This window comes from Rubrivivax rivuli (assembly GCF_004016505.1).
GTDB classification, from domain to species: Bacteria; Pseudomonadota; Gammaproteobacteria; order Burkholderiales; family Burkholderiaceae_C; genus Rubrivivax; species Rubrivivax rivuli.
Genome location: NZ_SACR01000006.1, coordinates 283827 through 340165, shown reverse-complemented (window position 1 = coordinate 340165; position 56339 = coordinate 283827). Strand labels below are relative to the sequence as shown.

Here is a 56339-nt window from a genome sequence, read left to right as displayed (position 1 = left end):
GACCGCCAGCTGATCGCGCTGAACCCCACGCGCAAGGTGAAGGACGCGCCCAAGCTGCCACCGGGCCAGGCCGTGATGGGCGTGGGCACCGACTGGGGCTCGATGCTCGCGAACTGGCTCACCGAATGGGAGCGCACGGGCGATGTGCGCTGGCGCGACAAGATCCGGCGCGGCATGACCTCGGTGGCCGGCATGAAACACGGCTTCTTCAGCGCCGCCAGCGCCGGCTACGACCCAGAGACCGGCGAGCTGCGCAGCCTGATCGGCGAGCGTGTGGCCGCCAGCCACCTGAGCGCGGTCTTCGGCCTGGTGGAGATGGTGGCCGAGTTGATCGAGCTGATCGACGTGCCCGGCTTCGAAAAGGCCTGGCTGCAGTACTGCCGCCTCTACAACGCGCCGGTGGAAGAACAGCGGCGTGAACTCGGCATGCCGCACGGCGGCACCAACGCGCTGACGGTGGGCCATTCGCGCCTGACGGCCTATGCCGCGATGCGCCTGAACGACCCCGCGCTCGCGCGCCGCGCCTGGGCCGAGTTCCACGGCGACCGCCGCCGCACGCAGCCGCCGCTGGGCACACGCCGCATCGAAGGCCCGGCCGTGCTGCGGCCGGTGGAGGTGGCACCGTGGATCAGTACGAACGACGCCGCGCAGTGGAGCCTGGCCGCGATGCAGAACCTGGCCTGGGTGGGTGCCCAGTTGCCTAAGGAGTGAAGGCCATGCGGTCGTTGTTGAGCACGTTCACGCTGGCCCTGGCGGCGCTGCTGCCGCTGGGCGCCGTGCACGCGCAAGCCCTCCCCAGCACGCCAGCCCTGCCCACCGCGCAAGCGCCCGCCACCGCAGGGCTGCAGCGCTTCCACTTCGGCAGCGGCCCTGCCCCGGCCGGCGCCGTGCGTGTGGCCGCCGACACACCCTACAGCGCCGAACGCGGCCACGGCTTCGAGCCGCTGGCCGCCGGCAGCGGCCACGCACGCTACTTCTCCGTGGCCTTGCCCGAAGGCAGCTACCGCGTCACCGCCACGCTGGGCGGCACGGCCGAAGCCGGCAACGCCACCCTCAAGGCCGAACTGCGCCGCCTGGTGCTGCCGAACGTGGCCACAGCGCCGCGCCGCACGGCGGAAGCCAGCTTCACCGTGCACGTGCGCAACGCCCAGATCAGCGCCGGCCCGAACCGCGCCGCCGGCCAGGTGGCGCTGCGCGTGCCGCGCGAAAGCGTCGACGAGGCCTGGAACTGGGACGGCAAGCTGACCCTGGAGGTTCACGGTGCGCAGGCGTTGCAGGCCCTGCGCATCGAGCCCGTGCAGGTGCCGCTGGTCTTCGTGCTGGGCGACAGCACGGTGGCCGACCAGTCGCGCGAGCCCTACGCCAGCTGGGGCCAGATGCTGCCGCGCTGGTTCGGCCCCGGCGCCGCGGTGGTGAGCCTGGCGCAGAGCGGCGAGACTTTCCGCGACAGCCTGCAGCGCCGCCGCCTCGACAAGATCCTGGCCCTGGCCCGCCCCGGCGACACCGTGCTGATGCAGTACGGCCACAACGACCAGAAGCAGCTGCGCGACGGCAGCGGCAGCGTGGCCAGCTACCAGGCCGAGATCCGCCAGCACCTCGCCGCGCTGCAGGCCGCGCGCCTGCAGCCGGTGCTGGTGACGCCGGTGGAGCGCCGCTTCTTCGAACCCGACGGTTCCTTGCGCGCCACGCTGGCCGAGCACGTGGCCGCCATGCGCGCCGTGGCCGCCGAGGCCCAGGTGCCGCTGATCGACCTGAATGCCGCCAGCCGCACGCTGTATGCCGCCTACGGCCCGGCCCAGGCGCCCGGGCTCTTCGCCACCGGCGCCGATGGCCGTGTGGACCCCACGCACCACAACAACCCCGGCGCCTGGCTGCTGGCCGGCCTGGTGGCGCAGGGCCTGCAAGACCTGAAGCTGCCGATCGCCGCGCAGCTGCGGCGCGACGCGCCGGTGGTGAACGCGGCACGGCCCCCGGCCCTGGCCGACATCGCCATCGCGGCCAGCCCGCTCACGACGCAGCAGCGGCCCGCGGGCGACACCGACACCGCCGCGAACACAGGCCCGCGGGCGCCCACCGGCGCGGGCGCTGCGCCGGTCTACCCCGAACGCATCACCCGCCTGCAGGCCGCGGTGCAGCGCGAGATCGACCAGGGTCGCCTGGCCGGCGCCGTCACCTACCTGGCGCGGCACGGCCAGCCGGTGTTCTTCCAGGCCCAGGGCCTGGCGCGCGTGGAAGAGAAAGAGGCCATGCGCCCCGACACGCTCTTCCGCCTGGCCAGCATGAGCAAGGCCGTCACCACGGTGGCGGCGATGATGCTGTACGAGGAAGGCCACTTCCTGCTGCGCGACCCCATCCACAAGTGGCTGCCGGCTTTTGCGAACGTGCAGGTGGCAGTGGCGCCGCCCGCAGGTTCGCCCCAGGGCACGCCGCCGCGCCTGGAGAAGCCCAGGCGCGCCATCACCGTGCGCGACCTGCTGCTGCACACCGCGGGCCTTACCTACGGCAGCGGCCCCGCGGCCGACGAATGGAAACGCGCCGGCTTCAACGACTGGTACCTGCTGCACCTGGACGAGAGCATCGCCCAGTGGACCGAACGCCTCGCCAAACTGCCGCTGCAGGGCCACCCGGGTGAGGCCTTCCAGTACGGCTACGCCACCGACGTGCTGGGCCGCCTGGTCGAGATCTGGTCGGGCCTGCCGCTGGAACGCTTCGTCGAGCAGCGCATCACGCAGCCGCTGCGCATGCCCGACACGCACTTCTTCCTGCCGCCGGAAAAGGCACCGCGCCTGGCGCACGTCTACGGCCTGGAAGGCGGGCGCCTCGTGCTGAAGGAAACGCCGGCCAACAGCGATTTCATCCGCGGGCCGCGCAAGCTCGCATCCGGCGGCGCGGGGCTGATCAGCAGCGCGCCCGACTACGCGCGTTTCCTGCAGATGCTGCTCAACGGCGGCGTTCTCGACGGTGTGCGCCTGCTCAACCCGGCCACCGTGGCGATGATGACGCGCGACCACCTGGGCGCGAAGTTCACGGGTGATGCCGAAGGCGCAGGCTTCGGCTTCTGGGTGGCCAGCAACCCCGGCACGCGCAGCGAGCTGGCCAGCCCGGGCACTTACGGCTGGGGCAGCGCCTACGTGCCGCAGTACATGGTCGACCCCGAGACGAAGAGCGTGTTCATCTTCCTGGCGCAGCTGCGCCCCGCGGGCGACAGCACCCTCAACCAGCGCGTGAAGGTGCTGGCCCGCCAGGCGCTGGCGGAATGAACCCGCGGCCGCTGCCCGGGCCGGCGCGCCGGCGTTGGCTGGCCCAGGCCCTGGCCACGGGCGCTGCCGCGTGGGGCCTGGGCGGGGCCGCTGCCCAACCTGCGGCCCCCGCGGCCCCCGCCGCCGAAGAGCCCGGCGGCGGCCTGCGCGGCGAGTTGGCCGCGCACGACCCCACGCTGTGGCTGGCCGCCGATGGCACGCAATGGGTCTTTGCCACTGGCGAGGGCCTGGCGCGCCTCTTCAGCCGCGACGGCCGGCAGTGGGAACGTCGCCCGCCCGTCTTCACGCCCACCAGCAAGCCCGCGTGGTGGGCGCAGCACGTGCCGGCACACCAGGGCCTGGACGTGTGGGCGCCCAAGCTCTTTGCGCACCGCGGCCGGCTGTGGGTGATGTACTCGATCTCCACCTTCGGCAAGCGCACCTCGGCCATCGGCCTGGCCAGTGCGCCGCTGACCGAAGGCGCGGGCGCCGCCACCTGGCGCGACGACGGCGTGCTGCTCACCAGCAGCGAAGCGCGCAGCGACGAGGGCTACAACGCCATCGACCCCGACTTCCACGCCGACGAAGACGGCCGCGTCTGGATGGCCTGGGGCTCGTGGTGGCAAGGCCTGCAGCTCACCGAACTCGACCCCGACACGCTGCGCCCGCGCGGGCCCGTCACGAACCTCGCGCGCCGCCGTGGCGGCATCGAGGCGCCCACGCTGCTGCGCCACGGCGGCCACATGTGGCTGTTCATGAGCTGGGGCCTGTGCTGCAAGGGCGTGGACAGCACCTACGAGATGCGCGTGGGCCGCGCGGCCAGCGTGCAAGGGCCGTTCGTCGACCGTGAAGGCCGCCTGCTCACGGAGGGCGGCGGCACGCTGTTGCTGGCCGGTGGCGCGCGCTTCAAGGGCCCGGGCCACCAGGATGTGATCACCACCCCGGCCGGCGCCGAGATGGTCTGGCACGCCTACGACGCCGAGGCCGCCGGCCAGCCGCGGCTGCGCCGCGCGCTGCTGCGCTGGGGCGCCGACGGCTGGCCTGCGCTGTGATGCACCGCCGCTTCTGCACCCACCACCGGCATCGGGTCTGCCGGCACGGCCTCGGGCGCCACGGCCACCACACGCACGCCCTGGCGCTCCAGCCACTGCACGGCGGCGTCGGGCACGCCGGTGTCGGTGATGACCGTGCTCACGCGGTCCAGGCCGCACAGCAGCAGGCCGCTGCGGCCCTCGAACTTGCTGCTGTCCACCAGCACGTACAGCTGCTCGGCCTGCTGCATCAGCCGGCGCTCGGCCTGCACCAGCAGCGGGTCGGCCTCCACCAGGCCGGCGGCCGAGATGCCGTGCACGCCCATGAACATGCGCGCGGCGTAGTGGTGCTGCGCGATGTCGTTCTCGAAGGGGCTGACGATGACGTTCTGCTCGCGGTAGACGCTGCCGCCGGGCAGGATGACCTGGTTCTCGCTGGTGTTCAGCAAACGCTCGGCGAGCAGGAAGCTGTTGGTCAGGATGCGCAGGCGCCTCGTCGCCAGGAACTCCGCCATCATGAAGGTGGTGGTGCCGCCGTTGATGATGACGGTCTCGTCCGGCAGGCACAGGCCCGCGGCGTAACGCGCAATCGCGCGTTTCTCCGCCGCGCGCTGGCCGATGTTGTGGCGGAAGGTCTGGCTGCGCAGCAGCCCGCCGCCGGCCTGCGGCAGGCGCTGCGCACCGCCGCGCCAGCGCACGAGCTGCTGGCGCGCCGCCAGCCAGGCCAGATCGCGCCGCACGGTGGCGGCCGAAGCGCTCAACCAGGCCATCAGTTCCTCGGTGCTGGCCTGCCCGTGTTCGTCGAGCAGCTTGAGCAGTTTCTTGTGGCGTTTGTGGTTGGTCATCGCGCAGCCCTTCCGTGTGCCCGCGCAGCGTATGCGCAGCCGCGCGCACGAACAATCAGCAAACACGCGCATAGCGCTCACGCGCAGCGCTTGGGTGCGCAGGCCGCGTGGCTGGGGGCCGGCCATGGCTGAACGCCGCGTGTTCACGCCGCAGGACTTCGGCGCCACGCCCGACGGCCCCGCGCCGTGCACGGCCGCGCTGCAGGCCGGCATCGCCGCCGCGGCGGCGGCGGGCGGCGTGCTGCGCCTGGGCACGGGGGTCTGGCGCAGCGGCGCGCTGTTCCTGCAGAGCGGCATGGCGCTGGAGATCGCCGAGGGCGCCACGCTGCGCGGCAGCACCGACATCGCCGACTACCCGCTCATCGACACCCGCGTGGCCGGCATCGAGATGCCCTGGCCCGCTGCGCTGATCAACCTCGTCGGCGTGCAGCGCTGCGCCTTGCGCGGCGCGGGCACGATCGACGGCGACGGCGCCGGCTTCTGGGCGCACTACTGGGCCCTGCGCGCGCAGTACGCGCCGCGCGGCCTGCGCTGGGCCAGCGACTACGACGCGCAGCGCCCGCGCCTGGTGCTGATGCAAGACGCGCAAGACGTCTTCGTGGGCGGCGGCCTGCAGCTGCGCCGCTCGGGCTTCTGGACGCTGCACCTCTGCTACAGCCGCCAGGTGCGCGTGCAGGACCTTGACATCCGCAACAACGACGATGGCCGCGGCCCTTCCACCGACGGCATCGACATCGACTCTTCAGAGCATGTGCTGGTGCGGCGCGTGCGCATCGCGGTGAACGACGACGCCATCGCCTTCAAGGCCGGGCGCGATGCCGACGGCCAGCGCGGGGCGCGCGCCCCGCGCGACGTGCTGGTGGCCGACATCGACGTGCACGACGGCGCCACCGGCGTGGCCTTCGGCAGCGAAACCTCGGGCGGCTTCGAGCGGGTGCGCGTGCGCCGGCTGCGTGTGCGGGCCCCCGTGCCCGTGGGCGTGCTGGTGAAGAGCGCGCGCACACGGGGCGGCTGGGCGCGCGACCTGCGCCTGACCGATGTGCGGCTGGACGGTGTGGCCGTGCCGCTGCGCATCACGCTGGACTGGAACCCGGCCTACAGCCGCGCGGTGCTGCCGCCGGCCGAAGCCGCGAACGCCCCCGCGCACTGGCACACGCTGGCTGCGCCGGTGCCGGCCGCAGAGGGCCTGATGCGCCTGCACGGCCTGCGGCTGCAGCGCCTGCACGCCAGCGGCGCCCACACCGCCTTCGAGGTGGACGCCGACGCGCTGGCGCCCATCGGCAGCCTGCACCTGCAGCACTGCGCCATCGCCGCAGCCCACGGCGGCCACCTGCTCGACGTGCAGGCCGTGCACTTCGAAGGCTGCCGCCTGCAGCTGGGCACACCCGTGGTGCTGCAGCGCGCCGGCGTCGCGCAAGGCCTGCCGGCGGCGCTGCAGACCATCGCCCCCGATCACCCCCGCCGCGATGTCTCGGCCCTGGCGCCGGAAGTGCAGGACGTGCAGTGAACCCCTTTCCCGGACGACACCACCCATGAGCCCCCAACCCAGCACCCACGCCTTCAAGATGCAGCTGCGCGCCGACTTTCCCGGCGTGGTGGCCGAGTACAGAAAACGCCACGACGAGATCTGGCCCGAGCTCGCGCAGGCGCTGCGCGAGGCCGGCATCTTCGACTACTCGATCTTTCTCGACGAGGCCACGCTCGCGCTCTTCGCGGTGCTCAAGCGCCGCCCGGGCGACGCCGCGGCCGACGCGCGTTTCGCGGCGCTGGACACGCTGCCCGTGATGCGCCGCTGGTGGGACCACATGGCCCCGCTGATGCGGGTGGAACCCGGCAACAAGCCACTGCAGTGGCCGCTGCCATCGATGTTCCACCTGCCCTGAAGACACCGATGGTCGGGCTGGCCCTGCTGCGCCGAAGTGCTGCCGCCGCCACGCTGGCCGGCGTGGCCGCCTGCGCCGGCGCTGCGCCCTCGCTGCTGGCCTGCGCGCCGGGGCAGGCGGCGCAGCGCGTGGACGGCGATACCTTCACGCAAGGCCTGGTGCGCTGGCGGCTGGAAGCCCAAGACCCGCGCGCCGTGGTGCAGGCCGAAGGCGGCGTGCTCGACGTGCAGACCCCCGCCGGCCTGAGCCTGTGGTGGCGCAGCGAACTGCAGGGCGATTTCGAACTGCGCTTCACCGCCACCGCCCTGCCCGCCCCGGCCACGGCCGGCGCGCTGGCCGGCCGCATCAGCGACCTCAACCTCTTCTGGCACGCCACCGAGCCCGACGGCCGCGAGCCCGCGCCGCGCAACGGCGCCTTCGCCAGCTACGACAGCCTGCGCCTCTACTACGCCGGCATCGGCGCCAACGGCAACGCCACCACGCGCCTGCGCCACTACAGCGGCACGGGCGCGCGCACGCTGCTCGACGGCTGGGCCGACGGCGCCGAAGCCACGCCGCAAGACCGCCGCGGCGCGATGACGCCGGCCACGCGCCTGGTGGCCGGGCAGCCGGTGCTGCTGCAGCTGCTCTCACGCGCCCCCACGCCCGCCGACCCGGTGCACGCCCGCCTGGTGAAAGACGGGCAGCCCCTCTTCACGCTGCAGGCCGGCGCCGACACGCCCGCACCGCTGCAACGCGGCTGGTTCGCGCTGCGCACCACGGCCAGCCGGCTGCAGCTGCGCGGCTTCGAACTCTGGCAATGTCGCGCCACCTGAAACCCCCTTCTTGCGAGCCACGCTGCATGTCGCCACACCCGAACCCCCCCCGCCCCCGCCGCGCCCTCGGCCCCGTGCTGCTGGCCGCCCTGCTGCTGGGCGCCTGTGCCAGCACGCCGCCGGTGCCGCCCAAGCCCTTCGTGCCCGAGAAGCTGCTGCCCGAGAACCGCAGCGCCGCCTTCGAAGAAGTGGCCAAGCTCATCCGCGAGGAGTACGTCGACCCGCGCCTGAACGGCGTCGACTGGGCCGAGATCACCACGCGCTACCGCAGCAAGGCGCTGAACGCAGCCGACGACGAGGCCTACTGGAAAGAGCTCAACCGCATGGTGGGCGAGCTGCGCGACGCGCACTCGCGCGTGGTCTCGCCGATGGAAGCCAAGGCCACGCGCGACCAGCGCGGCAACCACGGCCTGCGCGTGCAGCCGCACCAGGGGCGCTACCTGGTGATGGGCGTGGTCGGCAGCAGCCAGGCTTCGCTGCTCGGCCTGCGGCAGGGCAGCGAGCTGCTGGCGGTGGACGGCAAGCCCGTGGCCGACTGGTGGGCGCAGCAGGCCGCCGAGGTGCGCGGCAGCTCCACCGAACGTTCGCAGCAAGGCCTCATCAACCAGGCCTTGAACGCCGGCCCCGTGGGCAGCGTGCGTGTGCTGCGCGTGCGCGGCGCCGACGGTGCCGAGCGCGAGTTCACGTTGCGTCAAGACGTGCTGCAGCACCCCCTGGTGCGCAGCCACCACCTGGCCGACGGCACGGGCTACCTGCGTTTCGCGGGTTTCCAGCCGGCGGCCGCGGGCGAGCTCGGGCTGGCCTTGCGCCGCCTGGCCAGCACCGACCGCCTGGTTCTCGACCTGCGCGGCAACCCCGGCGGCCAGCTGAAGATGGCCCTGCAGCTGCTGGGCTGGCTGCTGCCGCCGGGCCAGGCCGGCAAGGTGGTCACGCGCGACAACAAACGCATCACCGCACTGGCCGGCCTGCTGGACGTGACGCCCACGCTGGAGATCACCGCGCAGCCGCTGCGCCTGGAGCAGGCCCTGGCCGTGCTGGTGGACGATGGCAGCGCCAGCGGCGCCGAGCTGACAGCAGCCGTTCTGCAAAGCCGCGGCCGCGCACGCGTGTTCGGTGCCACCACCTGCGGCTGCCTGCTGGCCGTGCGCCAGGGCCGCAACCTGCCCGGCGGCGGCCAGCTGCTGTTCAGCGAGGTGGACATGCTCATCGACGGCAGCAAGCGCATCGAAGGCGTGGGCGTGGTGCCCGAGGAGCCCGTCTTCGCCGACCCCTTGGCCCTGGTGCAGGGCCGCGACGCGGTGCTCGACGCCGCGCGCGCCTGGCTGGCCCGCCAAGCGGCCAAGCCGACACCCGCCCCGTCGCCCGCGCAGGCGCCGGTGTAGCCGCGGCCCAGAGAGCCCCATGACGCCTGATGCCCACCCCAAAGGCCCGCGCCGGCCCGGGCTCGACCCCGAAGCCCACCGCGTGTGGCTGCTGGCCGAAGGCCCGGCCAACACCCTCACCGGCCGCTGGCCCGACCGCGCCTACACGCAGGTGCTGCGGGCCGAGCTGCACAGCCACTTCGCCCCGGGTGCGGCCCGCGGCCGGGCGCTGCTGTGCGCCGGTGGCGGCTACCTGCAGCTGGTGCACGACAAGGAAGGCGTGGAAGTGGCACGCTGGCTCAACGGCCTGGGCCTGGACGCGCACGTGCTGGTGCACCGCCTGCCGGGGCAGGCCGATGGTGCCGGCGGGGTGTGGCCCTCCGACATCGCGCTGCAGGACGGCCTGCTCGCGCTGCGGCACCTGGCCACCGAGGCGGCCCTGCAGCCTGCCCTGCCCTTGCTGCTGATGGGCCTGTCGTCCGGCGGTCACCTGGCCGGCACCCTGGCCTGCCAGGGCGCGCCGGTGCAGGCCGCGAAGGCCTGCGGGCTGCTCATCGGCTATGCGCCGCTGAACGCCAACCACCGCCGCTACAAGGCCCCGGCCGGCAAGCCCGACTACCCGCCGCCCGAGAAGCAGGCCTTCTACGACGCCTGGCCCATCGGCCTGACGCAAGAGCCGCACGGCCTGCCGCCGCTGCCCGTGTTCATCAGCTGCGCGCTGCACGACCCGGTGGTGCCGGTGGACCACGCGCTGAATCTCGTGCGCGGCCTGCAGCAGGCCGGCGGCGATGTCGAAGCGCACATCTTCCCGCAGGCCCCGCACGGCTACGCGCTGCGCGAGCGCGCGGGCACCCACGCCCACTGGCCCGAACTGGCCGAACGATGGCTGCAGCGCGTGCTGCAGCCCTGAACCCCGGAGGAAACCACCGATGAAGAACTTGTCCACCGCCCGCACGCTGCTGGCCACGGCCGCCCTGGCCCTGGCCACCCTGACCCAGGCCGGCACGCTGGTGATCAACACCGACGCTTCCGACCCCGCGCCACGGGCCGCCTGGGAGCAGGTGGCCAAGAGCTTCATGAAGGCCCACCCCGACGTGACGGTGAAGATCAACACCTTCGACCACGAAGGCTTCAAGACCAGCATCCGCAACTTCCTCACCGCCGAGGCCCCCGATGTCGTGACCTGGTACGCCGGCAACCGCATGGCGCCCTTCGTGAAGGCCGGGCTCTTCGAAGACGTGTCGGACCTGTGGGCGAAGGAAGGCCTGGCCACGCAGCTGAAGTCGGCCCACGCCGCGATGACGCTGGACGGCAAGCAGTGGGGTGTGCCCTACACCTACTACCCCTGGGGCCTGTACTACCGCAAGGACCTCTTCGCGCGCCACGGCGTGGCGGTGCCACGCACCTGGCCCGAGCTGCTGGCCGCCAGCGCCAAGCTCAAGGCCGCGGGCATCACGCCGTTTGCCATCGGCAGCAAGGCGCTGTGGCCCACGGCGGGCTGGTTCGACTACCTGAACCTGCGCGTCAACGGCCACGCCTTCCACATGCAGCTGACCAACGGCCAGGTGCCCTACACCGATGCGCGCGTGCAGGCCGTCTTCGACCGCTGGGACGAGCTGGTCAAGCCCGGCTACTTCCTCGCCAACCACGCGGCCATGGACTGGCAGGACGCCGTGCCCGCCTTCGTGAAAGGACAGGCCGCGATGTACTTGATGGGCAACTTCGCGCTCGACCTGATGAAGAAGGGCGGCCTCACCGAAGCGCAGCTGGGCTTCATGCCCTTCCCGAAGATCAACGAGGTGCCGCAGGCCGAAGACGCGCCCACCGACACCGCGCACATCCCGGCGCGCGCCAAGAACAAGGCCGATGCACGGCGCTTCCTGGCCTACCTGGCCCGCGCCGACGTGCAGGCGCAGATGAACGCCACGCTGGGCCAGCTGCCCGTGAACCAGTCCGCCCCGGTGCCGGCCGACCCCTACCTGCGTGACGGCTTCGCGCTGCTGAACAAGGCGCAGGGCCTGGGCCAGTTTTACGACCGCGACGCACCGGCCGAGATGGCCAAGGCCGGCATGGAAGGCTTCCAGCGCTACATGCTCAAGCCCGAGATGCGCGGCGAGATCCTCAAGCGCCTGGAGAGCGTGCGCCAGCGCGCCTACAAGTGAAGGCCGCCGAGGCCGACAGCTGGTGGGTGCGCCACCAGCGCCAGCTCGCACCCTGGCTGTTTCTTGCGCCGGCTTTCGTGCTGTTCGTGCTGTACGTGGTGTGGCCCATCGGCCAATCGATACGCCTGAGCTTCTACGACTGGGACGGCCTGGGCACGCCGCGCTGGATAGGCCTGGGCAATTACGCCGAGTTGATCCACGACGCCGATTTCCGCACCGCGCTGTGGAACAACCTGCTGTGGCTGGTGGGCTTCATGCTGGCCGTGCCGCTGGGCCTGGCGCTGGCGCTCTTCCTGAACCAGACGGTGTTCGGCATCCGCGCCATCAAGTCGCTGTTCTTCTTCCCCTTCGTGATCTCGCAGGTGGTCATCGGCCTGGTGTTCACCTGGTTCTACAACCCGCAACTGGGCCTTGTGAACCATGTCTTCGGGCTCATCGGCCAGCCTGATCTGGCGGTGCTGGCCGATGAAGATTGGGTCACCTTCGCCATCGTCGCCGCGGGCCTGTACCCGCAGGTGGCCTACTGCATGATCCTGTACCTCACGGGCCTGAACAGCATCCGCCCCGACCTCATCGAGGCCGCGCGGCTGGAAGGCGCGCAAGGCTGGCCCATGCTGTGGCGCGTGGTGCTGCCGCAATTGCGCCCGGCCACCTTCATCGCCGTGGTGGTGACGGTGGTGGGCTCGCTGCGCAGCTTCGACATGGTGTCCATCATGACCGCCGGCGGGCCCTACGGCTCCTCGCGCGTGCTGGCGTACTACATGTACGAGCAGGCGCTGTCGGAGTACGGCTACCGCATGGGCTACGGCACGGCCATCGCCACGGTGCTGTTTGCGCTGATGCTGGTCTACATCCTCTTCGTGCTCTGGCGCATCTGGCGCCAGGAGAAGGACCTGGCCTGATGTTCCCCACGCCCATCGAACGCACGGGCCTGCCCGTGCGCACCCTCTACCGCGTGGCACTGCCCGTGGCCCTGGTGGTGTGGTTGCTGCCGTTGATTGCGGTGGCGCTGACCTCCGTGCGCGGGCCGGCCGACATCGTGGCCGGCAACTACTGGGGCTGGCCCACGCAATGGCAGACGGTCGCGAACTACACCGAGGTCTTCACGCAGACCCCGGTGCTGCGCTACATCGGCAACAGCTTTCTGGTGACGGTGCCCACCGTCATCGGCGCGGTGGGGCTGGCCTGCCTGGCCGGCTTTGCGCTCGGCGTCTACCGCTTCAAGGCCAACCTGCTGGTGTTCTTCATCTTCGTGGGCGGCAACTTCGTGCCCTTCCAGATCCTGATGGTGCCGGTGCGCGACCTCAGCCTGCAGCTGGGCCTGTACGACAGCATCACGGGCCTGGTGCTCTTCCACATCGCCTTCCAGACCGGCTTCTGCACCTTCTTCATGCGCAACTTCATCCGCGAGCTGCCGATGGAGCTGGTGGAAGCCGCCCGCCTCGAAGGCGCCACCGAGTGGCAGATCTTCCGCCGCGTGGTGCTGCCGCTCGTGCGCCCGGCGCTGGCTGCGCTGGCGGTGCTGGTCTTCACCTTCGTTTGGAACGACTACTTCTGGGCCACGGTGCTCATCCAGGGTGAACACGCCATGCCGGTGACCGGCGGCCTGAAGGCGCTGAACGGCGCCTGGGTCTCGCAGTGGCACCTGGTCTCGGCCGGTTCCATCGTCGCGGCACTGCCGCCGGTGCTGCTGTTCTTCGTGCTGCAGAAGCAGTTCGTCGCGGGGCTGACGATGGGGGCGACGAAGGGCTGAGCGGCTAGGCCGGGCTGTGGCTCTCGCCGCCCAGCTTGAACACCGCCACCGAGGCCACCAGCCGCTCGGCCTGCTGCCGCAGGCTTTCTGCCGCGGCGGCGCTTTCTTCCACCAGCGCGGCGTTCTGCTGCGTGGCCTGGTCGATCTGGCTCACCGCACCGCTGACCTGGCCCACGCCCGCGCTCTGCTGGCTGCTGGCCGCGCTGATCTCGCCCATGATGTCGGTCACGCGCTGGATGGACTGCACCACCTCGCTCATGGTGCTGCCGGCGCGGTCGGCCAGCAGGCTGCCCTGCTCCACGCGTTCCACACTGGCGCTGATCAGTCCCTTGATCTCCCTGGCCGCCGCGGCACTGCGCTGCGCCAGGCTGCGCACCTCGCTGGCCACCACGGCAAAACCCCGGCCCTGCTCGCCGGCCCGCGCGGCTTCCACCGCCGCATTCAGCGCCAGGATGTTGGTCTGGAAGGCGATGCCGTCGATGACACCGGTGATGTCGGCGATCTTGCGGCTGCTCTCGTTGATGCCCTTCATCGTGGCCACCACCTGGCCCACCACGTCGCCGCCCTGCACGGCCACGCTGCTGGCACTCAGCGCCAGCTGGTTGGCCTGGCGCGCGTTGTCGGCACTGGCCCTGACCGTGCTGCCCAGTTGCTCCATCGAGGCGGCGGTCTCCTGCAGCGCACTGGCCTGCCGTTCGGTGCGCTGGCTCAGGTCGAGGTTGCCGCTGGCGATCTCTGCACTGGCCGTGGCCACGCCGTCGCTGTTGTGGCGCACCGATTGCACGATCTCGCGCAGCCTCTCGCTCATGCGCGCCAGCGCGCCCAGCAGCTGCGCCGCCTCGTTGCTGCCGTGCACCGTGACGCGGCCACTCAGGTCGCCCTGGGCCACGGCCTGCGCCACGCGCAGGCTGCGCGTGAGTGCGCGCATCAGGTGCTGCGCCACGGTCCACAGCGCGGCCAGGCCCAGCAAGGCCAGCACGATGGCCCCGGCCGTGGCGCTGAGGGTCTGCACGAAGAACGTGTTCACGCTGGCGGCCCGCTGCTCGGCCTCTTTTTCGATGGTGCCCGACAGGGCCTCCAGCTCGGTTTCCAGCTCGTCGAAGGCCCGCTCGAAGGCCGGCCGCAGGGCCTGCGCCCGCGCGGTGTCGGTCAGCGCGGCCTCCACCAGCGCCGCCGCGGCAGCGCGGTAGGCCCCGGCCTTCTCGATGGCGGCCCGCTCCACCTGGCCGAGCTGGTCACCACGCTCCTTGCGCAGGATGTCGAGCTGCTCGGCCAAGGTCTTGCCGTTCTCGACCACGTCCTTGCGGATGGCCGCCGCCTCGGCGCCTTCGGCCTGCGGGCCGGCCAGCAGCGCCGCCAGCGCGTCCGAGCGCAAGGCGTCGTGCATCATGTCCACCATGCCTGCGGCGCGCGCCATGTGCACGTCGCGCACCAGCGCTTCGGCCAGCACCTTGCTGCGGTGGCTTTCATAGAGGCTGACCGCGCAGAGGCACAAGACCCCCATCGCGGCAGACAGCATGGCACCCCGCAGCAAGCGCCGCAGGGACGTGCGGTCCAGAAAGCTCGTTGTCTTCATCGCGTCACCTTCAAGCGTCGAAAGACAACTGCAGGCCAGGGCCCCGAAGCCCCGATTCACGCGCCGGCCTCCACGGCCGGCAGGCGGCGTACAGCGTCCGTCAGTGGGAAAGCATGACGACCAGCCCGCCGGGTTCCGCACCGGGAACACCGCTACAACCTTGAACTGCCCGCACCTTCGGGTTGTCGACCCCCGACCTCGGTTCTTGAGGGGGTTTCCGGGTCGTCCGGGGTCTTTGGCACGGCCGCCGATCAATCCGCGAAGCGCGCGGCAATCTCGTGGAACTGCGCCTCCACCGCCACGAAGGCGTCGACGATGTCGGGGTCGAAGTGGCGGTCGCGACCGGCCAGGATGATCTCGCGCGCCTGCTCGAAGCTGAAGGCGGGTTTGTAGACGCGGCGGCTGATCAGCGCGTCGTAGACGTCGGCCAGCGCCATCAGCCGCGCCGACACCGGGATCTGCTCGCCCGCCAGGCCCTGGGGGTAGCCGCTGCCGTCCCACTTCTCCTGGTGCGACAAGGCGATCTCCTTCGCGAAGCGCAGGAAGTCGAAGTCATGCCCCAGGCTCAGCTCGGCGCGGTGGATGGCTTCGTAGCCGAGCGTCGTGTGGGTCTTCATGACCTCGAACTCCTCGGCGGTGAGCTTGCCCGGCTTGAGCAGGATGGCGTCGGGGATGCCCACCTTGCCGATGTCGTGCATGGGCGCCGACTTGTACAGCAGCCGGATGGCCTCGGGCGTGAGCTCGCCCGCGAAGCGCGGGTGGTGCTGCAGCTGCGTGGCCAGGCACTTCACGTAGTGCTGCGTGCGGCGCAGGTGGTTGCCGGTTTCGTTGTCACGCGTCTCGCCCAGCGAGGCCATGGCCAGCACCACCACGTCCTGCAGCGATTCGTTCTCGCGCGTGCGGCGCGCCACCTCGGTCTCCAGCCAGGCGCCGCGGTCGCGCAGCAGGTCGTTGGCGACCTTCAGCCGCAGGTGCGTGGCGATGCGCGCCTCCACGATGGGTGGACTGATGGGCTTGGTGATGTAGTCCACCACGCCCATCGCCAGGCCCTGCGCCTCGTCGTCGACCTCGGCCTTGGCGGTGAGGAAGATCACCGGGATGGCGGCCGTTCCTGGCGCGGCCTTCAGGCGCCGGCAGACCTCGTAGCCGTCCATGCCCGGCATCATGATGTCGAGCAGGATCAGGTCGGGCTGCGGCGCCGCCGCGGCCAGCTCCAGCGCGCGCAGGCCGCTGTTGGCCACCTTGACGCGGTAGTGCGGGCGCAGCAGGCTGACCATCAGCGAGAGGTTGTCGGCCATGTCGTCCACGATGAGCAGCAGGGGCTGGGGCGCGGCGGAGGGTGCGGTCATGGACGGTTCTCCGAGAGGGCGGCTTGCAGGAGGGTCTGCGCTTCGGCGAAATCGAAGCGCCTGACCATCGCCAGCAGCAGGTGCAGGCGCGGGCCGAGCAGGGGCTGCAGCGCTGCGCCGTGGGTGTCTATCCAGGCCAGCGCATCGGGGTCGCCAGCCTCCAGCAATTGCAGCAGGGCCGCCACCGGCGCGGCAGCGGCCGGCGCGGCAGGTGCGGGGTCATCGGCCCCCGGCGCCAGGCGACCCGGCACGTCGCCGGCAGCCGCATGGGGCTGGAGCCAGCGCGCCAGTACGGCCTGCAGCTGCTCGGCCTCCACGGGCTTGGGCACGAAGTCGTTCATGCCGGCTTGCTCGCAGCGCTCGCGGTCCTCGTTCAGCACGTTGGCCGTCATCGCGATGACCGGCAGCGCCGCCCAGCGCGGGTCGGTGCGCAGCTGGCGCGTGGCGGTCAGGCCGTCCATCACCGGCATGTGAACGTCCATCAGCACGAGATCGAAGGCGGGCTCGCTGTCCAGCAGGGCCAGGGCCTGTTGCCCGTGGCGCGCGGTGGTGACCTGCAGGCCCAGGTCCTGCAGCATCTCGCGCGCGATCTGCTGGTTGATCTCGTTGTCCTCGACCACCAGCGCGCGGCCCGAGAAGGCCCGCAGCACGGCAGCGGGCGCCGTGCCGCCGGCGCGCGCTTCGGCAGCAGCCCCATGCAGCGACGCCTGGCTCAGCAGCAGGCTGTCGAGCAGCAGCGAGGCATTGACGGGCTTGACCATCACGGCGGCAAAGCCGGCGTCCTGCGCCTCGCGCAGCACCTCGTCGCGGCCACGGCCCGTGGCCAGCAGCAGGCGCGGCGGGTGCTCGAGCGCCAGGTCCTGGATGCGACGGCCAGCCTCGATGCCGTCCATCCGCGGCATGCCCCAGTCGAGCAGCACGAAGTCGTAGGGCTCGCCCGCCGCCGCGGCCTCGCGCACACGCTGCAGCGCCTGCTCGCCATCGCGCGCGCCGTCTCGCTGGGCCTCGCACACCAGGCCCAGGCTGCGCAGCAGGCGCTGCAGCACTTCCAGCGCGGCCTCGTTGTCGTCCACGGCCAGCACTCGCTGGCCGCGCAGCTGGGGCAGCTCGGGGGCCGGTGCGGGCGCGGTGCCCTCGGCCAGGGTCACCTCGAACCAGAAGACCGAGCCCTGCTGCGGCGCAGCCTGCACGCCGATCTCGCCGCCCATCAGGTGCACCAGGCGCCTGGAGATGGCCAGGCCGAGCCCGGTGCCACCGTGCAGGCGGCTGGTGGAGGCGTCGGCCTGGTGAAAGCTGGTGAAGAGCTGCGCGCCCTGCGCCGGGCTCAGGCCGGGCCCGGTGTCGCACACCTCGAAGCGCAGCGCCACGCCCGGCGCCGGCCCGGCTTCGGCGGCCCTGCGCTGCACGCGGACCACCACCTCGCCGCGTTCGGTGAACTTCACGGCGTTGCTGCCGAGGTTGATCAGCACCTGGCCCAGCCGCAGCGGGTCGCCCTGCAGGTAGGCGGGCACCTCGGGGTCGAGGTCGAGCACGAGCTCCAGGCCCTTCTGCGCCGCCTTGTCGCCGATCAGCGTGAACACGTTGTCCAGCACCGGCAGCAGCTGGAAATCGATGTGCTCCAGCGTCAGCTTGCCGGCCTCGATCTTGGAGAAATCGAGCACCTCGTTGATCACGCCCAGCAGGTGCTGCGACGAGCTCTGGATCTTGCGCAGGTAGTCGCGCTGCTGCGCGCTGAGCGCGGTGCGCAGGGCCAGGTGCGTCATGCCGATGATGGCGTTCATCGGCGTGCGGATCTCGTGGCTCATGTTGGCCAGGAAGCGGCTCTTGGCCACGTTGGCTGCGTCGGCCTGGGCCTTGGCGGCGGCCAGGCGCTCGCGCTCGCGCTCCAGCTCGGCCGTGCGCTGGGACACCGTGCTCTCCAGACTGGCATTCATCGCATGGATGCGGTCTTCGGCGCGGCGCCGCTCGGTGATGTCGCGCAGGATCACCGTCATGAAGGCATCGCCACCGATGCGGCTGCGCGAGATGGAGGCCTCGGCCGGGAACTCCTCGCCATCCCAGCGGCGGCCCGAGACCACCGAATGCGCGGCCATCTGCCGCGCGGTGACGCCGCTGTCGGCGAATTGGCGCATCTGCGCCGGGTGCTGCGCGCGGTAACGCTCGGGCAGCAGGCAGTCCAGCGTCTGGCCCAGCAGCCGGGCCTGCTCGACGCGGAACATCTGTTCGGCGGCGCGGTTGACCATCACGATGCGCAGTTCACCGTCCACCGAGATGATGGCGTCCATGGCCGATTCGACGAGCGAGCTGATGCGCGCGCGTGCCGACTCGGTCTCGTCGCGCGCCTGCTCGATCTGGCGCGCCATCTCGTTGAAGCGCCGCGCCAGCCGGCGGATCTCGCGCGGGCCCACCTCGGGCACCGGCTCGTCCAGGCGGCCGCGCTGCGCCAGCTCGCCACTGGCCCGCCCCAGCAGCTGCAACGGCCGCGTCACCTGGCGGTGCAGGATGAACATCAGCAGCAGCGCCACCACCAGCGTGCCCAGCGCCACGGGCAGCAGCTCCAGCCGCGCCACCTGCACCGCGCGCGCGCTTTCGTCGCGCGTGTCGAAGACCACCCACACCAGCCCGCGCTCCAGCGCACGCAGGCCGGCGGCGCCCGGCGGCGCTGGCTGCAGGTAAGACAGCGCCGTCACGAGGCGGTGTTCGCCGTGCGGCCACTGCTGGGGCTGGCGCGTGGCCTGGGCCAGGGCCGCACGCGCGGCGTCGTGCCCCGGCAGCAGCGCGGCCGTGGCAGCCTGGCCGTCCAGGACCGAGCGGTGGCCCACGCCGATGCGGCCCCCAGGCTCGATCAGCGCCACCGCCACGGCGCGCGCATCCGTGGCGGCCAGGGCCACGGCCGCCGCTGCCCGTTCGGCGCCATCGGCGCTGCCGTCTTCGGCCAGGCGGGCCAGCTGCTCGGCCACCACCAGCAGGTCGCGCGAAGCCCGCTCCTGCACGGCGCGGTGGTGGTGTTCGACCTGGTGCGTGTAGGTCACCCCGATCGCCAGCGTCAGCAGCAGCAGCAGCAGAGCCGGCAGCGCCACGCGCAGGCTGGGGGCGAAGGCCAGGGCCCGTGCGCTCATCGCTGCGGCCTCAAGGGGGCGCTGCCAACCAGCGCGTGTCGATCAAGGTGCTGACATCCACCGGACCGCCCAGCAGGCGAAGTTCGCGCATCAGGTTCACGAGGCCGGGCAGGCCGACGGCCACTGCACCGCCAGGGGCCAGCAGCTGCCGGCTCTCTTCAGGCGTGGGCAGGTGCAGGCCGCGAAAGGCCGACGGCACCTGCTCCACCGGGAGCTTCAGCCACGGCGCGAGTTCCGCCGCCAAGGCCTGCGGGTTGGCGCGGTAGGCCGCCAGCGCGCCGAAGTGAGCAGCCAGCAGGGCACGCAGCGCGCCGGCATGCGAGGCCCCCGACTCGCTGCGCACGGCCAGCACATCGACGATGCGGCCGGGCATCTCGCGGCTGTCGAACAGGCGGCGCGCGCCCAGGCTCTCCAGCGCCGTGACCCAGGGCTCGGCGGTGATGGCCAGATCGACACGGCCCGCGCTGTAGGCCTCGGCGGCCTGCGCCAGCCGCATCGGCACGGGCTGCACGTCGCCGGGCTTCAGGCCGGCCTTCTCCAGGAAGGCGCCGAGCACGAGGCCGCCCGTGGCGGTCGCCTCCACGCCGATGCGGCAGCCGCGGGCCTGGGCGGGCTCGGCGATGCTCGGGCGGGCCATGACGGCATCGGCGCCCTGCGAGCTGTCGAGCACGGCGATCACCTTCATGGGCACGCCTTCGTGCACGGCCGTGATCACTTCGTCCAGCGTGAGCGCCGCCGCCTCGATGCGGTGGGTGGACAAGGCACGCAGCGCGTCGGTGTTGGAGCGAAGCTCGTTGAGGCGCAGCCGCGAGGCGTCCAACCGGCCCAGGCGCTCGGCCAGGAAGAGAAAGGCGTAGCCCGCGAAGGCGATGGCCCCCACCCGCAAGGGCGCGGGGGGCGCGGTGCACGCGCCCAGCCCGAAAGACAGACCCGGCAAGGTCTTCAGCAAGAGGCGTCGGTGCATGATCGGTTTTGGGCCCCAGCGCTGCGCGCCATGCGGGCGCAGCCTCCATCATCGTTCATCCCTTATCGGCCGGCGCGGCGCCGACCTGAGCTCAGCGCGGCCGCCTCCAGGCCGGCGGCACGACCTGGCCGCGCCGGACCGCCAGGACCAGCATCACCACGCCGGTGGTGGTGCACAAGGCCAGCGCCAGCACCGAAGACTCCACCCCGAACTGGCCCCCGGTGAGCAGATCGGGACCGTTGACGGTGGACCGGATGAGGCCGGGCGCGGCGTCGTTCCCGGAGACGATGCTCGAGAAGACCGCCGATTGCGTGTAGTTCCAGGCCATGTGGAAGCCGATGCTCACCCACAGCCGGCGTGTCAGCATGAAGGCCGCGCCCAGCAGGATGCCGGCCTCCACCGCGATGAAGAGCGCCCCCACCAGCGTGGCCTGCGGGTTGAGCAGGTGCGACAGGCCGAACACCAGCGACGACACCGCCAGCGCCGCCCAGCTGCCCAGCCAGGTTTCCACCGAGCGGTACAGCACGCCGCGAAAGAGCAGTTCCTCGAAGACGCTGGAGCTCACGGCCATGGCGATGGCCGGCACGAGGAAGGACAGCGGGTTCAGGCCGGTGATGCGGTACAGGCCCAGGCCCATCAGCGCCAGCTCGCAGGCGGTGTAGAGGCCCGCGCCGATGAGCAGGCCGATGCCGAACTCGCGCCCCATGCCCTGCAGGCGCAGTTCATCGGCCTCGCGCTGCTCGACCAGGCGGGCATGGCCGATGTAGACCGCGAAGCCGGCCACGGCCAGCGCGAGGATGTGCTGCACCGACTTGACGGGCTGCCCGGCGTAGCTGGTCATGACGTCGGCGTTCAGGCCCATCATCATCAGCAGCACGAAACCGAGCAGCAGCACCCGCGCCGGGGGTGAGGCGAAGACCTGGCGCAGGAGGCCCGGCGGTGTGTCGGACGGTGGGTTCATCGGCGCACTGTCCGCCAGGGCGGTGGGGCGAGTCAAGGCGCCTGCGGCCCGCGCAGCGGCGCCGCAGGGCGCGCTTACTGCACGCGCACGAGCTTGTCGCGCAGGTTCGCCGGCACGTCCTGCAACAGCACGATGGAGATGCTGCCGTCGGTGGCCTTGTTGTTGTGCGCGGCCTTCTCGGCGGGCAAGGTGGCGGCCACGGCCTCGGGCGAGAGCGTGTACATGCTGCCGCTGAAGGGGTCGACGGCGAACCAGCCGATCAGCCCGCCGAAGACGAAGTTGCCCGCGATGTACCAGCCGTTGGCGCTGGCGGTGATGGGGATCACCTGCGTCTGGAAGCCGGGCTTGGAAATGGTGACGGTGAAGTTCTTCTTGCCCCAGTAGCGGCCAGTGCTCTTGTTGAGCGTGACCGATGTGGGCGTGTTGCCGGCGAAGACTTCGACGCCGGCTTCGTCGGCGATCACGACCTTGGCCTCGCTGGGCGTGCTGCTGATGGGCACCGTCTGCGTCGGCGTCCCCATGATGCTGGCGCAACCGCTGAGCGTGACGACGGCCGCGGCGGCGATGATGGACTTCATGAACAAGAGCTCCCTTTTCGATTTGGATGAACAACCGCCGCTCCTTGCGGCGGCCCCACCAAGTCTAGGAGCGGCGGCAGACCGGAACGCCCGACGCTCGGGCCTCATCCCCCAGGCGGGGGAGCCGGCACCGCTGGCAAGGGCAGCAGCAACGTGAAGGTGGCGCCCTGGCCGGGCACCGATTGCGCCCGCACCTCGCCGCCCATGGCCTGCGCCAGGCGCTGCACGATGGCCAGGCCCAGGCCCGTGCCGCCGTGCTGGCGCTGCAGGCCGGTGTCGGCCTGGCGGAAGGCTTCGAAGAGATGCGGCTGGAAGGCCGCCGGGATGCCCGGCCCCGTGTCGCGCACCGACAGTTCCACGCCGCCGGGCGCGGGCGCGGCGCTCAGCAGCACCTCGCCCTGTTCGGTGAACTTCAGCGCGTTGCCGATCAGATGGCCCAGCATCTGGCGCAGGCGCTGCGGGTCGGCCATCACCCAGGCGGGCAGCGAAGCGTGCGGCACCAGCTGCAAGGCCAGCCCCTTGCCGCGCGCCAGGGGCTCGTGCTGCTGCAGCACCGACTGCAGCAAGGGCAGCAGGGCCACGGCCTGGGGCCGCAGCTGCAGGCGCCCGGCCTCGATGGTGGCGAGGTCGAGCACATCGCTGACCACCGCCAGCAGCAGGCCGCCGCCCTCGCGCACATGGCCGACATAGCGGCGCTGCGTGGCGTCGAGCTGCGTGCGCTCCAGCAGCTGCGCCATGCCCAGCACGGCGTTCAGCGGCGTGCGCAGCTCGTGGCTCATCACGGCGAGGAACTCGCTCTTCATGCGGCTGGCCTGCAGCGCCTCGTCGCGCGCCCGCGTGAGCTCGGCCTCGTGCCCGGCGATGCGCGCCAGCAGCCGCCGCACGGCTTCGTCGATGGCCACGAGGTCGGGGTCGTGGTGCACACGCGGCTGCGCCGCCAGCGCTCCGGCGCTGGCCGTGTCGATGCCGTTCATCGCCGCCACCAGGCGCGCGACGGGCCGCGTGACCAGCTGCGACATCGCCAGCCAGAGCAGCACCAGCGCCACCACCAGCGTGGCCAGGCCCACGGCGGCGTGTGTGCGCAGCAGCGCAGCCTCGGCATCGTCCAGCAAGGCCTGCGGGAAGCCCACCACCACCTGCGCCACCGTGGTCTGCGTGAGATCGCGCACCGGCGCAGCCACGGCATGGCTGCCGTCGCTGAGCGCCGCAGGCCGCGGGCCGTGGCGGGCCAGAGCGGCCTGCACCTCGGCGACCACGCGGGCAGGCTCGCCCCCGGGCGCCACGGCCGCCAGCGGCGCGCCCGCAGGCCCCAGCACCAGCACGTAGGCCAGGCCCTGGTGGGCTTTCAGCGCTTCCAACCCCTGCGCCTCGAAGCCCTGGATCTCGTCGATGCGCAGGCCCAGCGCCAGGATGCGCTGCAGCTGCACCGCCAGACTCTCGGCGATGGCCTGCGCGCGGTCTTGCTGCGCCTGCCGCAGCTGGGCCGTGGCCAGCGCGCGGCTGGCCAGCGTGGAAGCCAGGATGGCCAGCACGAGCCCGAGGCCGGCCACCACCGCGATGCGCTGGCGCAGGCCCCAACGCCACACCGTCCAGGTCCGCGGGTCCAGGGCCTTCATCACCGGTGCGCTTCCCAGTCGTAGTGGCGGACGATCTGCGACTGCAGCAGTTGCGTGCTGCGCACCGTGATGCCCAGCGCCCGCGCGCGCTGCAGGCTGATGGCCGGCTGGCCTTTCGCGGTGGGCTGCATCGGCAGCGAAGCCGGCGCAGCGCCCTCCACCAGGATGGCGCGGGCCAGGCGGCCGGCGGCACGCCCCTGCTCGATCTCGGACACCGTCACCGAAGCCAGCGTGCCGTGATGCACGCGGTCCATCCAGAAGCTGGCATCGGGCAGCCGGCTGTTCTCCACCACCCAGCGCTGCACCGCCTGGTAAGGCACAGGGCGGCCGGCGGCGTCCACCAGCGCCAGGATGCCCAGGTGCAGCAGCGCGTCGGCCTGGCCCTGTGCCGCCGCCACGGCCTGGCAGTAGGCCTCGAATTGCTGCGTGCGCACCACCTGCGTCAGCGTCACGCCGCCGACCGCAGCCACGCCTTCCTGCACGCGGCGGATCACGGCGTCCCAGTAGGGCCCGTGGTCGGACAGCACCACCAGGCGGCGCCAGCCCGGCACCAGCTCGCGCAGCAGGCGCAGCGTCTCGGCCACGTGCTCGCGCTCGAGCACGCCGGTGACGTTGGAAGCGCGATCGAAGCCGAAGGCCCCAGGGTCGCGGTTCACGCCGCTGAAGACCAGCGGCAGGCGGCTGCCCAGGTAATGGCGCGTGACGTGCTGCTGCGCGTCGTCGTCGCTGGCGTAGAGCAGGTCGGGGCGGAAGCCGTCGACGAAGGCGCGCGCCAGCCGGCCGCGCTCGGCCTTGGCCTCTTCGCTGGCATGCCGCTTGGTGTCCATCTGGAAGATGGCGATCTCGGCGGCGGGCAGGCCCAGGCCTTCGCGGAAGCCTTCGAGCTGGCCATCGGTCCAGCGCCACGGCGAATCGAAGCTCATCACGTGGGCGATGCGCGGCGCGGCGCTCGCGCCTGCGCGCACCCGGCCCGTGCCGGCCAGCGCCAGTGCGGCCGCCACGCCCTGCAAGAGGCGGCGGCGTGGCCGTTGGGCCGGGTGTCCCGGCTCTTGGGAGGCCATGGAGTCTCCTTGGTCCTGGAGTCGTGCAGCGTTGCCGGGCTGGCTGCCCGGTCTGGGTCCCTGGTGGGCTTTTCGGCAGGCCCTGCCATGAAGGCGAGGCCGTCGCTTCGAACTATCGCCGCTGCGGTGCTGGGTGCTGCACGCCCAAGCGTGATCCAGGTCAACAAAAGGAAGGGCGCAGGCCGTCTGGCCGGGCCGGCGCCGACCTCAGGGCAGCGTCGGCTCGAAGCTGCGCGCCTGGCGCGCAACGGCCAGTGCTTCGTCGATCGCGCGCATCAGCTCACCGAGCCGGGCCATCTGCTCGCGGTAGGGCAGCACCGCCCCGGGCGGTGGGGCAAAGCTGATGACGGTGGCCACGCCCGGGGCCTGCTGGCTGCGCCGGGTGCGGCGCAGGCGGGGCCGGCGTGTGGCTTCCAGAGACTCTGCCGCCAGGGCCACGGCGGCGCCGGGCGTGGGCATTGGCGCGGGCGTGGGCGCGGGCGCCGACACCACGCGGAACACGCGCGCCGGCCGCGCTGCATCAGCTGCCGCGGCTTCGGCGGCCTCGCTGCCTGAGGCGGCCGAACGGTCTGCCAGGGCCTCCAGCGGCCGACCGCGCCGCACCACCACCGGCACCAGGCCGACCGCCGGCGCAGGCGCTTCAGCGGCTGGCGGGGCAGAGAAGGCGGCCTGGGCTTCCAGCCAGGCCGTGGACGGCGCGCTGCCGGGGCGGTGCTCGGAGGCGGGCCTTGGCCGGCCCGGTCTGGAATCGCGGTTCGTACGGGTGCGCATCGGATGGGGCCGTGCCGGCCTGGGCGCCGGGGGGCCCGGGGAAGTCAGTGAAGAAGAGCGTGGATTGTCCCTTGAAGCAGCTCAGTGCGCGCGAGCGGGCGGCCAGGCCGCCGGGTCCGAGCCCGGCGGCATCGATGGGCGCCGCCAGTGCGCCGGCGTGGCCGAGAACTGCGCCGCGTGGCGCAGGGTCTGCAGCCGGCCGAAGCCGCTGTCCAAGGTTTCGACATGAGGTGCCAGCGGCGGGCGCTCGGGCGCCACAGGCGGGGTGCGGCCCAAGCTGCGCAGCCAGCGGCCCACACCGGCCAGCGAAACCTGCACGTGCCAGCTGCCGCCCTCTTGCGCCTGCCGCAGCAGCGCGGCCTGCGCGCCGAAGGCCAGCAGGTAGCCGGCGGCATGGTCCAGCACCTGCAGCGGCAAGGCGCGGGGCTCGGCGCTGCCGAAGGCCTCGGCCTCGGCCGCGTTGAAGCCGGTGGCCGTCTGCACCAGTGAATCGAAACCGCGCCGCCCCGCCCAGGGCCCGCTGGGGCCATAGGCCGAGAGGCTGACGGCCACGATGCCCGGTGACAAGGCCGCCACGTCGGCCGGTGCAAAGCCGCGCGCCGCCAATGCGCCCGGCCGGTAGCCCTGCATGAAGACATCGGCCCCGCGGACCAGCTGCGCCAGGGCTGCCGGGCCGCCAGCTTCGTCCAGGTCGAGATGCGCGCTGAGCTTGCCGCAGCTGGTGGCGGCGATGGCCTCGATGTTGGGCAGGCGCGGCGAGTTCAACAGCAGCACGTCGGCGCCGTAGCCGGCCAGCGTGCGCCCGGCCACAGGCCCGGCCAGGATGCGCGTGAGGTCGAGCACGCGCAGGCCGTCCAGCGGCAGGCCGCCGGCCTGCCAAGGAGGCAAGGGGCGTGGCGGCGCGTCGCCGATGCGATCGATGGCCACCAGGGGCTGCGCCTGCAGCGCTGCGGCTTGCGGGTGCGCGTCCCACTCGGCGAAGCTGCGCACCGCCGCCACCACCAGGCCGGCCTCGGCGGCCTGGGCCTCGAAGTCCAGCGCGCGCCAGCCGGCCAGCGCCGCCTGCACACGCGCACGCTCGGTGCCGGCGCCCTCGGGCAAACCGAGCAGGCGCAGCACGCCGTCGCGGTGGTGGGCGAAGTTCGCGTGCACGCGCACGTGGCCGTCAGCGGTGCGGTACAGGCCGGAGAGCGGGTCCCACAGCGCAGGCTCGCGGCCGTCCACCGTGAACCAGCACAGGCTCTCCAGCACGGCATGCTCGGCGTCCACACGCACGCCTTGGGCCGGCCCGCCGCGCAGCCGGCCCCGCTGCACGGCCGCCAGCGCCGCAGCGCCCAGGCTGGCCTGCAAGGCCGGCGCGATGGCAAAGGAAGAAGCCAGCACCGGGCCCCGCGCGGGCAGCTCGATGTCACCCAGCGCCGCAGGCGCCAGGCCCGCGGCCTGCCACAGGGCCTGCAGCACCTGCGGTGCCGCAGCGGCCTCGCCCGGCCGCATCAGGGCTTCAGGCCCAGCAGCTCGGCGCTGCGGCGCGGGTTCACCAGCTGCACACGGCCCCGCGGCTCGGCGCCGCGAATGATGGCGTCCTTCACCTGCGCCACCGTGAGATCGGGCTTCAGCGCAAAGAGCTTGGCCGCCAGGTTGGCCACCTGCGGGCTGGCCATGCTGGTGCCGCTGAACTTCACGCGGTCGCCGCCAGGCAGCAGGCTTTCCACTTCGAAGCCGTTGGCGTGCACCACCACCGTCTTGCCGAAGGTGGAGAAGCTGGTCTCGTCGCCGGCCTTGTCGACCGCGCCCACCGTGATGAGGTTGGGCAGCTGCAGGCCGGCGGGGATGTACTCGGCGAAATCGGCGCTGTTGTCCTCGTTGCCCGAGCCCGCGACGAACAGGATCTCCGGCGCGCTGGCGATGGCCGCGCGCAGCGCCTCGCGCTCGATCGCGAAGAGCTTGCGCGCCATCTGCTTGCGCTCTTCCGGCGAAGCGCCCACGTTGTGCCAGGTGAGCGCGCCTTCGTGCGCCGAGACGCCGTAGCGCCAGCTCATGTTCACCACGCGCAGCTTCTGCGCCTTGAAGCCTTCGACGATGGCCTTGTATCCCTCGGCCCAGCGGCGCGAACGCTCCTCGGTGGGCAAGGTCGGCTCGCTGAGGTGGCTGTAGAGCATGGTGGCGGCGTAGACGCGCGCGAAGGGGTTGCCCTCCACCGCGATGCCGGCCACGTGCGTGCCGTGGGTGTAGACGCTGGCCAGGCTGAGGTCTTCCTGGAAGGCCTTGACCTGCTCGGGCTTGAGCGTGGAGACGGCCTGCTTCAGGCGGCGCGCGTCTTCGGTGTCCAGCGCGGCGCGCAGGTCCATGCTGCCCTTGACCAGCTGGCGCAGCTGCGGCCAGCGCGGTGCCGCCTCGCCCAGCGGGCGCAGCAGATCCGTGCGGTTGAGCGTGCCGTCGTCGTTCATCGCCAGGCCCGGCGCGGCCGTGGTCTGGAAGAGCTTCAGGTCCACGCCCGAATCCCAGATGCCCACGCCCACCGGGCTGGCCTTCGCGGTGGCGGGAATGGCGAACTGCCGCGGCGTCCAGATGTCGGGCTTGGCCGCGGTCTGCGCGGCCTGGCGGTCGATCACGGCCTGCAGGCCGCCCACCAGCGCGTCCTTCAACGGGAAGATCAGCTCGGCCTGCAGGCGCGCGCCGATGATGGAGCCGACCAGGCCCTCGGGCACCTTCAGGTTCATGTTGCGGGCCGCCACGTCCAGCTGCTGCTCGAAGGAGCCGCGCACCAGCGCCGGGTTCAGCAGCTCGAACTGGCCCTTGGTGCCCTTGATGAGATCGGCGGTATCGGCCCAATTCAGCGCGGCGTAGCGCTTCTCGACCTCGGCGCGCACCCAGGCCGCGTCCTTCTGGCCGGTCTGCTGTTCGGCCAGCAGCAGCGCCAGCACGCCCGTGGTGGCGCGCGGGCCGGGCTTGTCCTGCAGCTGGCGCAGCTGCGCCACCAGGCCGGGCACGGCCGCCCAGTCGCCCTTGAACTGCGCCAGCGTCAGCAGGGTGCCGACGTAGCTGCGCATCGTGGCGGCATCACGGATCTCGTAGGCGGCCAGGTCGGCCTTGGCGTTCTTCTCCAGCTGCTCGGCCAGGGCCAGCACCTCGGCGCGCGGCGCATTCAGGTACTGGCTGGGCAGCTTGTCGAGCTGCAGGGTGCGGCGGGGCAGCTGCTCCAGGCTGGTGATGACGGTCTTGGCCGGCGCAGGCGGGGTCTGCGCGAGGGCCGGCAGGGTGGCGGCGATGAGGGCGGCAAGCACGAGGGGGCGGGGCACAGGCACGAAAGGCTCCTGGGTTGATCGATGCCCGGCACTCTAGGCAGGCGCCACGGTGCCCGGGCGGCCGATGCGATGAACGGCAGGCTTCGGCGTTCGGGCGGCCGAAACCTGCGCATGAGCGCGGCCGCCGCAGGCTCAGGCGGCCGCCACGCCCCGCAGTTCGGCACGGGCTTGCGTGATGACGGCACGGGCCGCCGTGAGTGCCAGCACGCCCATCACGACGGCCACGGCCAGATCGGGCCAGGCGCTGCCGGTGCCGAAGACGCCCAGCGCGGCGGCCATCACGGCCAAGTTGCCGATGGCGTCGTTGCGGCTGCACAACCACACCGAGCGCATGTTCGCATCGCCATCGCGCCAGGCGTAGAGCATGGCGGCCACCGCCACGTTGGCCACCAGCGCCAGCGCGCCGATGGCCCCCATGGTCACCGCTTCGGGCACGGTGCCCTCGGCCAGCGTCCACGCCGCGCGCCCCAGCACGAAGACGCCGAAGGCGCCCATGCTCAGGCCCTTGAGCAGCGCGGCGCGCGCCCGCCAGGTGAGCGCCATGCCCAGCACCAGCAACGACAGCCCGTAGTTCACCGCATCGCCGAAGAAGTCGACCGCATCGGCCAGCAGCGACACCGAGCCGGCCTGCAGCCCGCCGACCAGTTCCACCACGAACATGCACGCGTTGATGACGAGCGCGGCCCACAACACGCGGCGGTAGCGCGGGCTCTGGCCGGAGGCGGGCGGCGTGCAGCCGTGGCTGTGGCAGGCGTGGCTCATGACGGGCTTCGCAGTGAATGTGGATCCATTGGAAACCCTGCAGCGGCTTCAGGGTCAAGGGCTATGCTGCGCGGCATGCGGGGGGACCTCCTCGCACCCGCAACCTTGCGACAGGACGAGCAGGCCCATGAAGATCGGCGAACTGGCCCAGGCGGCGAACACCCCGGTCGAGACCATCCGCTACTACGAGCGCGAGGGCCTGCTGCCGCCACCGCCGCGCAGCGAAGGCAACTACCGCCAGTACGGCCCGGCCCACCTGGCGCGGCTGGCTTTCGTGCGGCACTGCCGGCAGCTGGACATGAGCCTGGACGAGATCCGCGTGCTGCTGCGGCTGAAAGACGCGCCGCAGGCGGCCTGCGGTGAAGTCAATGCCCTGCTCGACGCCCACATCGGCCACGTCGCGCAGCGCCTGCGCGAACTGCGCCAACTGCAGCAGCAGCTGAAGGCCTTGCGCCAGCAGTGCGCCGGGCCGAACGACGCCGCGCACTGCGGCATCTTGAACGGCCTGGCGCAAGCCGATGCACAGAGCGGCCTGTCGCGGCTCAGCCCGTCGGCAGCGCACGCACCGCCACGCCCATGTCGCGCCACAGCGCCGGGTGGCAGGTGAAGAGCAGCACCTGGTGGCGCTGCGCGGCGTCGAAGAGCACGCGCTTCATCTGCGCCAGGCGCTCGGTGTCGCTGTGCACCAGCGCGTCGTCCAGGATCACCAGCGTCGGCCGGCCGGCTTCGCGCAGCAGGTCGGCGTAGGCCAGGCGGGCGAGCACGCCCATCTGCTCGCGCGCGCCGAAACTCAGCGTCTCGAAGTCGGCGGCCTCGGGCCCGCGCGGGCCGGGGCGGCTGAGCGCGCCAGGCACCAGGCGTTCGTCCACCGCCAGCGCGCTGCCGGCAAAGAGCAGCGGCAGGTAGTGGTTCAGGTGCTGCTGCAGTGGGGCCTGCAGGCGCTGCGTGAGGGCCTGGCGGCGGCTGTCGAGTTCGTGCAGCAGCAGGCTCAGCGCATCGGCACGGCGCTGCAGCTCTTCGGCACGGCGCGCAGCCAGCGCGTGCGCGCTGCGCTGGCGTTCCAATTCTTCTTCCAGGCCGTCGGCCCCGGCCCCGGCCAGCGCGGTTTCCAGCTGCACGATCTGGCGTTCGCGGGCGCGGTGCTGCTGCTCGGCTTCGTCAGCGCTGCGGCCGTAACGCTGCACGTCCTGGCGCAGGATGTCGGGGCGGGCGGCGGCGATGCGCTGCTCCACCTCGGCCAGCTCGCGCTGCTGCGTGGCGTGCAGCGCGGTGGCCTCCACCAGGTCACGCTGCCACTGCGCCTGCTGGGCCTGCCAGGCGGGGTCGGCCAACGTGGCCTGCAAGGCGCTGTGCTCGTGCACGGCGGCGTCGCGCTGGCCGGCGGCGCTGGCCTGGGCGTGGCGCGCGGCCTGCAGCGCGCGCGTGGCCTCTTCGGCCGCACCGCGCGCGGCTTCGTGGCGGCGTTCGGCTTCGGCCAGTGCGAGGCCGGGGGCGGTGTCGTTCTCGGGTGCAGGCGGCAGCTGCGCCAGCGCCGTGCGCGCTTCGGCCTCGCGCGCCTGCGCGGCGTGCAGATCGCTGCGCAGCGCGTCCAGGCCTTGCGGCACGAGGCTGTCGCGCAACTGCGCCGCGGCCGAGGCTTCGGCCACGCGCTGGGCGTGCTGCTGCGCGCGGGTTTCGGCCTCGGCCAGGCTGGCCAGGCCCAGGCGCTGCAGCAGGGCGGTGTGTTCGTCCTGCAGCGCGGCCTGCTGCTGGGCCAGCGCGGGCAGGTCGGGGCCGCCAGGGGCGATGTGCAGGCGGCCCAGGCCCGGCAGCGTGAGCACGGTGGGCGTGAGCAGCAGGCGCTCGGTGTCACCCGACAGCGTTTCGGCCGTGCCGCCGGCGGCGCCTTGCAGCTGCATTTGCGCGCCGGGCACCAGCTCGAGCTGCAGTCGCGTGGCCACCGCAGCCTGGCGGATCTGCAGCTCTTGCAGCCGGCCTTGCTGCTGGCGCAGCGTGGCCAGCTCCCGCGCGGGCAGCTGCAGCGCTGCGGCTTGCTGCTGCAGGCGCTGGGCCTGTTCGTGCGCCGCGCTGGCGCGCTGCAGCAGCGCGGCGAGTTCGGTGGCGCGCGCGCCGGCATCGGCCAGCTGGCGCGTGAGCACGCGGCGCGTGTCGGCTTGGCGCGCCGCGGCCAACGTGGCGCGCGCGGCCTGCAGCGCGGCCATGGCCGTGGCTTCCACACGCTGGGCCTGGGCCTCGCGTTCGGCGGCCTGCTCGAAACGCAGCTGCGCCGCCTGCATGGCCGCCTGGCGGGCCTGCAGGCCCTGCTGCTGGCGTTCGGCATCGGCCAGGCGCTGCGCGAGCAGGCTGCGCAGGCCCTCGGCCTGGCGCAGGCGTTCCTGCACCCGCGTGCGTTCGCTGGCCTGCGCTTCGGCGGCCTGCAGCGCCTGCTGCGCCGCGGCCTGCTGCTGGCGCAGCGCGGCCCAGGGCGCCGCGGCTTCGTCGGCGGCGTGGGCGGCGCGCAGTTCGCGCAGCTGGTCGACCTGGCTGCGGTAGCTGTGCACCGCGGTCTGCAAGGCCTCCACCTGCGCGGCCAGCGCGGCCGCGTCGTCGTGCGCCTTCTGCAGCACGGCCTTGGGGCGGCCGGTGCTGGTGAGCAGCTCGTCGCGCCAGGCGCGCACCTGGGCCACCACGTCGTCGCCGCCACTGGCGGCCACCTCGCCGAGGTGGGCTTCCAGCGCCTTGCGCAGGTGGTCGGCGGCGTGCAGCACGGCGCCCTGCACGGCCTGGGCCGCGCCCTGCTCGATCCACAACAGGCCAGGAATGCCCCAGTGCTCTTCGCGGCTGGCGCCCTTGGCCGCGAACTGGAAACCCAGCAATTCGGCCAGCGCGTCTTCGGCGGCCACGCCTTCCAGGCGCTGCGGGCCGATGAAGAGCTCGCAGCGCTTCTTGCCGAGGAAGCTCTTGCTCAGCCGGTAGGCGGTGCCGCCGAACGCGAAATCGAGTTCGATGCTGGGCGCAGCGGCACTGTCGCCGTAGGGCCGCAGGTCGTCCACGCTGGTGGAGCGGTGGCGCTCGAAGAAGGCCGCGCGCAGCGCGCGCACCAGCGTGCTCTTGCCGGCCTCGTTGGGGCCGCTGAAGAGGTTGAGGCCGGGCTGCAGCTCGCGCAGCTCGAAGGGCTCGCGGAAACGCCGCAGCTCGGCCACGCGCAGGCGGGTCAGCTGGAAACCTGCGTTCATGGCGCGGGCCTCCGCGCGGCCAACAGGCCCGTCAGGATCGCCAGCGCCTCCTGCGCGCTGCGCGCCTGCTCACCCGGGGTCTGGCGCAGCGCGTTGATCACCTCGCCCAGGTAGCCGTCGGCGTGCAGCGCCGCCAGGTCGGCTTCGGTGGGCGCGAGTTGCAGGGCCGCCAGGTCGCGGCGCAGGCAGCGCACGCGCGCCTCGGTCTCGTCCAGCGCCTGCAGCAGCCGCGTGTGGGCGGGCAGGTCCAGCGCGCCGCTGAGCGTGAGTTCGATGACGTCCTGCGCACCGGCCGCGGCCAGCCCGGCCAGCAGCGCATCCAGATCGCTGGGCACCTGCAGCGCGGCGCTGTGCTGCTGCCAGCGGAACTGCGCGCTGGCCAGCGCCTGCACCTGCGGCGGCGTGGCGGCCGCGGGGTCGTCGGGCAGGTCCACGCGCAGCACCTGCCCCGCATCGTTGTTGCGGAAACGGTCGGGCTCGGGCGTGCCGCTGTACCAGGTGCGGGCGTCGATGCGGCGCGTGCCGTGCCAATCGCCCAGGGCGAAGTAGCTCAGGCGCGCGCGCTCGGCACGGTCGGGCGCGATGGGGTTGGCCGCGTCGATGCCTTCGGCCAGCAGGCCCTGCACCGCGCCGTGCGCCAGGCCCACGCGGTGCCAGCCCGCGGGCGTGGCGGCGGTGTCGAACCAGGCCGTGAGGTCGCCGTGCGTGTGGCGCTGCGTCAGCGGCGCGCACAGGCAGGCCAGGCGCGCCTGCGGCAGCTCGATGACGCCCGGTGCCAGCGCCAGGTGCACGTTCGGTGGCACCGCGCCCAGGCGTTGCGCGTGCGTCCACACGCTCTCGGCGAGCGCGGCGTCGTGGTTGCCGGGGATCATCACCCACGGGCCGGCGTAGGCCTGCAGCGCGTTGAAGAGGCGGCGGATGCTGCGCGCCGAGACGGTCTGCGCATCGAACACGTCACCGGCCACCAGCACGGCGTCGACCTGCTCGGCCGTGGCGGTGGCGGCGATGCGTTCGACGGCGGCGAAACGCGCCTCGGCCAGCGGCACGGCGTCGTCGGGGTCGAAGCTGCCGTACTGGCGGCCGATCTGCCAGTCGGCGGTGTGGAGGAAGCGGGTCATGGGCGGCAGGTGCTCACAGCGTGGCGGCCAGGCCCGCCAGCATGCGCTGGCGGCGGAAGGTGGCGCGCTGCTGCAGGCGGCGCTCGAAGCTGGCGTTGGAGAATTTGCTGTCGCTCTGGCGGCCGCGGCAGAGCCAGTAGACCTCGCTGCCCTCGCACGCGAAATCGTCGAGGGTGGTTTTCAGCGTGTCCAGCGCCGCGGTGTGGGCCTCGTTCAAGGGCGCGCTCAGGAAGGCCACGTTCACCTCGCCTTCGGGCGGCACGGCGGCGCGGTGGGCGGTGGCGCGCTGCGCGATCTGCTGCAGTTGCGCGGGCGTGCGCAGGAAGACTTCCGAGCGGAAACCCAGCAGCGGCTCGAGGCCGTCTTCCAGCGTCTGCGCCAGGCGCGGCAGGCTGCGCGCACGCGTTTCGAAGATCACGTTGCCGCTGTTGATGTAGGTGCGAACGCCGGTGCAGCCCAGGGTCTCGAAGTGCGCCTGCAAGGTGGCCATCTTGAGAAAGCGGCCGCCGACATTGATGGCGCGGAGGAAGGCGATGGTGGTGGGCATGGCGCAGGTGTTCGGCGTGGGGCGAAGTATCCTGTGCCGGCGGTGCTGGCGCCCTGCCCCACCCTGCCCCAGATCCTTCATGCCATGCCCCTGAACCTGTCCTCCGCCCTGCGCCCCGGTCTGCTCGCCCTGGCCCTGCTGCTGTGCAGCGGCTGCGCCGTGATCGCCTACGACACCGCCGCGGCCGAGCAGCAGCGGCAGTGCGACCGCATGGTGTCGGCACCCGAGCGCCAGCTGTGCCTGGACCGTGTGCGCACCGCACGCAAGCAGGCCGACGAACAACGGCGCAAGCAGCGCGAATGAACACGCCCAGCGTGAGCACGCCAACCGCCACCCGCCCCGGCGTGGGCGTGGGCGTGCTCGTGGTGCACCAGGGCCTGCTGCTGCTGGGCAAACGCCGCGGTTCGCACGGCGCGGGCCACTGGGCGGCGCCGGGCGGGCGGCTGGAGTTCGGCGAAGCGCTGGAAGACTGCGCGCGCCGCGAGTTGCTGGAAGAGACCGGCCTGGTGGCCCGTCACCTGGAACTCGGGCCCTACACGAACGACGTGTTCGAAGAAGGCGGGCAGCACACCCAGCACTTCCTCACCGTCTACGTGGTGGCGCGCAGCCTGCAGGGCACGCCGCGCAACCTGGAGCCCGAGAAGTGCGAAGGCTGGGCCTGGTTCGCCTGGGACGCGCTGCCCACACCGCTGTTCCAGCCGCTGCAGAACCTGCTGCGCATCGGCTGGCGTCCGGGCGGCCTGTAGCCCTTCCCGCGCGCTTCAGCGCGGCGCCTGCCCCGCGCCGAAGAGGCCGCGCAGATCGGGGGGCGGCGCATCGCGGTCCACCACCAGCCAGCCGTCCTGCAGCTGCAGCTCGGCCACCTGGATGACGCTGCGCTGGTGGAAGCGCTCGTCGGCCTGCGCCTCGGGCTCGCCGCCCTGGTGCACGAAGTAGAAGAGGAAAGCCCGGTCACCGCGCACCACCACGTCGGGGTGCTGGCCCTTGGCGCGGTCGGTGGCGTGGCGGCCGGGCTCGGCGAGCAGGCGCGTGGGCTGTTCCTGCCAGGTGGCGGCATCGTCGCTGCGCATCACGAGCAGGCCGCGCCAGAGGTCGGCCACCAGCCACCAGCGGCCGGCGAAGAAGAAGACCTTGGCGCCCTCGCCGGCCTGCGTGGTGACGGGGCCGCGCACCGTCCAGCGGCGCAGGTTGGGGCTGTCGGCCTGGAAGAGGCGGCTGCCTTGCGCTTCGTCCTTGAACCACAGGCGCCAGCCGCCGCCCAGGGCCGGGGGCAGGCGCACCACGGCCGCGTCGATGGCGCGCGGGCTGCCGAGTTCCAGCCGCTCTTCGCAGCGCCAGGTGCGCAGGTCGGTGCTGGTGAGGTGCTGCAGGTGGCGCGTGCCCTGCCAGCGCGTGTGCGTGTCGGGATCGCCGGGCACCACGGTCAGCCACAGGTGGTAGGTGCCCTCGTGCTCGACGATCTCGGGCGCCCAGTCCGTGGGGCCGCTGCACTCGGGCGGGAACTGCGCCAGGCCCACGCTGCGCCAGTGCTGGCCGTCGTCGGTGGCGGCGATGCCGATGCGCGTGCCGTGCACCCAGCGCACGTCTTTCGCATCGGGCAGGCGCAGCGTGGCGCGGCGGTTCGTGGTGAACATCTCCCAGCGCTGGGTGCCGCGGTTGTAGACCAGCGCGGCATCGGCGGCGCCGTCGTGCAGCGGGTCGCGGTAGAGCGGGCGCGGCGCGGGTTGTGCGGCTTCGGCAGCCTGCGCCGCCGCGGGCCCCAGCACGCCCAGCACCGCGGCGATGAAAACCGCCCGCACGCGCTTCAACGCACCACGTCGGTGGGCGCGGGCACTTCGTTCTGCCAGGCCTCGGGCACGGCGATGACGACGATGTTCATCGCGCGGCCATCGGGCGCGAGCATCGCGCTCTGGATCTGGATGCGTTTGCCGTCGGGGCTGAAGGTGGGGTGCGGGTGGTCGCGTGCGGTGTCGCGGTGGCCGGTGCTCAAGAGCCGCATGCGGCCGTTGCGGCGGTCCACCAGCACCAGCCGGCGCGAGAAGTCGTCGCCCACGGCCCAGCGTCCATCGGGCGAGCCGTGCACGTGCCACAGGCCGCTGCCCGAAGGCGTCTGCGCCTCGATGCGCATCTCGCGCGTGCGCAGGTTCACGATGCCCAGGCCGGTGGGTTTCTCACGCGTGCCGCTCGGGCCCCAGGCGGCTTCCTGGCCCGGGTTGGCGCCCTGCCACGAGGTGCCGGCCGGGGCCGAAGCCGAGGGCAAGGCCGCCACCGGGCGGTGGCCCATGATGGCGAAGGCCACCTCGTCGCGCGTGATGATGGCCTCGTGCGTGACCCAGTCGTAGGGCGCCTCGGGGAAGAGCGGGCGCAGGCCCGTGCCGTCGCCCTTCACCGTCCAGGTGCGCTGCGGGCTCTTGCCGCCGGTTTCCCAGCTGAAGACGAGTTCGCCGGGCACCCAGGGGTTGGCCTGCACGTGGCCGATCTGGAAGCCCACGCTCACCACGTGCTGCACCTCGCCGGTCTGGCGGTGCACCCGCGCGATGCCGGTGGGCCCGGCGCCCATGTTGCGCGGGCCGAAGTTGGGTTCCACGCGCGTGCCCGCCGGCAGGCGGCGCGCCGCGGCTTCCTTGCCGATGCGGAAGTAGAGCCACTGGCCATCGGCATCGAGCGCGCTGTCGCCATCGGCCTGCAGTTCGGCCGGCAGGGTGGCGAACACGCGCTGGTAGCGCGCCTGGGCCTCGGGCTTCAGCGTGCCGGCGGCGCTGTCGGCGAAGAGGCGGTCGAGGTCCACTTCCACGGCCTGCATCGCACGCGGCGCGCCGCGCACGGCCGGGGCCGGCGCGCCCGGCACTTCGCGCAGGAAGACCAGCCGGTTGGCGCGCAGGTCGAGGTTGAGCATGCCGCTGTAGCCGCCCTCGGTCACCTGCACCATCACGCCGCTGGCCTCGTGCACGGCGATGGCCTCGCGGCCGGCGCGGTCGCTGCGGAAGACGAGCCACTGGCCGTCGGCCGTCCACTGCGGGTGCGAGGGGTAGATCTTCGAATCGCCGCGCGGCGCGGTGGTGAGGAAGACCAGCGGGATGCCGGTGACAGGGTCGGGCACGACGCGGCGCTCAGACGGGAAACGCTGGCCGATCTGCGCCCAGGCGCTGGTGTGCAGCAGCAGGGCCGTGGCCAGCGTGAGCAGCGCGAAGAGGCCGCGGCGGGAAGGCGATGGAAGAGGCGTGTGCATGGTGGCGCCGACTCTAGACACGCCGGCCGCGCACCGGCAGCGGGCCCACCCCGGGCTGGCGCCATCACTCACGAACTTGAGCGATGGCCGCCACCGGCCCGGCACGCCGTGCGCGGCGGCTTAGCCTTGCGGCCGTGCCGCGCAAGCCTGCCCCGCAGGCCCCCACCAGAACACAGCGCGGCCCTGCCCGGAGACCTCACAGCCATGCGCCACCGCCCTGCCCTGCCCGCCCGCCGCCTGTGGCTGCAAACCAGCGCCCTGTGGGGCGCCGGCCTGGCCGGTCTGGCGGCGGGCTGCAGCACGGCGAAACCGGCCGCGGCGCCAACGCCCGCCGCTGCGTCGGCAGCCCCGCCCGCCGCCGTCAACACCGACCCGCGCACGCCCCCGCTGACCCTGCCGGAGCCCGCCAACCCCGCCCTGCCCTCGCTGCTGCTGATCGGCGACAGCACGGTGCGCAACGGCCGCGACGACGGCCAGCGCCTGGGCCCCGTGGGCCAGTGGGGCTGGGGCCACGTGCTGGCGCGCTACCTGGATGCCACGCGCCTGAACACCGTCAACCGCGCCATCGGCGGCCTGAGCAGCCGCACCTACCGCACGGGCGGCCACTGGGCGCGCACGAAGGCCTTCATCAAGGCCGGCGACGTGGTGCTGATCCAGTTCGGCCACAACGACAGCGGCCCGATCAACGACACCCAACGCGCCCGCGGCACGCTGCGCGGCACGGGGCCCGAGCAGGAGACCATCGACAACCAGCTCACCGGCCAGCGCGAGACGGTGTTGACCTACGGCGCCTACCTGCGCGGCTACATCGAGGAGATCCGTGCCTTGGGTGCGCGGCCGGTGCTGTGCACGCCCATCCCGCGCAAGCGGCGCGACGAGCAGGGCCGCACCGAGCGCGGCACGGCTGCGCACGCCGGCTGGGCCACGGCCGTGGCGCGCGAGACCGGCGTGCCGCTGATCGACCTGGACACGCTGGTCAGCGAGCGCTACGACGCCCTGGGCCCGGTGGTGGTGGACATGCTCTTCCCGCGCACCACGCCCGAGGAGCGCGTGCACCCCAACTGGGCCGGCTCGGCGCTGAACGCGCAGCTGGTGCTCCAGGCGCTGCGGGCGCAGCAACTGCTGCCCGAGGCCGCCTTCCTGCCGCCCCCCGCCGCAGCGCCCGCCGACAACAACACCCCGGCTGCGGCGCCGCTGAACCCGCGCCTGCCGACGCTGTTTCTGGTGGGCGATTCCACCGTGCGCAGCGCGGGCCAGAACGGGCACTGGGGCTGGGGCGAGCGCCTGGCGCCCTGGCTCGATGCGCAGCAGATCCAGCTGGCCAACCACGCCATCGGCGGGCGCAGCACGCGCACCTTCCTGCGCGAGGGGCGTTGGGCGCGTGTGCGTGCGCAGTTCAAGCCGGGCGATGTGGTGCTGATCCAGTTCGGCCACAACGACGTGGCACGCGTGGGCGACCCCGCCGGCAAGCAGCGCGGCAGCCTGCCCGGCACCGGCCCCGAGCGCCAGGCCGAGACCCTGCCCGACGGCACGGTGGAACCCGTGCAGAGCTTCGGCGCCTACCTCACGCGCTACGTGCGCGAGGCCCTGGACGCGGGCGTGGTGCCGGTGGTGCTGTCGCCCATCCCGCACAAGGACCGCTGGCAGGAAGGCCGCGATTTCCCCGAACACGCGGCCTGGGGCCGCGAGGTCGCCGAGCGTGAAGGCGCGCTCTTCGTCGACCTGACGATGCGCGTGACCGCGCGCTACCAGCAGATCGGCGCGGCCGCCGTGGAAGGCCTGTTCTCCGATGCGCGCACGCACACCAACGACGCCGGGGCGAAGCTGAATGCCGAGTGCGTGGCCGAGATCCTGCGCGGCCTGCCGCAGGCGCTGCTGGCGCCCGCCATCAAGGCCAGCGCGGGCTGATCACCCAGCTTCAGCGATACGAACGCGCGGCGGCGGCCTGCAAGGCCTGCAGCAGCCGCTGCACATCGGCCTCTTCGTGCGCGGCCGACAGCGCGATGCGCAGCCGTGCCGTGCCTGCCGGCACCGTGGGCGGGCGGATGGCCGGCACCCACAGGCCCTGCTCGCGCAGCTGCGCCATCAAGGCGAGCGCGGCTTCTGCGCTGCCCACCACCAGCGGCTGGATGGCCGTGGCCGAGGGCATCAGGCGCCAGCCGGCGGCATCGAGTGCGGCATCGGCCCCGGGGGCCAGGCCCGCGCGCAGTTGGGCGATGCGTGCCTGCAGGCGCTGGCGCAAGGCCTCGCCTTCATCGCCGAGCACCACGCGCAGCGCGGCGCGCGCAGCCTCGGCCAGCAACGCGGGCGCGGCGGTGGCGTAGGTGTAGCTGCGCGTCTTCTGCAGCAGCCATTCGATCAGGCGATCAGTCCCGGCCACGAAGGCCCCGGCCACGCCGATGGCCTTGCTCAGCGTGGACATGTAGAGCACGCGGTTTGAAGCGCCGGGCCCCGTCAGCCCGGCGGCGGCCAGCGCGCCGCGGCCTTGCGGGCCGAGCACGCCGAAGCCGTGGGCGTCGTCCAGCAGCAGCAGCGCATCGTGCGCCTCGCACAGGGCCAGCAGCGCGCGCAGGTCGGCCACGTCGCCGTCCATGCTGAACACCGCGTCGCTGATGACGAGCTTGCGGCGTGCCGGGCTGGCCTGCAGCGCCGCGGCCAGCCCGGCGAGATCGGCATGCGCGTAGCGGTGCACCCCGGCCTTGGACAAACGCGCGCCGTCGATGAGGCAGGCGTGGTTCAGCGCATCGGAGAACACCGCATCGCCCGGGCCCACCAGCGCCGGCACGATGCTGGCGTTGGTGGCGTAGCCCGCGTAGAAGTACAGCGCGCGCGGCAGTTGCACGGCCTGTGCGAGCTCGGTTTCCAGCGCAGCGTTGGCCTCGCTGTGGCCGCTGACCATGGGCGAAGCGCCAGCGCCGACGCCATAGGTGTCCACGGCCGCATGCACGGCAGCCTTCAGCGCACCGGCCTGCGTGAGGCCGAGGTAGTCGTTGCTGCAGAAGGCCAGCAGCGGCACGCCGTCCACCACCATCGTGGCGCCCGGGCCGGGCCGCACGCGGCGGCGGGTGCGGCGCAGGGCCTGCGCGTCCAGCGCGGCCAGGCGCGTGTCGAACTCGTCCAGCCAGCTCAGCGCTCTTCTCCGGCTTTGTCAGCGCCCATTTCGGCGGCGATGGCCAGCAGCTGCTCGGCGCTGGGCTGGTCCCAGCCCGGGCCGTAGCTGGCGGCGCCGAAGTGGCGCAGCATCTCGTGGCGCACCATGGGGTGCTGCCAGCCGCTGGCGGCCAGGCGCTTGGTGAGCGAGGGGTGGGCCTTGCGGGCCTGCAGCGCGGCCATCAGGCTGGCCTCGAGCTCGCGCTGCGCCTCGGTGCTGAGCGCCTCGATGTCGGCGGCGCACTGCTCGTGGCGGCGGCGGGTCCATTCGGCCAGCCAGCGCGCCTGGCGCTTGGCCTGCAGGTCGCGGGCAGCCGGGCTTGGCGCCTCGGCGCGGCCGCCCTGCCCTGCCCCGGCGGCCTGGGCCTCGCTGGCGGCTTCGGCTTCGAGTTCGGCGCTGCGCTTCTGCGCGCGGGCGGCTTCACCGGGCATCAAGGCGCGCAGGTAGCGCGTGGGGTCGCGCAAGGGCTCGGGGTAGCTGCTGGCCATTCGCCGCTCCAGCGAATCGAGCCCGGCGCGGAAAGCGTCTTCTCCGTGCACGGCCACCATGTCTTCGGCGGCTTCGTCGCCCAAGCCCAGGCGCTGCGCGCGCGCCACCAGGGCCAGGTCCACCGGCTGCGGCGGCCGGGTAAGGGCCAGCGAAGCCTGGCGCTTGGGCGCGATGCGGAACTGGATCTCGTCGATGAATCGGCCCTGCTTGTGCTCGACGAGTTCGACCTCGATGTCGGTGATGGCGCTCACCTCGGCGATGGCGGGCTTGAGCGTGTCGCGCTTGAAGATGCGGTATTCCAGCTTGGCCAGTTTGTCGCTGGGCGGGTTGCCGCTGAGCACCGGGTACCACCAGCGCCAGGCCTGGCGCGCGGTGCGGCCGATGTCCTTGTAGCGCGTGCAGATCTCGTACAGCGCCACGCCGGCGTGGCTGCGCAGCTGGCTGATGATCTCCAGCCGCAGCCGCGCGAAGACCGTGGGCTCGAGCAGTTCCTGCTTCAGGTTGACGGCATAGGACCACTCCACCCACACCTGCCCGCCTTCCTTGCTGAGCTTGGCGTGGGCCAGCAGGCCGCTGACGTTCCAGGTGCTGCCCTCGCCCGTGGTGGGCGACTGCCATTCCACCGTGGTGGAGACCATGGCGCGCAGGTGCTTCTTGATGAGCGCGTGGTCGTGGCTGTCGAATTCCAGGCCCTTGATCAGGGTGTCGAGCGGGGCGCGGAAGACGTCGTGCTCCAGGCCTTGCTCCTGCGCCTGGTAGAGCAGGACGTTGTAGGTCTTGCGCCCCAGCGTGGTGATGCGCGCTGACTTCGGCACGATGGCCAGCGTGTTGACGGCCTTGAGCAGCAGCGCCGGGTCGTCGGGCTTGCCAGCCGCAGCGAGGCCGCGCGGCCGGGGCGGGGCAGCGTTCTCGGCCTCCGACGGGGCCGGTGGGGGCAAGCGGGCGTTCACGCCACGACTGTACGCGATAGGTGAGTTGGCTTCTCACATCAGGGGCGGCGGGCGCCAGGCGCTCGGAGCCCCCGAAAAGTCTCACGTGAATCGGACGATTCACTTCGCGCACGGCGCCTGGGCGGAGAGTTTTCGGGGCTTTGGGACCGGCAGGCAGCGACCCGTGTCTCGCCACAGGCCCGCCCAAGGGTCGGCGCTGGGCTGCCGGCTGCGCCGGTCGGCCCGGGCACGTCTGTTTGCCGCACCGGGCGGCGAACGGATGCCGACGCCTGCCGGGAGTGTGTCGCGCCCGCCCTGGGAGCTCCTGAAAACCCTCACATGAATCGCGGGCCAGCGCCCCTGCGGGCGCCCCGCTTGCACTCACGTGGGTTCCTGCGCGGCCTCCGGCGTGGCCTGCATGCACTCACCTGCGTTCCCGCAAAGTCTCCACCGTGTCCCGCATCTACTCACGTGAAGTGACGCAAGTGCTTGTCAGGGCAGCAGTTTTCGTCGGCTAAAGGAATTAAAGGCTTTGAAGGGTCTGAATCTCTTAAATTCCGAGGCACCTGAAGGAAGAAACGCAACACCTCAAAAGACGGCTGCTTGACGCTTCTTCGTTCAGCGAGCAGTTTTCCGTCAAGCGGGCGATAAACTCCAGGCTTCCCCGGAGAGCACCCATGACGAGCAAGAGTTTGCCGCAGCCCAGGCCGATCAGCCTGGCCGACATTGCCAACCAGGCCGAGCGCGCGGTGGCGATGATGGAACAGATCCGCTCGGCGATGTTGGCGCCTTCGGCGCGCAAGTCGCCGCCGACCTTCAGCCTGTCGCAGCTGGCCGCGGCACTGGACGTGGAGAAGGGATCGATCTCGCACCGCATGAGCAAGGGCGACCTGCCACCCGGACGGCTGAACGCGGCGGGCAGTCGGCGCGAGTTCACACTGGCCGAGGCCCGCCTGTGGGCACGCGACTACCGCAAGGACAAGCTGCGCCCGCCCGGCGCCGAGGCCGTCACCATCAGCATCGGCAACTTCAAGGGGGGTGTGTCGAAGACGACCACGGCGGTCACGCTGGCACAGGGCCTGTCCTTGCTCGGCCACCGCGTGCTGGTGATCGACACCGACCCGCAGGGCTCGCTGACCACGCTGTTCGGCATCCTTCCCGATACCGAGGTTGAAGAAGGCGACACCATCCTGCCGCTGGCCATGGGTACCGAGACTTCCATCCGCTACGCCATCCGGCCCACCTACTGGGACGGCATCGATCTGGTGGGTGCAGCGCCGGTGCTCTTCGGCGCCGAGTTCGCCCTGCCCGCGCGGCAGACGCAGGAGCCGGGTTTCGAGTTCTGGCGCGTGCTGGACCTGGGCATCGACGACGTGCGCGGCGAGTACGACGTGATCATCATCGACACGCCGCCGGCCCTGTCGTACACCACCATCAACGCCTTCATGGCGTCCAACGGCATCATCATGCCGCTGCCCCCCAACGCCCTGGACTTCGCCTCGGCCTCGCAGTTCTGGAGCCTGTTCTCCGACCTGGCCAACGAACTGCTGACACGGCGCGGCCTGGACAAGACCTTCGATTTCATCCATGTGCTGCTGGCGCGTGTGGACTCGGCCGATGCGGCGAGCAACGTGATCCGGCAGTGGATCGGCCAGACCTACGCCGAGAAGGTGTTGCCGGTGGAGATCCCGAAGACGGCGGTGACGGGCGTGACGAGCGCCGAGTTCGGCACGGTCTACGACGTCTCGAAGTACGACGGCAGCGCGCGCACCTTCAAGCGGGCGCGTGATGCCTATGACAGTTTCGTCGGCCACATCGAGGGGTCGATACGGGGTGTCTGGGCGCGGCAGACGGCAGCGTTGAACGGTTCAACACCCGAGGCGCGTGACGGCAAGGAGACCAAGCGATGAGCAAGAAGCTGGCGGCGAAGGCGAGCCTGATCCAGATGCCGCCGGTGGCGGCCGAACCCAGCCTGGGGGGTGCAGAACGCGTGGAGCGTGGCGACCGCGCGGACCTGGGCGACCCGCGGCCGAAGACGGCGCCGGGCTCCATGGCGCTGTTCATGGCTTCGCAATCGGCCGCGGTGAAGGAGGCCGAAGAACTGCGCGAGCGGCTCAAGGCCTTCGATGGCGCCCTGCCCGTGCGCGCGCTGGACGCGCAAGCCGTGCGCCCGTCGCGCTGGGCCAACCGGCACGAGCACTCTTTCGCCGACGAGGCCTTTGCAGAACTCAAGGCTGACATCGCCGCCGCTGGCACGAACGTGCAGCCGGTGGCGGTGCGTGCGCTGCCTCGGGTGTTGAACGGTTCAACACCCGAGGGCCAACCCGGCTACGAGTTGGTGTTCGGCCACCGCCGCCACCGCGCTTGCCTGGAGCTGGGGCTGCCGTTGCAGGCCATGGTGGCCGAGATGAGCGACCAGCAGCTCTTCGAGGCCATGGAGCGCGAGAACCGCGCGCGCAAGAACCTCAGCGCCTGGGAGCAGGGCGCGATGTACCGCCGTGCGCTGGACGAAGGCCTCTACCCCTCGCAGCGCCGCCTGGCCGAGGCCCTGGGCGTGGACGTGTCGCTGGTGTCCAAGAGCCTGTCGCTCGCGCGCCTGCCCGATGCCGTGGTGGCTGCTTTTCCCAGCCCGCTGGACATCCAGTTCCGCTGGGCACAGCCTCTGGCCGAAGCCCTGCAGAAAGACCCGGAGGGCGTGCTCGGCCGGGCAGGGCGCCTGAAGGCCAGCGGTGAAGTGCGCTCGGCCGCGCAGGTGCTGGCCGTGCTGGTGGGTGGCGCCGATGTCACGCTGTTGAACCGTTCAACACCCACGCACCGGGTCATCGAGGGCACGGCCGGCCGCCAGGCGCTGATGACGCGTGACACGCGGGGCCGCGTGGTGATCAAGTTCGCCGCTGGCGCCCTGGGCGAAGCGGCCGAAGCCGAACTCGCCGCCTACCTCGAGAAACTGCTCAGCCGCCGCTGAACCGCTGGGCAGGGCAGGGCAGGGCGCCGTTCGCCCTGAGGCCTGGCTTCACCCCTTGGCTGGCCCGAAGGCCGCTTGCACCGCACGGTGCCGCCGGCCCTTCTCGGCACGCACGTAGATCGAGGTGGTGGCCAGGCTCTCGTGGCCCAGGTTGGCCTGCAGCACGTCTTGCGGCACGCCCTGGGCGGCGGCGTGCGAGCCGTAGGTGTGGCGCAGCCAGTGCGTGGAGGCCGCCGCGATACGTTCGGCCGAGCGCCGGTCTTGCGTGGCGATGGCGGCCGCACAGCGCTCGAAGGCCGTCACCAGCACCTCGTAGATGCGGGCCGGTGTCAGCGGCGCTTCCTGCGCCAGGTGGGCGATCAGCGGGGTGGCCGAGGCATTGTCGAAGGGCTCGGGCGGCAGGCCCCGCGCCTTCAGGTACAGGCGCAGCGCGTGCATGGCAGCGTCGGGCAGGGGCACTTCGCGCCACTTGTTGCGCTTGCCCAGCACCATGATCGACCACGCCCACTCGCCGTCGTCGAGCTGCTCTTGGCGCAGCCAGCCCAGTTCGGCGGCGGCCAGTTCCGACAGGCGCATGCCGGTCATGTAGGCGAAATCGAGCATGAAGCGCAGGCGGTGCAGGGCAGGGGAGGGCGCCTGCGCCAACTGCTCTGCCAGCCAGCCCTGCACCAGGGCCCACTGCTTCTGCGACAGCGCGCGCAACTGCGGCATCGAGGGCGCATCCGCGCGCTGCGGAACGTCGTCCCAAGGGTTGCTGTCGAGGTAGTGGCGGCGCACCAGCCACTCGCAGAGCGAGCGCACGATGGTCAGCGCCGCCGCCTGCGAGCCCGGCGCCAGCGGGCCTTCGAAAGGCCGCCAGGCTTCAGACCAGCGCTGGGCGTTGCGCGGCCCCATCCACTCCGGCCCTGGGTTGGCCAGGAAATCGCGATAGGCCACGCAATCGTCGCCGTCCAGCGAAGACAGCGCCTTGCGCCTGTGCATCACAGCCCACAGCAGGAATCGTTCGCCTTCCTTGCGGTAGGCGCGCCAGGTGTGGCTGCCGGGCAGGCGCAACCGCAGCCAGGCCTGCAGCGCCTCATGGTCGTTGGCGGCGGCGATCTTGCAGCGCGCCAGTGGTGCCCGGTTCAGGCCGTGCGAGCCGTCGCGTTCGGCCGGGGGAATGAAGCGTTCCAGCGGCACGATGCCCACACGGGGCAAAGGCGTGAGCGCCCGCGTGTCCACCTGGCTCAGCGGCGCCAGGGCCGGGGAGGGCAGGGCTCCGAGCGTGGCCTCGTGCTCGCGCAGCCAGCGCACGATGCGGGCTGCGCCTTCCGGCCCCAGGCGCGGGATGCCGCGCTGCCAGTGGAAGCCCTTGCTGCGCACCCAGACCATCAAGTCCTGCAGCCGCCGGATGCCCACGGCGGCCAGGCGCTGCGCCACCTTGTCGTCCAGCCAGGCGTCGACGGCGTCGTCCGGTGCCGGGGCGCGCGCGACCAGACGTTCCAGCCATTGCAGCGCCTCCACCAGGCGCTGGCGCAGGCGCTGCTTGCGGCGGGCCGCGCTGCGGGCGTCGGCCTGGCCGTGTTCGGCCTGGTACAGCGCGATGAGCTCGGCTTCGGTGTAGTAGTCGGCCGGCTGCTGCGCGGCGAACTCCGCCAGCGTGGGGGCTGCCCGTGCGCTGTCCACCATCGCAGCGGGGTCACGGCGCAGCAGCGCTGCCAGCTCAGGCCGCCCGTGGGCACGCGCCAGGGCCCTCAGTTCGTCCAGCAGGCGCTGCAGTTCGCCGCGGGCCCGCCGGCCGTCGCCCACGCCATCGACATAGAGGTAGCGGTCCCAAGCGGCCACGAGATCCAGCCCTTCGGCCCAGCAGCGCACGAAGGCCAACTGGGGCGGGCCCAGGCGGCGCGGCGCGGCAGTGGAACGCGGTTTGGGCATCGGCGTGGACGGTTCGGCTGGGGCCGGTTGCGGCAAGTGCTTGTCAGGCTTGAACTTCTGCGTAGTGTGCCGCACACGGCCGCCGATTGTTGGCCATTTTTACCTACCTTGGTAATATGGATTATCAAGGTATATGTATGTGCGAAGGCCGATCAGGGCAGGGTGGCCACCCCGGTGGCGCCCAGCCGGCGGCGTGCGCTCCCGTGCCCAAGGGGGTGGATGTGGGGCCTGCCGCACGGTGAGCGCCGGGGCGCGGCATCATCCGGCGCACAACACAGCACACAGGGAGTCTTTGCGCATGCTGGTCAGCAATCTCGAAACCGCCCCCGGTCATCGCGTCACCGCGCACCTGGGCATCGCCCAGGGCAGCACGGTGCGCGCCAAGCACGCCGGCAAGGACATCTTGGCCGGCCTGAAGAACATCGTCGGCGGCGAACTTAAGGCCTACACCGACCTGATGCAGGAAGCCCGTGCCGAGGCCGTGGCGCGCATGACCGACGAAGCCCGGGCCTTGGGCGCCAACGCCGTGCTCAACGTGCGCTTCGTCACCACCAGCATCACGGCCGGTGCGGCGGAGATCCTCGCTTACGGTTCGGCCGTCACGGTCGAGCCCGTTTGAGCGCGCCACAGGCATGGACGCCGGCTTCTGGCTCGAGACCTTCAACCTGTGGCTGCTGCTGGGCCTGCTGCTGCTGGGCTACGGCGCCGGCCGCTGGCAAGAGCGGCGGCACTACCGCAGCCTGCGCCAGCGCGAAGAGGCGTTGCGCCACATCGTGGCCCTGAACACGCGCTACATCCCCGACGGCGTGGCGGCCACGGGCGCGGTGCTGGTCAGCGGGGGCGTGGTCATTTCCTCCGACTACTTCAAGACCTTCGTCGCCGGCTTCCGCGCCTTCTTCGGCGGGCGCTTCCGCGGCTACGAAACCTTGCTGGAGCGCGCCCGGCGCGAGGCTCTGCTGCGCCTGAAAGCCGAGGCCCAGGCCGCGGGCACCACGCTCGTGATCGGGGTGCGTTTCGAGAGCACCGCCATCGCCGGCTCGGCCACGCCCTCGGTGGAGGTGATGGCCTTCGGCACCGCGCTGCACCGCGCGCCCTGAAGCCGCCCGCTCGCGCATGACCCCGCCGCCGCCCCGGCTGGAGAACCGGCTGCCGCCGGAAGACCTGCTCGAGCGCGACGAACATCCGCTGCGCGAATTGGCCTGGCTGCTGGCAGCCAGCCTTTTTGCCTTGGCAGTGCTGGTGCTGGCCGCCGGCGTGGTGGCACGTTGGCTCGCACCGCACCTGCCCTTCCGGCATGAGGTGGCGCTGGCCGAACGCCTGTTCGACGAGGCCGCCCCTGCCGACCCCCAGGCCCGCGCCCGGCACGCGGCCCTGCAGGCCCTGGCCGACCGCGTGGCCGCCCGCATGGCCTTGCCCGCAGGCATGCAGGTGCGGGTGACCGACGACCCGTCGAACTTCGTCAACGCCTACGCCACGCTGGGCGGTCGCATCCGCGTCTTCCACGGCCTGCTGCGCAAGCTGGACAGTGAAGAAGCGCTGGCGGCCCTGCTGGCGCACGAGATCGCGCACGTGAAGCACCGGCACGTCGCCGCCAGCATGGGCCACGGCCTGGCGGTGGCGCTGGTGCTCTCGGTGGTGGCGCCCGAGGGTGCCGCGCAGGCGGCGCAGGGCCTGCTGGGCGGTGCCGCGCAACTGGCCCTGCTGGGCTATTCGCGCGACAACGAAAGGCTCGCCGACGAAGAGGCCCTGGCCGTCAGCATGGCCTTGTACGGGCACGCGGGCGGCATGGCGCAATTGTTCCGGGTGCTGCCGCAGGCCGATGCCCCGGCTGGCACGGCCTGGTTGCGCAGCCACCCCGACACCGCCGAACGCCTGGCGCGCGTGCGTGCCTCCGGGTCTCTAGCGCCTGCCCCGGCAGCCTTGACGCCGCTGCCAGCGGCCCTGCGCGAGCTGCCGCCTGAACGCTGAGCCGGCCGCGCCCACCGCGGCCGCTCACGCGGGCCGCCACTTGTGCGCTGACCGCTCAAGTTTCAGGGGCAAATGACTTCGGTATGGTGCGCGCCCCAAGGTCTGCCTTGGACGCCCTCAGCCCGGAACCCCATGGACGCTCTCAACCCCTACCACCTCCGGCCCTGGGTGGGTCAGTACGGCAGCCACATCAGCGCCGAACTGCCCACGCCGGCGCACCCCAGCCTCGCCGCCATGGCGAGCGCGGCCTGCACGCGTTTTGCAGCCCAGACCGCCTTCACCACCGTCATGCCCAACGGCATGTACGGCAGCCTGAGCTACGGGCAGGTGCAGGAAAAGAGCGATCACTTCGCGCGCTACCTCCGCCAGGTGCTGGGCCTGGCCGCCGGCGACCGCGTGGCGATCCAGATGCCCAACTGCCTGAGCTACCCGGTGGTGCTGCTGGGCGTGCTGAAGGCCGGCTGCGTGGCGGTGAACACCAACCCGCTGTACACCGCCAGCGAGATGGCGCACCAGTTCAAGGACAGCGGCGCCAAGGTGGTGGTCGTCGTCGACATGTTCGCCGACAAGCTGGAGCAGGCCCTGCCCGGCACCGACGTGAAACACGTCGTCATCACCCGCGTGCCCGAGTTCTTTCCGGCCCTGGTGGGCGGCATCGTGCATGCGGTGATGAAGTACTGGAACGAGCTGGTGCCCCGCCACGGCGTGCAGGCCACGGCACTGCCAGCGGCGCTGACGCAGGGGGCGGCGGCCGGCGGCGAGGTGGCCAGCTACAGCCAGGGCCTGAAGCACGACAGCCTGGCGCTGCTGCAGTACACCGGCGGCACCACCGGCGTGGCCAAGGGCGCCATGCTCACGCACGGCAACCTGCTCTGGAACATGGCGCAGATGCGCGCCATGTGCGCAAGCCACATCGACGAAGGCCAGGAGGTGGTGCTCACGGCGCTGCCGCTTTATCACATCTTCGCCTTCACGGTGAACTTCCTGTGCATGTTCGAGGCCGGCGCGCGCAACATCCTGGTGCCCAGCCCGCGGCCCATCCAGAACCTGCAGCGTGCCATCGAGAACTACAAGATCACCTGGATCACCGGCGTGAACACGCTCTACAACGCCTTGCTGGGCGAAGAATGGTTCACCGCCTTCCCGCCCAAGCACCTGAAGGCGGCCGGGGGCGGTGGCGCAGCCATGCACCACGCGGTGGTAGAGCGCTTCGAGCAGGTGACGGGCGCGCCGCTGGTCGAAGGCTACGGCCTCACCGAAAGCTCGCCCGTGGTCTGCTTCCAGCCGCTGAACGCGCAGCGCCAGAAAGACACCATCGGCGTTCCCGCACCCATGACCGATGTGGGCCTGGTCGATGACCACGGCCAGCCGGTGGCCGTGGGTCAGCCCGGAGAACTGGTGGTGCGCGGCCCGCAGGTCATGCAGGGCTACTGGCAGCGGCCCGAGGCCAGCGCCGAGGTGCTGAAGGACGGCTGGCTCTACACCGGCGACGTGGCGGTGATGGACGCCCACGGCACCTTCAAGATCGTCGACCGCAAGAAGGACATGATTCTGGTCAGCGGCTTCAACGTCTACCCGAACGAGATCGAAGACGCGCTCTCGCGCCACGACGGCGTGCTGGAGGCCGCCGTCATCGGCGTGCCCGACGACAAGACCGGCGAGGCCGTGCGCGCCTATGTGGTGAAGCGCGACGAGAGCCTCACCGCCGAGGCGCTGCAGGCCCACTGCCGCACGCTGCTGACGGGCTACAAGCTGCCCGCGCGCATCGAGTTCCGCGACGAACTGCCCAAGACCCCGGTGGGCAAGATCCTGCGCCGCGACCTGCGTGCCGAGGTTCTGGCCGCGCACAAGAAGACCAAGGGCTGAACGAGCATGCTTTCCGACTTCGAAACCAAGCTGCTGAGCGTGATGATGATCTTCATCATGCTGGGCATGGGCGCCAGCCTCACCTTCAAGGATTTCGTGCTGGCCCTGCGCAAGCCGGCCGGTGTGGGCATCGGCCTGGTGACCACCTATGTGCTCACACCGCTGGTCGGCGTGACCCTGGCCACCGTGCTGCAGCTGCCCCCCGCCTACGCGGTGGGCCTGATCCTGATGGCCTGCCTGCCCGGCGGCACCACCAGCAACATCTTCAACTACTTCAGCAAGGGCGTGCTGAGCCTGTCCATCCTGATGACGGTGGTGAGCACGCTGTTCGCGGTGCTGCTGGTGCCGCTGACGCTGGGCCTGCTCACGGCCAACATCGAGGGCGAATGGCGCGTGCCCCCGGCCAACGTGGCCCAGGTGCTGTTCGTGCTGCTGGTGCCCACCGTCATCGGCATGCTGCTGCGCAAGTGGAACGCCAACGTGGGCGCCGTCATCGAGATGCTGGGTGGCTTGCTGGGTGTGGTGGTGATCGTGTTCCTCATCGCCACCTGGGTGCCGCGCAACCACCAGCTGCTGGCCACCACGCCGTGGCAGGTGTACGTGGGCTCCATCGGCCTGGGGCTGTGCGGCTTCCTGGTGGGCTATGTCTTCGCACGCCTGGTGAAGCAGGACGGGCGCCGCGCGCGCACCATCGCGCTGGAAACCGGCATCCAGAACGGGCCGCTGGGCGTGCTGATCGTGCTGCTCACCTTCACGGGCACGCAGCAGCAGGAAGTGCTGCTGATCCCGGTGCTGTACTCGCTGTTCATCGTGCTGACCTCGGCGGCCGTGACGGTCTGGTTCCGCCGCATCACCACGCGCGAGGAACTGGCGCGCGACGCGGCCAAGATCGGTGCGCTCGCACGGGGCTGAGGCCACAGCTGCCCCAAGGTGAAGTGGCGCGCCGCGGGACGCGCCTGTGGAATGGGCGTCGGGTACGCCGGGCAGCCTGCCCGTGCGACCCCATCCCAGGCTCGCAGGATCTCCCGCATGACCACACCCGGAGTTTCGACGCGGTCAGACGCACCCCTTGGTGCGCTGGCTGCGGTGGTGCCCTCCGCATGGCGGGCCGTGATCGCGCTTTCAGCCGCTGGGCTCGTGCGCGCAGCCTGCGTCTGGAGCCTGTGCATGCTTTTGCAGGGCTGCGGCAGCGTGAGCTTGCTGCCGCAGCTTCCGCCCGAACTGGCGGCCGCGCAGCCGCTGGAGGTCAGCGGGCGGCATGGCTGGCGGGCGGACCGCCGGCCGCTGAGCTTCGGCGCGTATGCGACTTCGCCACGCCAGAACCAGCAGCAGACAGTGCGCCAGGGCTGCGCAGCCGGCTGCCAGGCTTTCAATCTGAGCCAGTTCGGCGCCAGCGTCGCGACGCGCCTGGAGACTGCCCAAAGCCATCTTCGCTTCACGCAGAACGGACCGTATGCGGCGCCCCTGGCCGTGCAGGCCTTCCAGACCCGCGACAACGCAGCGCGCGACTGGGCCTGGTCGGCATTCGGTGTGCGTATCTCGGGCAGCGAAGGCACACGCACCGAGCACCCGCTGGCTGGCACGCTGACACCACTGCAAGGCATGCTGCAGGCTGGCGCTTCCTGGTCAGCCGCCACGAAGGCGGCAAGGTCCAGATCGGCTGGGCCGAGAGCGAGGCCGGAAGGCGCATCGAGCTCGCTTCGTTGATGGCGCAGGCACCTGGCCCCACGCCCGCGCTGGCCGGGCTGCGCCTGCCGGTCGGCTTCGTGTTGTACAGCGATGGGCAAGCGCTGGCCGCGCTGAGCTTGTTCGGCGCCGGGCAGGGGAGGGTCTGGATGAACCCGCAGGCCGAACCCGACCTGCGCCAGGCCGCCGCCGCGTTGCTCAGCGTGCTGCTGCTGCGAGACGGTGCGTGATCACGCCAAGCCTGCTGCCTCCGCTTCGCTGCATGAAGTTCACGCTTCCCAGTGGAAGACCTTGGCAATGACTCTCCACTCGCCGTCCACATGGATGAGCGTCAGCAGATCGACGAAGGACTTCGGCCGGATCGAGCAGCGCAGCGTGGCCTGAAGTGCGCTTCCATGCGAAAGGATCAGGAGTTCGGTGGTGCCGCGGATCAGCTCGCTCTCCTGTTCTGGGGCCGCGCCTTCGCGCGTGGTCTGGATGTGGACGTCAGGCGTGGGCAGTTCCTTGAGTTTCAGAGAAGGGTGGATGGGTGCTGCTTGAGCAGGCCGGCAGCCCGCGGAACAAGATCGGCCACGACAGTGCCTGGCTCTTGCCCGGGTGGGCCGATCCATCGCGACCGTTCTCGTTGCTGTACCCCGCTGACAGCCACAAGCCCCTGCGCGTGCGCGTGCTGATCAACGACCTCGTGGCCCGTTTGTCGACACTCTGAGTGAGAGCTCTGCCCGCTTGCTGCGGCGGGGCCAGCACCTTAGGGCAAAGGCGCCTTCGACGCTGGCGATCCCCGCCACGCGTCCGCAGAATCTGCGTTCGCGTGCCGCGCCAAAGCGCCTGCGCACATCCACCGGCATGCCCCAGGGGGCGTGCCCGAACACGGCGCCCGCCTCTGGGCGCTGTGGCTCCGCGAACAGACCGATGCTTCAGAACCTGCTTCCGCCGCCGCCCAAGGGCGAGACCGACTCTCTGCGTGCCTGGGCGGTGCTGCGGGTGTGTCTGGCCCTGCTGATTGCCGCGCACGGCTGGGCGCGCTGGTGGGCCGGTGGTGTGTCGCCCTTCGGCGCCTTCCTGCAAAGCCAGGGCCTGCCGGCCGGATGGGTGCTGGCCACCGCCGTCACCGCGCTGGAGATCCTGGGCTCGGTGGCGCTGGCGCTGGGCTGGGGGGTGCGCCCCTTGTGCCTGGCCTTTGCGCTGGTCTACGGCACCGGCATCGCCCTGGTGCACGCGGCCCACGGGTGGTTTGTCGTCGGCCTGGGCCGCAACGGTTCCGAGTACTCGGTGCTGCTCATCGTCTGCCTGCTGCTGGTGGCGTGGCAATCGCCCGCTCGGGCCTCAGCCTCCGCTGCGTCTCCTCCAGATCAGCCCGACTGACGCGATCGCGATCCTTCCAGAGGCACATGGTGCCTCGACGTTCCCGCACAACGTCTCCATGACCACCCCCCTCTTGCTCGTGCTTCTGTTGACAGCGCCATGGTGCATGGCTGCGCTGCTTGCGCGCGTTCGTGGCAGATCCAGCGTCCCCGCTGCCGCTGGACGTTGGGGTCTCGTGCTCGCCTTTCTGTTCACAGCTTCTGGTCATTTCCTGATGACCGAGGCCATGGCCCTGATGCTGCCTGCATGGGTGCCGGGCCGCGTGCCCCTGGTGCTGGCAACGGGCGTCCTGGAGATTGCCATCGCGCTGGGTTTCCTCTGGCCCCACACCCAGCGATGGGCAGCCTGGACCGCGTTGGTGGTGCTGGTGGCGTTCTTCCCTGCGAATGTCTATGCCGCCTGGAAGGAAGTGCCGGTGGGCGGTCATGCCTGGGGCCTGGTTTACCTGTGGCTGCGAACACCGCTTCAGCTGCTGCTGGTCGCGTGGACCTGGCACTTCGGTCTCGGGCGTTCTCTCGCTGGACCACTGATGAAGCGCAGCCGCGACCACGATCGGGCCGTGCGCCTTTGACTTTCCTTTCGAACCTCTTTGCACCCAATGACGTCCTCCTCCCCCGCCACCACCGAAACTCGGCCGCCGTCGAGCGTTGCCACGCGCACGCCCTGGTGGCGCGGCGCCGTGATCTACCAGGTCTATCCCCGCTCCTTTGCCGACAGCAACGCGGACGGCATAGGCGATCTGCGCGGCCTGAGCGACCGTCTGGAATACATCGCCGGCCTGGGGGTGGATGGCCTCTGGATCTGCCCTTTCTTCCCCAGCCCGATGCGGGACTTCGGCTACGACGTGAGCGACCACCGCGGGGTCGACCCTCGCTTCGGCTCGCTCGCGGATTTCGACGCCCTCCTGGCACGGGCGCACGCCCTGGGGCTCCGCGTCCTCATCGACCAGGTGTGGAGCCACACGGCGCTGGAGCATCCCTGGTTCGCCGAGAGCCGAAGCAGCCGCGACAACGAGAAGGCCGATTGGTACGTCTGGGCGGATGCGCAGGAAGACGGCCGGCCGCCCAACAACTGGCAAAGCTGGATGGGCGGCCCCGCCTGGACCTGGGACCCGCGGCGCCGGCAGTACTACCTGCACAACTTCCTGCCGGAGATGCCGGACCTCAACTTCCACTGTGAAGCAGTCCAGGAGGCCATCCTCGCGATCGCTCGCTTCTGGCTGGACCGGGGCGTGGACGGGTTCCGGCTCGACACCGCCAACCTCTATTTCCACGACCCGCAGTTGCGCGACAACCCGCCGTTGCCGGAGCCGCTGCGCGGCGAATCGCCGGTGCTGATGCAGCGCCATCTGCACAACGCCGATCAGCCGCAGACGCTCGGTTTCCTGCGGCGTCTGCGTAGCTTGATGGACGGCATGGGTGGTGGCGATGGGGCGTCGCAGCGCATGGCCGTCGGCGAGATCGGCGGTTTCGATGGCACGCAGCGCATGATCGAATACACCGAGGGACAGGATCTGCTGCACACGGCCTACGCCTTCGGCTTCCTCGGTGCGCGCCCCAGCGCGGCGCAGGTGAAGGCACAGCTGGATCCCTGGGCTCCGGTTTCCGGGTGGCCGAGTTGGGCGTTCTCCAACCACGACAGCGCTCGCGTCGCCACCCGCTGGGGGCTGGGTGCCAACGCCAGCTTTGCTTTCGGGGGCGCCAGTGGCGAGGCCGATGGCAACGCCGCCAGTCCCATCACGTGGATGGCCTTGCTGCTGGCGTTGCGCGGTAGCGTGTTCCTGTACCAAGGCGAAGAGCTGGGCTTGCCGCAAAGCAAGTTGCGTCGCGAGGACCTGCAGGACCCCTTTGGCATCGCCCACTGGCCCTTGAGCGAGGGACGCGATGGCTGCCGAACGCCGATGCCCTGGCGGGCCGACGCGCCGAACGCCGGATTCAGCACCGCTCTTCCCTGGCTGCCTTGCGATCCTGCCCACCGTGCCCTGGCCGTGGACCTCCAGCAATCCGACCCGGACTCGATGCTGAACGCGACACGCGCGCTCATCGCGCTGCGGCGCGCGTCGCCTGCGCTTCGCTGGGGCGATCTCGAGCTTGTGCACGCTCAGGGGCCGGCTCTTCTGATACGCCGTCACTGGCAGGCCGAAGAAGTCTGGGCGGCCTTCAACCTGTCAGGTCAGGCCTTGGACCTGCCGGTGGTCGGGTCTGTGCCTGCACAACCCCGCTGGACGCACGGCGGTGCGCAGCGTTGCGATGCCGCGCTGCACTTGCCGCCCGGTGCGGTGTGGATCGCATGATGGTCTGCTGAGCCGACAGCCGAAACATTCTGGGCCGGCGGCCACCTGCCGTCGCGCGCCGTTCAGCTCCAACGTCAGACCCACACGAAAGGAGTTCAATCGTGATTCGCAGCCGTCGCCTCTCGGACAAAAGGGCACGCCGATTTCACCTCTGCTTCATGGCGGCAATTTCACTTGCCCTCAGTGCTTGTGGTGGAGGAGATCCCAGTGACCCACCCGAAGTCACTGTGTACAAAGCGACGGCATCTCTTCAATGCGGCCCCAATCTCACCACGCAGGAAAACCTCAACTCCACGGTCGCAGCGCTGCGGGCAGCCGGAGCTACGGTCAACACGGCCGCGTGTGGCAACACCGGGAACCCTTCGCCGGCAATTTGCGGCATCTCGAACGGAGATGTTTGGATCGTTTCAGTTCCAGAGCAGTCGCTCGGCGTAGCCCAATCTCAGGGCTTTG

49 protein-coding genes (1 of these 49 only partly in view) are annotated in these 56339 nt (G+C 71.6%); 27 read left to right on the top strand and 22 right to left on the bottom strand.

All coding sequences use genetic code 11. From position 1 onward, the window contains the following. The 3 genes in view from EOE66_RS20020 to EOE66_RS20010 are tightly spaced (at most 5 nt apart) and all read left to right on the top strand, a layout consistent with a single transcriptional unit that may run on beyond the window. Nucleotides 1-711, top strand: partial view of an exo-rhamnogalacturonan lyase family protein gene (locus tag EOE66_RS20020; RefSeq protein WP_128230499.1) — the 3' end only. The gene continues 2055 nt to the left of window position 1, outside the view; only the last 711 of its 2766 coding nucleotides appear in the window; its start codon lies beyond the left edge, outside the window; the stop codon is at nt 709-711. 5 nt (nt 712-716) lie between these two features. Beyond that, nucleotides 717-3260 (top strand): serine hydrolase, encoded by a 2544-nt coding sequence (locus EOE66_RS20015; protein WP_128230498.1) that lies wholly within the window; start codon nt 717-719, stop codon nt 3258-3260. Beyond that, nucleotides 3257-4291 carry an arabinan endo-1,5-alpha-L-arabinosidase gene (locus EOE66_RS20010; RefSeq protein ID WP_128230497.1) on the top strand — a complete coding sequence of 345 codons (1035 nt, stop codon included), beginning with the start codon at nt 3257-3259 and terminating at the stop codon, nt 4289-4291. The genes EOE66_RS20015 and EOE66_RS20010 overlap by 4 nt, the downstream gene beginning before the upstream one ends. On the opposite strand, the gene EOE66_RS20005 is transcribed toward EOE66_RS20010, so the two are convergent. After that, nucleotides 4210-5115: a DeoR/GlpR family DNA-binding transcription regulator gene (locus EOE66_RS20005; protein ID WP_128230496.1), complete on the bottom strand. Its 906-nt coding sequence runs from the start codon at nt 5113-5115 to the stop codon at nt 4210-4212. The genes EOE66_RS20010 and EOE66_RS20005 overlap by 82 nt on opposite strands. Nucleotides 5116-5239: 124 nt before the next feature. Between EOE66_RS20005 and EOE66_RS20000 the strand changes: the two genes are divergently transcribed. The 8 genes from EOE66_RS20000 to EOE66_RS19965 all read left to right on the top strand — a co-directional run bounded on the left by EOE66_RS20000 (nt 5240) and on the right by EOE66_RS19965 (nt 13089). Continuing rightward, nucleotides 5240-6622: a glycoside hydrolase family 28 protein gene (locus EOE66_RS20000; protein WP_164885195.1), complete on the top strand. Its 1383-nt coding sequence runs from the start codon at nt 5240-5242 to the stop codon at nt 6620-6622. A gap of 25 nt (nt 6623-6647) precedes the next feature. After that, a complete protein-coding gene (locus EOE66_RS19995) occupies nt 6648-6998 on the top strand; it encodes an L-rhamnose mutarotase (protein ID WP_375137493.1) in 351 nt (116 codons plus the stop codon). Between the two features lie 8 nt (nt 6999-7006). Further along, a complete protein-coding gene (locus tag EOE66_RS19990; protein WP_128230494.1) occupies nt 7007-7813 on the top strand; it encodes a DUF6250 domain-containing protein in 807 nt (268 codons plus the stop codon). A 74-nt stretch (nt 7814-7887) separates the two neighbouring features. Next, on the top strand, nt 7888-9195 hold the full coding sequence (locus EOE66_RS19985) for a S41 family peptidase (RefSeq protein ID WP_205702763.1): 1308 nt from the start codon (nt 7888-7890) through the stop codon (nt 9193-9195). Nucleotides 9196-9214: 19 nt separating this feature from the next. Next, nucleotides 9215-10084, top strand: coding sequence for an alpha/beta hydrolase (locus EOE66_RS19980; protein ID WP_128230492.1), 870 nt, complete (start codon nt 9215-9217; stop codon nt 10082-10084). Nucleotides 10085-10103: 19 nt separating this feature from the next. Next, a complete protein-coding gene (locus EOE66_RS19975) occupies nt 10104-11336 on the top strand; it encodes an ABC transporter substrate-binding protein (protein ID WP_128230491.1) in 1233 nt (410 codons plus the stop codon). Continuing rightward, nucleotides 11333-12238, top strand: a complete 906-nt coding sequence (locus EOE66_RS19970; protein WP_128230490.1) for a carbohydrate ABC transporter permease — start codon at nt 11333-11335, stop codon at nt 12236-12238. The genes EOE66_RS19975 and EOE66_RS19970 overlap by 4 nt, the downstream gene beginning before the upstream one ends. Then, complete coding sequence (locus EOE66_RS19965; protein WP_128230489.1) at nt 12238-13089, top strand: carbohydrate ABC transporter permease; 852 nt, start codon at nt 12238-12240, stop codon at nt 13087-13089. Before EOE66_RS19970 ends, EOE66_RS19965 begins: the two co-directional genes overlap by 1 nt. Nucleotides 13090-13093: 4 nt before the next feature. On the opposite strand, the gene EOE66_RS22425 is transcribed toward EOE66_RS19965, so the two are convergent. From EOE66_RS22425 to EOE66_RS19905, 12 genes are all read right to left on the bottom strand, one after another. Next, entirely contained in the window at nt 13094-14665 is a 1572-nt protein-coding gene (locus tag EOE66_RS22425) for a methyl-accepting chemotaxis protein (protein ID WP_310733115.1), read from the bottom strand. Nucleotides 14666-14916: 251 nt separating this feature from the next. After that, nucleotides 14917-16014: a response regulator gene (locus EOE66_RS19955; protein ID WP_128230488.1), complete on the bottom strand. Its 1098-nt coding sequence runs from the start codon at nt 16012-16014 to the stop codon at nt 14917-14919. Continuing rightward, nucleotides 16011-19133: a response regulator gene (locus EOE66_RS19950; protein ID WP_128230487.1), complete on the bottom strand. Its 3123-nt coding sequence runs from the start codon at nt 19131-19133 to the stop codon at nt 16011-16013. Before EOE66_RS19950 ends, EOE66_RS19955 begins: the two co-directional genes overlap by 4 nt. A gap of 10 nt (nt 19134-19143) precedes the next feature. Beyond that, entirely contained in the window at nt 19144-20097 is a 954-nt protein-coding gene (locus EOE66_RS19945; protein ID WP_128230486.1) for an ABC transporter substrate-binding protein, read from the bottom strand. Nucleotides 20098-20188: 91 nt separating this feature from the next. After that, a complete protein-coding gene (locus tag EOE66_RS19940) occupies nt 20189-21058 on the bottom strand; it encodes a CPBP family intramembrane glutamic endopeptidase (RefSeq protein WP_128230485.1) in 870 nt (289 codons plus the stop codon). A gap of 74 nt (nt 21059-21132) precedes the next feature. Beyond that, on the bottom strand, nt 21133-21636 hold the full coding sequence (locus tag EOE66_RS19935) for a hypothetical protein (protein WP_128230484.1): 504 nt from the start codon (nt 21634-21636) through the stop codon (nt 21133-21135). 104 nt (nt 21637-21740) lie between these two features. Beyond that, entirely contained in the window at nt 21741-23252 is a 1512-nt protein-coding gene (locus EOE66_RS19930; protein ID WP_128230483.1) for a sensor histidine kinase, read from the bottom strand. Beyond that, entirely contained in the window at nt 23252-24313 is a 1062-nt protein-coding gene (locus EOE66_RS19925) for an ABC transporter substrate-binding protein (RefSeq protein WP_205702762.1), read from the bottom strand. Before EOE66_RS19925 ends, EOE66_RS19930 begins: the two co-directional genes overlap by 1 nt. A gap of 207 nt (nt 24314-24520) precedes the next feature. After that, complete coding sequence (locus EOE66_RS19920) at nt 24521-25084, bottom strand: hypothetical protein (protein ID WP_128230482.1); 564 nt, start codon at nt 25082-25084, stop codon at nt 24521-24523. An 81-nt stretch (nt 25085-25165) separates the two neighbouring features. After that, nucleotides 25166-26578, bottom strand: a complete 1413-nt coding sequence (locus EOE66_RS19915) for a CoA transferase (RefSeq protein ID WP_128230481.1) — start codon at nt 26576-26578, stop codon at nt 25166-25168. Beyond that, entirely contained in the window at nt 26578-28389 is a 1812-nt protein-coding gene (locus EOE66_RS19910) for a S8 family serine peptidase (RefSeq protein ID WP_128230480.1), read from the bottom strand. The genes EOE66_RS19915 and EOE66_RS19910 overlap by 1 nt, the downstream gene beginning before the upstream one ends. Before the next feature lie 132 nt (nt 28390-28521). Further along, the gene (locus EOE66_RS19905) at nt 28522-29151 is read right to left on the bottom strand and encodes a cation efflux transmembrane domain-containing protein (protein ID WP_128230479.1); all 630 of its coding nucleotides are present in this window, start codon (nt 29149-29151) and stop codon (nt 28522-28524) included. A gap of 127 nt (nt 29152-29278) precedes the next feature. On the opposite strand from EOE66_RS19905, the gene cadR reads away from it, so the two are divergent. Then, a complete protein-coding gene (gene cadR, locus EOE66_RS19900) occupies nt 29279-29758 on the top strand; it encodes a Cd(II)/Pb(II)-responsive transcriptional regulator (protein ID WP_128230478.1) in 480 nt (159 codons plus the stop codon). On the opposite strand, the gene EOE66_RS19895 is transcribed toward cadR, so the two are convergent. The 3 genes from EOE66_RS19895 to EOE66_RS19885 are packed head-to-tail and all read right to left on the bottom strand — an operon-like array spanning nt 29694 to nt 34031. After that, nucleotides 29694-32366: an AAA family ATPase gene (locus EOE66_RS19895; protein ID WP_128230477.1), complete on the bottom strand. Its 2673-nt coding sequence runs from the start codon at nt 32364-32366 to the stop codon at nt 29694-29696. The two genes, cadR and EOE66_RS19895, sit on opposite strands and share 65 nt — an antisense overlap. Then, nucleotides 32363-33484 (bottom strand): metallophosphoesterase family protein, encoded by a 1122-nt coding sequence (locus tag EOE66_RS19890; RefSeq protein WP_128230476.1) that lies wholly within the window; start codon nt 33482-33484, stop codon nt 32363-32365. The genes EOE66_RS19895 and EOE66_RS19890 overlap by 4 nt, the downstream gene beginning before the upstream one ends. Before the next feature lie 13 nt (nt 33485-33497). After that, nucleotides 33498-34031, bottom strand: coding sequence for a DUF1697 domain-containing protein (locus tag EOE66_RS19885; RefSeq protein ID WP_164885193.1), 534 nt, complete (start codon nt 34029-34031; stop codon nt 33498-33500). An 84-nt stretch (nt 34032-34115) separates the two neighbouring features. Between EOE66_RS19885 and EOE66_RS19880 the strand changes: the two genes are divergently transcribed. Together EOE66_RS19880 and EOE66_RS19875 are read left to right on the top strand one after the other, a co-directional pair. Then, the gene (locus EOE66_RS19880) at nt 34116-34334 is read left to right on the top strand and encodes a hypothetical protein (RefSeq protein WP_128230474.1); all 219 of its coding nucleotides are present in this window, start codon (nt 34116-34118) and stop codon (nt 34332-34334) included. Further along, nucleotides 34331-34777, top strand: a complete 447-nt coding sequence (locus tag EOE66_RS19875; protein WP_128230473.1) for a nucleotide triphosphate diphosphatase NUDT15 — start codon at nt 34331-34333, stop codon at nt 34775-34777. Before EOE66_RS19880 ends, EOE66_RS19875 begins: the two co-directional genes overlap by 4 nt. 15 nt (nt 34778-34792) lie before the next feature. Here EOE66_RS19875 and EOE66_RS19870 read toward each other — a convergent pair whose 3' ends face one another. Both EOE66_RS19870 and EOE66_RS19865 read right to left on the bottom strand, forming a co-directional pair. Continuing rightward, nucleotides 34793-35839 (bottom strand): glycoside hydrolase family protein, encoded by a 1047-nt coding sequence (locus EOE66_RS19870; RefSeq protein WP_205702761.1) that lies wholly within the window; start codon nt 35837-35839, stop codon nt 34793-34795. Further along, on the bottom strand, nt 35836-37260 hold the full coding sequence (locus EOE66_RS19865; RefSeq protein WP_128230472.1) for a TolB-like translocation protein: 1425 nt from the start codon (nt 37258-37260) through the stop codon (nt 35836-35838). The genes EOE66_RS19870 and EOE66_RS19865 overlap by 4 nt, the downstream gene beginning before the upstream one ends. Nucleotides 37261-37464: 204 nt before the next feature. Between EOE66_RS19865 and EOE66_RS19860 the strand changes: the two genes are divergently transcribed. Further along, nucleotides 37465-39168, top strand: a complete 1704-nt coding sequence (locus tag EOE66_RS19860; RefSeq protein WP_128230471.1) for a rhamnogalacturonan acetylesterase — start codon at nt 37465-37467, stop codon at nt 39166-39168. Nucleotides 39169-39178: 10 nt separating this feature from the next. Here the strand turns inward: EOE66_RS19860 and EOE66_RS19855 are convergent, their stop codons facing one another. Both EOE66_RS19855 and EOE66_RS19850 read right to left on the bottom strand, forming a co-directional pair. Continuing rightward, nucleotides 39179-40315, bottom strand: coding sequence for an aminotransferase class I/II-fold pyridoxal phosphate-dependent enzyme (locus EOE66_RS19855; RefSeq protein WP_245479117.1), 1137 nt, complete (start codon nt 40313-40315; stop codon nt 39179-39181). Between the two features lie 71 nt (nt 40316-40386). After that, a complete protein-coding gene (locus EOE66_RS19850) occupies nt 40387-41838 on the bottom strand; it encodes a replication initiation protein (protein ID WP_128230469.1) in 1452 nt (483 codons plus the stop codon). A 668-nt stretch (nt 41839-42506) separates the two neighbouring features. On the opposite strand from EOE66_RS19850, the gene EOE66_RS19845 reads away from it, so the two are divergent. Then, complete coding sequence (locus EOE66_RS19845; protein ID WP_205702760.1) at nt 42507-43739, top strand: AAA family ATPase; 1233 nt, start codon at nt 42507-42509, stop codon at nt 43737-43739. Then, nucleotides 43736-44794 (top strand): ParB/RepB/Spo0J family partition protein, encoded by a 1059-nt coding sequence (locus tag EOE66_RS19840; protein ID WP_128230468.1) that lies wholly within the window; start codon nt 43736-43738, stop codon nt 44792-44794. The genes EOE66_RS19845 and EOE66_RS19840 overlap by 4 nt, the downstream gene beginning before the upstream one ends. Nucleotides 44795-44842: 48 nt before the next feature. On the opposite strand, the gene EOE66_RS19835 is transcribed toward EOE66_RS19840, so the two are convergent. Beyond that, nucleotides 44843-46708 (bottom strand): site-specific integrase, encoded by a 1866-nt coding sequence (locus EOE66_RS19835; protein WP_128230467.1) that lies wholly within the window; start codon nt 46706-46708, stop codon nt 44843-44845. A 298-nt stretch (nt 46709-47006) separates the two neighbouring features. Between EOE66_RS19835 and EOE66_RS19830 the strand changes: the two genes are divergently transcribed. From EOE66_RS19830 to EOE66_RS19800, 7 genes are all read left to right on the top strand, one after another. Then, nucleotides 47007-47327 (top strand): YbjQ family protein, encoded by a 321-nt coding sequence (locus EOE66_RS19830; protein ID WP_128230466.1) that lies wholly within the window; start codon nt 47007-47009, stop codon nt 47325-47327. 13 nt (nt 47328-47340) lie between these two features. Next, the gene (locus EOE66_RS19825; RefSeq protein ID WP_128230465.1) at nt 47341-47805 is read left to right on the top strand and encodes a YbjQ family protein; all 465 of its coding nucleotides are present in this window, start codon (nt 47341-47343) and stop codon (nt 47803-47805) included. 16 nt (nt 47806-47821) lie between these two features. Beyond that, entirely contained in the window at nt 47822-48676 is an 855-nt protein-coding gene (locus EOE66_RS19820; protein ID WP_128230464.1) for a M48 family metallopeptidase, read from the top strand. Nucleotides 48677-48808: 132 nt separating this feature from the next. After that, nucleotides 48809-50542, top strand: a complete 1734-nt coding sequence (locus EOE66_RS19815; protein WP_128230463.1) for an AMP-binding protein — start codon at nt 48809-48811, stop codon at nt 50540-50542. A 6-nt stretch (nt 50543-50548) separates the two neighbouring features. Further along, nucleotides 50549-51454 (top strand): bile acid:sodium symporter family protein, encoded by a 906-nt coding sequence (locus EOE66_RS19810; RefSeq protein WP_128230462.1) that lies wholly within the window; start codon nt 50549-50551, stop codon nt 51452-51454. 117 nt (nt 51455-51571) lie between these two features. Next, the gene (locus EOE66_RS19805; RefSeq protein ID WP_128230461.1) at nt 51572-52249 is read left to right on the top strand and encodes a hypothetical protein; all 678 of its coding nucleotides are present in this window, start codon (nt 51572-51574) and stop codon (nt 52247-52249) included. After that, a complete protein-coding gene (locus tag EOE66_RS19800; protein ID WP_128230460.1) occupies nt 52249-52458 on the top strand; it encodes a hypothetical protein in 210 nt (69 codons plus the stop codon). The genes EOE66_RS19805 and EOE66_RS19800 overlap by 1 nt, the downstream gene beginning before the upstream one ends. A 39-nt stretch (nt 52459-52497) precedes the next feature. Here the strand turns inward: EOE66_RS19800 and EOE66_RS19795 are convergent, their stop codons facing one another. Further along, nucleotides 52498-52839 (bottom strand): nuclear transport factor 2 family protein, encoded by a 342-nt coding sequence (locus tag EOE66_RS19795; RefSeq protein ID WP_128230459.1) that lies wholly within the window; start codon nt 52837-52839, stop codon nt 52498-52500. 301 nt (nt 52840-53140) lie between these two features. Between EOE66_RS19795 and EOE66_RS19790 the strand changes: the two genes are divergently transcribed. Genes EOE66_RS19790 through EOE66_RS19780 form a run of 3 tightly spaced genes read left to right on the top strand, consistent with a single transcriptional unit; the run spans nt 53141 to nt 55886 of the window. Continuing rightward, nucleotides 53141-53593 (top strand): DoxX family protein, encoded by a 453-nt coding sequence (locus EOE66_RS19790; protein WP_205702759.1) that lies wholly within the window; start codon nt 53141-53143, stop codon nt 53591-53593. 58 nt (nt 53594-53651) lie between these two features. Continuing rightward, on the top strand, nt 53652-54164 hold the full coding sequence (locus tag EOE66_RS19785; RefSeq protein WP_128230458.1) for a DoxX family protein: 513 nt from the start codon (nt 53652-53654) through the stop codon (nt 54162-54164). A gap of 27 nt (nt 54165-54191) precedes the next feature. Beyond that, nucleotides 54192-55886, top strand: a complete 1695-nt coding sequence (locus tag EOE66_RS19780) for an alpha-amylase family glycosyl hydrolase (protein ID WP_128230457.1) — start codon at nt 54192-54194, stop codon at nt 55884-55886. The last annotated feature ends 453 nt before the right edge of the window (nt 55887-56339 follow it).

Excerpts from the sequence above, each read along its gene's own strand:
- EOE66_RS19955 (WP_128230488.1), bottom strand. The coding sequence starts at position 16,014 with ATGACCGCACCCTCCGCCGCGCCCCAGCCCCTGCTGCTCATCGTGGAC.
- EOE66_RS19890 (WP_128230476.1), bottom strand. The coding sequence starts at position 33,484 with ATGACCCGCTTCCTCCACACCGCCGACTGGCAGATCGGCCGCCAGTAC.
- EOE66_RS19840 (WP_128230468.1), top strand. The coding sequence starts at position 43,736 with ATGAGCAAGAAGCTGGCGGCGAAGGCGAGCCTGATCCAGATGCCGCCG.
- EOE66_RS19885 (WP_164885193.1), bottom strand. The coding sequence starts at position 34,031 with ATGCCCACCACCATCGCCTTCCTCCGCGCCATCAATGTCGGCGGCCGC.
- EOE66_RS19895 (WP_128230477.1), bottom strand. The coding sequence starts at position 32,366 with ATGAACGCAGGTTTCCAGCTGACCCGCCTGCGCGTGGCCGAGCTGCGG.
- EOE66_RS19965 (WP_128230489.1), top strand. The coding sequence starts at position 12,238 with ATGTTCCCCACGCCCATCGAACGCACGGGCCTGCCCGTGCGCACCCTC.
- EOE66_RS19995 (WP_375137493.1), top strand. The coding sequence starts at position 6,648 with ATGAGCCCCCAACCCAGCACCCACGCCTTCAAGATGCAGCTGCGCGCC.
- EOE66_RS19830 (WP_128230466.1), top strand. The coding sequence starts at position 47,007 with ATGCTGGTCAGCAATCTCGAAACCGCCCCCGGTCATCGCGTCACCGCG.
- EOE66_RS19880 (WP_128230474.1), top strand. The coding sequence starts at position 34,116 with ATGCCCCTGAACCTGTCCTCCGCCCTGCGCCCCGGTCTGCTCGCCCTG.
- EOE66_RS19805 (WP_128230461.1), top strand. The coding sequence starts at position 51,572 with ATGACCACACCCGGAGTTTCGACGCGGTCAGACGCACCCCTTGGTGCG.
- EOE66_RS19940 (WP_128230485.1), bottom strand. The coding sequence starts at position 21,058 with ATGAACCCACCGTCCGACACACCGCCGGGCCTCCTGCGCCAGGTCTTC.
- EOE66_RS19860 (WP_128230471.1), top strand. The coding sequence starts at position 37,465 with ATGCGCCACCGCCCTGCCCTGCCCGCCCGCCGCCTGTGGCTGCAAACC.
- EOE66_RS19990 (WP_128230494.1), top strand. The coding sequence starts at position 7,007 with ATGGTCGGGCTGGCCCTGCTGCGCCGAAGTGCTGCCGCCGCCACGCTG.
- EOE66_RS19780 (WP_128230457.1), top strand. The coding sequence starts at position 54,192 with ATGACGTCCTCCTCCCCCGCCACCACCGAAACTCGGCCGCCGTCGAGC.
- EOE66_RS19950 (WP_128230487.1), bottom strand. The coding sequence starts at position 19,133 with ATGAGCGCACGGGCCCTGGCCTTCGCCCCCAGCCTGCGCGTGGCGCTG.
- EOE66_RS19825 (WP_128230465.1), top strand. The coding sequence starts at position 47,341 with ATGGACGCCGGCTTCTGGCTCGAGACCTTCAACCTGTGGCTGCTGCTG.
- EOE66_RS19790 (WP_205702759.1), top strand. The coding sequence starts at position 53,141 with ATGCTTCAGAACCTGCTTCCGCCGCCGCCCAAGGGCGAGACCGACTCT.
- EOE66_RS19835 (WP_128230467.1), bottom strand. The coding sequence starts at position 46,708 with ATGCCCAAACCGCGTTCCACTGCCGCGCCGCGCCGCCTGGGCCCGCCC.
- EOE66_RS19820 (WP_128230464.1), top strand. The coding sequence starts at position 47,822 with ATGACCCCGCCGCCGCCCCGGCTGGAGAACCGGCTGCCGCCGGAAGAC.
- EOE66_RS19975 (WP_128230491.1), top strand. The coding sequence starts at position 10,104 with ATGAAGAACTTGTCCACCGCCCGCACGCTGCTGGCCACGGCCGCCCTG.
- EOE66_RS19865 (WP_128230472.1), bottom strand. The coding sequence starts at position 37,260 with ATGCACACGCCTCTTCCATCGCCTTCCCGCCGCGGCCTCTTCGCGCTG.
- EOE66_RS19930 (WP_128230483.1), bottom strand. The coding sequence starts at position 23,252 with ATGAAGGCCCTGGACCCGCGGACCTGGACGGTGTGGCGTTGGGGCCTG.
- EOE66_RS19800 (WP_128230460.1), top strand. The coding sequence starts at position 52,249 with ATGGCGCAGGCACCTGGCCCCACGCCCGCGCTGGCCGGGCTGCGCCTG.
- EOE66_RS19810 (WP_128230462.1), top strand. The coding sequence starts at position 50,549 with ATGCTTTCCGACTTCGAAACCAAGCTGCTGAGCGTGATGATGATCTTC.
- EOE66_RS19920 (WP_128230482.1), bottom strand. The coding sequence starts at position 25,084 with ATGCGCACCCGTACGAACCGCGATTCCAGACCGGGCCGGCCAAGGCCC.
- cadR (WP_128230478.1), top strand. The coding sequence starts at position 29,279 with ATGAAGATCGGCGAACTGGCCCAGGCGGCGAACACCCCGGTCGAGACC.
- EOE66_RS19785 (WP_128230458.1), top strand. The coding sequence starts at position 53,652 with ATGACCACCCCCCTCTTGCTCGTGCTTCTGTTGACAGCGCCATGGTGC.
- EOE66_RS20000 (WP_164885195.1), top strand. The coding sequence starts at position 5,240 with ATGGCTGAACGCCGCGTGTTCACGCCGCAGGACTTCGGCGCCACGCCC.
- EOE66_RS20005 (WP_128230496.1), bottom strand. The coding sequence starts at position 5,115 with ATGACCAACCACAAACGCCACAAGAAACTGCTCAAGCTGCTCGACGAA.
- EOE66_RS19935 (WP_128230484.1), bottom strand. The coding sequence starts at position 21,636 with ATGAAGTCCATCATCGCCGCCGCGGCCGTCGTCACGCTCAGCGGTTGC.
- EOE66_RS19845 (WP_205702760.1), top strand. The coding sequence starts at position 42,507 with ATGACGAGCAAGAGTTTGCCGCAGCCCAGGCCGATCAGCCTGGCCGAC.
- EOE66_RS19875 (WP_128230473.1), top strand. The coding sequence starts at position 34,331 with ATGAACACGCCCAGCGTGAGCACGCCAACCGCCACCCGCCCCGGCGTG.
- EOE66_RS19915 (WP_128230481.1), bottom strand. The coding sequence starts at position 26,578 with ATGCGGCCGGGCGAGGCCGCTGCGGCACCGCAGGTGCTGCAGGCCCTG.
- EOE66_RS20010 (WP_128230497.1), top strand. The coding sequence starts at position 3,257 with ATGAACCCGCGGCCGCTGCCCGGGCCGGCGCGCCGGCGTTGGCTGGCC.
- EOE66_RS19925 (WP_205702762.1), bottom strand. The coding sequence starts at position 24,313 with ATGGCCTCCCAAGAGCCGGGACACCCGGCCCAACGGCCACGCCGCCGC.
- EOE66_RS19905 (WP_128230479.1), bottom strand. The coding sequence starts at position 29,151 with ATGAGCCACGCCTGCCACAGCCACGGCTGCACGCCGCCCGCCTCCGGC.
- EOE66_RS20015 (WP_128230498.1), top strand. The coding sequence starts at position 717 with ATGCGGTCGTTGTTGAGCACGTTCACGCTGGCCCTGGCGGCGCTGCTG.
- EOE66_RS19795 (WP_128230459.1), bottom strand. The coding sequence starts at position 52,839 with ATGGATCGGCCCACCCGGGCAAGAGCCAGGCACTGTCGTGGCCGATCT.
- EOE66_RS22425 (WP_310733115.1), bottom strand. The coding sequence starts at position 14,665 with ATGAAGACAACGAGCTTTCTGGACCGCACGTCCCTGCGGCGCTTGCTG.
- EOE66_RS19980 (WP_128230492.1), top strand. The coding sequence starts at position 9,215 with ATGACGCCTGATGCCCACCCCAAAGGCCCGCGCCGGCCCGGGCTCGAC.
- EOE66_RS19945 (WP_128230486.1), bottom strand. The coding sequence starts at position 20,097 with ATGCACCGACGCCTCTTGCTGAAGACCTTGCCGGGTCTGTCTTTCGGG.
- EOE66_RS19815 (WP_128230463.1), top strand. The coding sequence starts at position 48,809 with ATGGACGCTCTCAACCCCTACCACCTCCGGCCCTGGGTGGGTCAGTAC.